62 protein-coding genes and 2 tRNA genes (2 of these 64 only partly in view) are annotated in these 54,946 nt (G+C 63.8%); 36 read left to right on the top strand and 28 right to left on the bottom strand.

Going from position 1 to position 54,946, the window contains the following annotated elements; translation table 11 throughout:
* From DCY11_RS09855 to DCY11_RS09840, 4 genes are all read left to right on the top strand, one after another.
* A protein-coding gene (locus DCY11_RS09855; RefSeq protein WP_108682744.1) for a helicase-related protein crosses the window boundary here: on the top strand, positions 1-2,300 show its 3' portion. Its footprint begins 916 nt before the window's first position; only the last 2,300 of its 3,216 coding nucleotides appear in the window; its start codon lies beyond the left edge, outside the window; its stop codon occupies positions 2,298-2,300.
* Between the two features lie 11 nt (positions 2,301-2,311).
* The gene (locus DCY11_RS09850; protein ID WP_245409332.1) at positions 2,312-2,677 is read left to right on the top strand and encodes an RNA-binding S4 domain-containing protein; all 366 of its coding nucleotides are present in this window, start codon (positions 2,312-2,314) and stop codon (positions 2,675-2,677) included.
* Positions 2,678-2,901: 224 nt separating this feature from the next.
* Positions 2,902-3,240 (top strand): ferredoxin FdxA, encoded by a 339-nt coding sequence (gene fdxA, locus DCY11_RS09845; protein ID WP_108682742.1) that lies wholly within the window; start codon positions 2,902-2,904, stop codon positions 3,238-3,240.
* 263 nt (positions 3,241-3,503) lie between these two features.
* Positions 3,504-4,199 (top strand): CarD family transcriptional regulator, encoded by a 696-nt coding sequence (locus DCY11_RS09840; RefSeq protein WP_371515046.1) that lies wholly within the window; start codon positions 3,504-3,506, stop codon positions 4,197-4,199.
* Positions 4,200-4,292: 93 nt separating this feature from the next.
* Here DCY11_RS09840 and DCY11_RS09835 read toward each other — a convergent pair whose 3' ends face one another.
* Positions 4,293-5,126, bottom strand: coding sequence for a thermonuclease family protein (locus DCY11_RS09835; RefSeq protein WP_108682741.1), 834 nt, complete (start codon positions 5,124-5,126; stop codon positions 4,293-4,295).
* Between the two features lie 201 nt (positions 5,127-5,327).
* Here DCY11_RS09835 and ppk2 point away from each other — a divergent pair, with 201 nt between their 5' ends.
* Positions 5,328-6,257 carry a polyphosphate kinase 2 gene (gene ppk2, locus DCY11_RS09830; protein WP_208430440.1) on the top strand — a complete coding sequence of 310 codons (930 nt, stop codon included), beginning with the start codon at positions 5,328-5,330 and terminating at the stop codon, positions 6,255-6,257.
* A 35-nt stretch (positions 6,258-6,292) separates the two neighbouring features.
* Here the strand turns inward: ppk2 and DCY11_RS09825 are convergent, their stop codons facing one another.
* On the bottom strand, positions 6,293-7,702 hold the full coding sequence (locus DCY11_RS09825; RefSeq protein WP_208430439.1) for a multicopper oxidase family protein: 1,410 nt from the start codon (positions 7,700-7,702) through the stop codon (positions 6,293-6,295).
* Between the two features lie 173 nt (positions 7,703-7,875).
* Here DCY11_RS09825 and DCY11_RS09820 point away from each other — a divergent pair.
* Positions 7,876-7,952, top strand: a tRNA-Arg gene (locus tag DCY11_RS09820).
* Positions 7,953-8,029: 77 nt separating this feature from the next.
* Here DCY11_RS09820 and DCY11_RS09815 read toward each other — a convergent pair.
* From DCY11_RS09815 to DCY11_RS09805, 3 genes are all read right to left on the bottom strand, one after another.
* Entirely contained in the window at positions 8,030-9,721 is a 1,692-nt protein-coding gene (locus tag DCY11_RS09815; protein ID WP_159079931.1) for a mechanosensitive ion channel family protein, read from the bottom strand.
* A 300-nt stretch (positions 9,722-10,021) separates the two neighbouring features.
* Complete coding sequence (locus DCY11_RS09810; RefSeq protein WP_108682739.1) at positions 10,022-10,810, bottom strand: ABC transporter substrate-binding protein; 789 nt, start codon at positions 10,808-10,810, stop codon at positions 10,022-10,024.
* A gap of 9 nt (positions 10,811-10,819) precedes the next feature.
* Positions 10,820-11,116 (bottom strand): hypothetical protein, encoded by a 297-nt coding sequence (locus DCY11_RS09805; protein WP_108682738.1) that lies wholly within the window; start codon positions 11,114-11,116, stop codon positions 10,820-10,822.
* 441 nt (positions 11,117-11,557) lie between these two features.
* Here DCY11_RS09805 and DCY11_RS09800 point away from each other — a divergent pair, with 441 nt between their 5' ends.
* Both DCY11_RS09800 and DCY11_RS09795 read left to right on the top strand, forming a co-directional pair.
* Entirely contained in the window at positions 11,558-11,911 is a 354-nt protein-coding gene (locus tag DCY11_RS09800) for a winged helix-turn-helix domain-containing protein (RefSeq protein WP_108683776.1), read from the top strand.
* Positions 11,912-11,981: 70 nt separating this feature from the next.
* On the top strand, positions 11,982-13,382 hold the full coding sequence (locus DCY11_RS09795; RefSeq protein ID WP_108682737.1) for an OprO/OprP family phosphate-selective porin: 1,401 nt from the start codon (positions 11,982-11,984) through the stop codon (positions 13,380-13,382).
* Positions 13,383-13,573: 191 nt separating this feature from the next.
* On the opposite strand, the gene DCY11_RS09790 is transcribed toward DCY11_RS09795, so the two are convergent.
* Entirely contained in the window at positions 13,574-13,858 is a 285-nt protein-coding gene (locus tag DCY11_RS09790) for a PepSY domain-containing protein (protein WP_108682736.1), read from the bottom strand.
* Between the two features lie 183 nt (positions 13,859-14,041).
* Here DCY11_RS09790 and DCY11_RS09785 point away from each other — a divergent pair, with 183 nt between their 5' ends.
* Genes DCY11_RS09785 through DCY11_RS09775 form a run of 3 tightly spaced genes read left to right on the top strand, consistent with a single transcriptional unit; the run spans position 14,042 to position 16,367 of the window.
* Positions 14,042-14,314 (top strand): PepSY domain-containing protein, encoded by a 273-nt coding sequence (locus tag DCY11_RS09785; protein ID WP_208430438.1) that lies wholly within the window; start codon positions 14,042-14,044, stop codon positions 14,312-14,314.
* Entirely contained in the window at positions 14,314-14,982 is a 669-nt protein-coding gene (locus DCY11_RS09780) for a response regulator transcription factor (protein WP_108682734.1), read from the top strand. Before DCY11_RS09785 ends, DCY11_RS09780 begins: the two co-directional genes overlap by 1 nt.
* The gene (locus DCY11_RS09775; protein WP_108682733.1) at positions 14,979-16,367 is read left to right on the top strand and encodes a HAMP domain-containing sensor histidine kinase; all 1,389 of its coding nucleotides are present in this window, start codon (positions 14,979-14,981) and stop codon (positions 16,365-16,367) included. Before DCY11_RS09780 ends, DCY11_RS09775 begins: the two co-directional genes overlap by 4 nt.
* Position 16,368: 1 nt before the next feature.
* Here DCY11_RS09775 and DCY11_RS09770 read toward each other — a convergent pair whose 3' ends face one another.
* Complete coding sequence (locus DCY11_RS09770) at positions 16,369-16,773, bottom strand: Ivy family c-type lysozyme inhibitor (protein ID WP_159079929.1); 405 nt, start codon at positions 16,771-16,773, stop codon at positions 16,369-16,371.
* Between the two features lie 167 nt (positions 16,774-16,940).
* Between DCY11_RS09770 and DCY11_RS09765 the strand changes: the two genes are divergently transcribed.
* The 10 genes from DCY11_RS09765 (at position 16,941) to DCY11_RS15550 (ending at position 27,471) form a co-directional block, all read left to right on the top strand.
* On the top strand, positions 16,941-18,650 hold the full coding sequence (locus tag DCY11_RS09765) for an ABC transporter ATP-binding protein/permease (RefSeq protein ID WP_108682731.1): 1,710 nt from the start codon (positions 16,941-16,943) through the stop codon (positions 18,648-18,650).
* Positions 18,647-20,311 (top strand): amino acid ABC transporter ATP-binding/permease protein, encoded by a 1,665-nt coding sequence (locus tag DCY11_RS09760; RefSeq protein WP_108682730.1) that lies wholly within the window; start codon positions 18,647-18,649, stop codon positions 20,309-20,311. The genes DCY11_RS09765 and DCY11_RS09760 overlap by 4 nt, the downstream gene beginning before the upstream one ends.
* Positions 20,312-20,419: 108 nt before the next feature.
* Entirely contained in the window at positions 20,420-22,081 is a 1,662-nt protein-coding gene (locus DCY11_RS09755) for a cytochrome ubiquinol oxidase subunit I (protein WP_108682729.1), read from the top strand.
* A 5-nt stretch (positions 22,082-22,086) separates the two neighbouring features.
* A complete protein-coding gene (gene cydB, locus DCY11_RS09750) occupies positions 22,087-23,253 on the top strand; it encodes a cytochrome d ubiquinol oxidase subunit II (RefSeq protein ID WP_108682728.1) in 1,167 nt (388 codons plus the stop codon).
* Between the two features lie 17 nt (positions 23,254-23,270).
* On the top strand, positions 23,271-23,405 hold the full coding sequence (cydX, locus tag DCY11_RS09745; protein ID WP_108682727.1) for a cytochrome bd-I oxidase subunit CydX: 135 nt from the start codon (positions 23,271-23,273) through the stop codon (positions 23,403-23,405).
* 146 nt (positions 23,406-23,551) lie between these two features.
* On the top strand, positions 23,552-24,376 hold the full coding sequence (locus DCY11_RS09740) for a 3-hydroxybutyrate dehydrogenase (RefSeq protein WP_108682726.1): 825 nt from the start codon (positions 23,552-23,554) through the stop codon (positions 24,374-24,376).
* Positions 24,377-24,482: 106 nt separating this feature from the next.
* Positions 24,483-25,316, top strand: coding sequence for an LssY C-terminal domain-containing protein (locus DCY11_RS09735; RefSeq protein WP_108683775.1), 834 nt, complete (start codon positions 24,483-24,485; stop codon positions 25,314-25,316).
* Positions 25,317-25,534: 218 nt separating this feature from the next.
* Complete coding sequence (locus DCY11_RS09730; protein ID WP_159079928.1) at positions 25,535-25,813, top strand: hypothetical protein; 279 nt, start codon at positions 25,535-25,537, stop codon at positions 25,811-25,813.
* Positions 25,814-26,009: 196 nt separating this feature from the next.
* Entirely contained in the window at positions 26,010-26,888 is an 879-nt protein-coding gene (locus DCY11_RS09725; protein ID WP_108682724.1) for an ion transporter, read from the top strand.
* Positions 26,889-26,991: 103 nt separating this feature from the next.
* Positions 26,992-27,471: a hypothetical protein gene (locus DCY11_RS15550; protein WP_159079927.1), complete on the top strand. Its 480-nt coding sequence runs from the start codon at positions 26,992-26,994 to the stop codon at positions 27,469-27,471.
* A gap of 3 nt (positions 27,472-27,474) precedes the next feature.
* On the opposite strand, the gene DCY11_RS09720 is transcribed toward DCY11_RS15550, so the two are convergent.
* The 11 genes from DCY11_RS09720 to ccrA form a co-directional block, all read right to left on the bottom strand.
* Positions 27,475-28,098, bottom strand: coding sequence for a hypothetical protein (locus tag DCY11_RS09720; protein ID WP_108682723.1), 624 nt, complete (start codon positions 28,096-28,098; stop codon positions 27,475-27,477).
* A 69-nt stretch (positions 28,099-28,167) separates the two neighbouring features.
* Positions 28,168-29,091 (bottom strand): 3-hydroxybutyryl-CoA dehydrogenase, encoded by a 924-nt coding sequence (locus DCY11_RS09715; RefSeq protein WP_108682722.1) that lies wholly within the window; start codon positions 29,089-29,091, stop codon positions 28,168-28,170.
* A gap of 41 nt (positions 29,092-29,132) precedes the next feature.
* On the bottom strand, positions 29,133-30,083 hold the full coding sequence (locus tag DCY11_RS09710; protein ID WP_108682721.1) for an electron transfer flavoprotein subunit alpha/FixB family protein: 951 nt from the start codon (positions 30,081-30,083) through the stop codon (positions 29,133-29,135).
* The gene (locus tag DCY11_RS09705; RefSeq protein WP_108682720.1) at positions 30,084-30,833 is read right to left on the bottom strand and encodes an electron transfer flavoprotein subunit beta/FixA family protein; all 750 of its coding nucleotides are present in this window, start codon (positions 30,831-30,833) and stop codon (positions 30,084-30,086) included.
* Positions 30,834-30,971: 138 nt separating this feature from the next.
* Positions 30,972-31,685 carry a rhomboid family intramembrane serine protease gene (locus tag DCY11_RS09700; RefSeq protein ID WP_108683774.1) on the bottom strand — a complete coding sequence of 238 codons (714 nt, stop codon included), beginning with the start codon at positions 31,683-31,685 and terminating at the stop codon, positions 30,972-30,974.
* A gap of 17 nt (positions 31,686-31,702) precedes the next feature.
* Positions 31,703-32,281 (bottom strand): cob(I)yrinic acid a,c-diamide adenosyltransferase, encoded by a 579-nt coding sequence (locus DCY11_RS09695; protein ID WP_108682719.1) that lies wholly within the window; start codon positions 32,279-32,281, stop codon positions 31,703-31,705.
* Between the two features lie 129 nt (positions 32,282-32,410).
* Positions 32,411-32,611 carry a twin transmembrane helix small protein gene (locus tag DCY11_RS09690; protein ID WP_069443624.1) on the bottom strand — a complete coding sequence of 67 codons (201 nt, stop codon included), beginning with the start codon at positions 32,609-32,611 and terminating at the stop codon, positions 32,411-32,413.
* 79 nt (positions 32,612-32,690) lie between these two features.
* Positions 32,691-33,518 (bottom strand): SDR family oxidoreductase, encoded by an 828-nt coding sequence (locus DCY11_RS09685; RefSeq protein WP_108682718.1) that lies wholly within the window; start codon positions 33,516-33,518, stop codon positions 32,691-32,693.
* A 10-nt stretch (positions 33,519-33,528) separates the two neighbouring features.
* The gene (locus DCY11_RS09680; RefSeq protein WP_108682717.1) at positions 33,529-34,038 is read right to left on the bottom strand and encodes a TspO/MBR family protein; all 510 of its coding nucleotides are present in this window, start codon (positions 34,036-34,038) and stop codon (positions 33,529-33,531) included.
* Positions 34,039-34,047: 9 nt separating this feature from the next.
* Positions 34,048-35,697 (bottom strand): acyl-CoA dehydrogenase family protein, encoded by a 1,650-nt coding sequence (locus tag DCY11_RS09675; protein ID WP_108683773.1) that lies wholly within the window; start codon positions 35,695-35,697, stop codon positions 34,048-34,050.
* Between the two features lie 192 nt (positions 35,698-35,889).
* Positions 35,890-37,197 (bottom strand): crotonyl-CoA carboxylase/reductase, encoded by a 1,308-nt coding sequence (ccrA, locus tag DCY11_RS09670; protein ID WP_371515001.1) that lies wholly within the window; start codon positions 37,195-37,197, stop codon positions 35,890-35,892.
* A gap of 394 nt (positions 37,198-37,591) precedes the next feature.
* Between ccrA and DCY11_RS09665 the strand changes: the two genes are divergently transcribed.
* Positions 37,592-39,592, top strand: a complete 2,001-nt coding sequence (locus tag DCY11_RS09665) for a protein meaA (RefSeq protein WP_108682715.1) — start codon at positions 37,592-37,594, stop codon at positions 39,590-39,592.
* A gap of 21 nt (positions 39,593-39,613) precedes the next feature.
* On the opposite strand, the gene DCY11_RS09660 is transcribed toward DCY11_RS09665, so the two are convergent.
* The gene (locus DCY11_RS09660) at positions 39,614-41,092 is read right to left on the bottom strand and encodes a response regulator (protein WP_108682714.1); all 1,479 of its coding nucleotides are present in this window, start codon (positions 41,090-41,092) and stop codon (positions 39,614-39,616) included.
* A gap of 244 nt (positions 41,093-41,336) precedes the next feature.
* On the opposite strand from DCY11_RS09660, the gene DCY11_RS09655 reads away from it, so the two are divergent.
* The 5 genes from DCY11_RS09655 to DCY11_RS09640 all read left to right on the top strand — a co-directional run bounded on the left by DCY11_RS09655 (position 41,337) and on the right by DCY11_RS09640 (position 43,529).
* Positions 41,337-41,588, top strand: coding sequence for a bacterioferritin-associated ferredoxin (locus tag DCY11_RS09655; protein WP_108682713.1), 252 nt, complete (start codon positions 41,337-41,339; stop codon positions 41,586-41,588).
* 58 nt (positions 41,589-41,646) lie between these two features.
* Positions 41,647-42,144 carry a bacterioferritin gene (gene bfr / locus DCY11_RS09650; protein WP_069443617.1) on the top strand — a complete coding sequence of 166 codons (498 nt, stop codon included), beginning with the start codon at positions 41,647-41,649 and terminating at the stop codon, positions 42,142-42,144.
* A 29-nt stretch (positions 42,145-42,173) separates the two neighbouring features.
* Positions 42,174-42,677 carry an alpha/beta hydrolase gene (locus DCY11_RS09645; protein ID WP_371515000.1) on the top strand — a complete coding sequence of 168 codons (504 nt, stop codon included), beginning with the start codon at positions 42,174-42,176 and terminating at the stop codon, positions 42,675-42,677.
* A complete protein-coding gene (locus DCY11_RS16165; RefSeq protein WP_371514999.1) occupies positions 42,665-42,844 on the top strand; it encodes a hypothetical protein in 180 nt (59 codons plus the stop codon). Before DCY11_RS09645 ends, DCY11_RS16165 begins: the two co-directional genes overlap by 13 nt.
* A gap of 118 nt (positions 42,845-42,962) precedes the next feature.
* Positions 42,963-43,529, top strand: a complete 567-nt coding sequence (locus tag DCY11_RS09640; RefSeq protein ID WP_069443615.1) for an HNH endonuclease — start codon at positions 42,963-42,965, stop codon at positions 43,527-43,529.
* 26 nt (positions 43,530-43,555) lie between these two features.
* Here DCY11_RS09640 and DCY11_RS09635 read toward each other — a convergent pair whose 3' ends face one another.
* The 4 genes from DCY11_RS09635 to DCY11_RS09620 form a co-directional block, all read right to left on the bottom strand.
* Complete coding sequence (locus DCY11_RS09635; protein ID WP_108682712.1) at positions 43,556-44,275, bottom strand: cytochrome c biogenesis CcdA family protein; 720 nt, start codon at positions 44,273-44,275, stop codon at positions 43,556-43,558.
* A 21-nt stretch (positions 44,276-44,296) separates the two neighbouring features.
* Positions 44,297-44,689 (bottom strand): thioredoxin family protein, encoded by a 393-nt coding sequence (locus DCY11_RS09630; RefSeq protein WP_108682711.1) that lies wholly within the window; start codon positions 44,687-44,689, stop codon positions 44,297-44,299.
* Positions 44,690-44,796: 107 nt separating this feature from the next.
* Positions 44,797-45,294 carry a disulfide bond formation protein B gene (locus DCY11_RS09625; protein ID WP_108682710.1) on the bottom strand — a complete coding sequence of 166 codons (498 nt, stop codon included), beginning with the start codon at positions 45,292-45,294 and terminating at the stop codon, positions 44,797-44,799.
* 2 nt (positions 45,295-45,296) lie between these two features.
* Positions 45,297-45,878 (bottom strand): YqaA family protein, encoded by a 582-nt coding sequence (locus DCY11_RS09620; RefSeq protein WP_069443612.1) that lies wholly within the window; start codon positions 45,876-45,878, stop codon positions 45,297-45,299.
* A gap of 124 nt (positions 45,879-46,002) precedes the next feature.
* Between DCY11_RS09620 and DCY11_RS09615 the strand changes: the two genes are divergently transcribed.
* The 7 genes from DCY11_RS09615 (at position 46,003) to DCY11_RS09585 (ending at position 51,298) form a co-directional block, all read left to right on the top strand.
* Positions 46,003-46,917 carry an aldo/keto reductase gene (locus DCY11_RS09615; protein WP_108682709.1) on the top strand — a complete coding sequence of 305 codons (915 nt, stop codon included), beginning with the start codon at positions 46,003-46,005 and terminating at the stop codon, positions 46,915-46,917.
* A complete protein-coding gene (locus tag DCY11_RS09610) occupies positions 46,917-47,606 on the top strand; it encodes a DUF6064 family protein (RefSeq protein WP_108682708.1) in 690 nt (229 codons plus the stop codon). Before DCY11_RS09615 ends, DCY11_RS09610 begins: the two co-directional genes overlap by 1 nt.
* 85 nt (positions 47,607-47,691) lie before the next feature.
* Positions 47,692-47,777 (top strand) — tRNA-Leu (locus DCY11_RS09605).
* A gap of 155 nt (positions 47,778-47,932) precedes the next feature.
* Entirely contained in the window at positions 47,933-48,478 is a 546-nt protein-coding gene (locus DCY11_RS09600) for an SH3 domain-containing protein (protein WP_108682707.1), read from the top strand.
* Between the two features lie 300 nt (positions 48,479-48,778).
* A complete protein-coding gene (locus DCY11_RS09595) occupies positions 48,779-49,723 on the top strand; it encodes an alpha/beta hydrolase (protein ID WP_108682706.1) in 945 nt (314 codons plus the stop codon).
* Positions 49,724-49,745: 22 nt separating this feature from the next.
* Positions 49,746-50,825 (top strand): hypothetical protein, encoded by a 1,080-nt coding sequence (locus DCY11_RS09590; RefSeq protein WP_159079926.1) that lies wholly within the window; start codon positions 49,746-49,748, stop codon positions 50,823-50,825.
* A gap of 149 nt (positions 50,826-50,974) precedes the next feature.
* Positions 50,975-51,298 carry a hypothetical protein gene (locus tag DCY11_RS09585; protein WP_159079925.1) on the top strand — a complete coding sequence of 108 codons (324 nt, stop codon included), beginning with the start codon at positions 50,975-50,977 and terminating at the stop codon, positions 51,296-51,298.
* 3 nt (positions 51,299-51,301) lie between these two features.
* Here the strand turns inward: DCY11_RS09585 and DCY11_RS09580 are convergent, their stop codons facing one another.
* Complete coding sequence (locus DCY11_RS09580) at positions 51,302-52,573, bottom strand: cytochrome P450 (RefSeq protein ID WP_159079924.1); 1,272 nt, start codon at positions 52,571-52,573, stop codon at positions 51,302-51,304.
* A 60-nt stretch (positions 52,574-52,633) separates the two neighbouring features.
* Here DCY11_RS09580 and DCY11_RS09575 point away from each other — a divergent pair, with 60 nt between their 5' ends.
* The gene (locus DCY11_RS09575; protein ID WP_108682702.1) at positions 52,634-53,104 is read left to right on the top strand and encodes a DUF6790 family protein; all 471 of its coding nucleotides are present in this window, start codon (positions 52,634-52,636) and stop codon (positions 53,102-53,104) included.
* 13 nt (positions 53,105-53,117) lie between these two features.
* Here DCY11_RS09575 and DCY11_RS09570 read toward each other — a convergent pair whose 3' ends face one another.
* Genes DCY11_RS09570 through DCY11_RS09560 form a run of 3 tightly spaced genes read right to left on the bottom strand, consistent with a single transcriptional unit; the run spans position 53,118 to position 54,197 of the window.
* On the bottom strand, positions 53,118-53,381 hold the full coding sequence (locus tag DCY11_RS09570) for a DUF6582 domain-containing protein (protein ID WP_108682701.1): 264 nt from the start codon (positions 53,379-53,381) through the stop codon (positions 53,118-53,120).
* A 5-nt stretch (positions 53,382-53,386) separates the two neighbouring features.
* Positions 53,387-53,767 (bottom strand): cupin domain-containing protein, encoded by a 381-nt coding sequence (locus DCY11_RS09565; protein WP_245409331.1) that lies wholly within the window; start codon positions 53,765-53,767, stop codon positions 53,387-53,389.
* Positions 53,757-54,197: an SgcJ/EcaC family oxidoreductase gene (locus DCY11_RS09560; RefSeq protein ID WP_108682700.1), complete on the bottom strand. Its 441-nt coding sequence runs from the start codon at positions 54,195-54,197 to the stop codon at positions 53,757-53,759. Before DCY11_RS09560 ends, DCY11_RS09565 begins: the two co-directional genes overlap by 11 nt.
* Before the next feature lie 84 nt (positions 54,198-54,281).
* Here DCY11_RS09560 and DCY11_RS09555 point away from each other — a divergent pair, with 84 nt between their 5' ends.
* Positions 54,282-54,902: a cysteine hydrolase family protein gene (locus DCY11_RS09555; protein WP_108682699.1), complete on the top strand. Its 621-nt coding sequence runs from the start codon at positions 54,282-54,284 to the stop codon at positions 54,900-54,902.
* 3 nt (positions 54,903-54,905) lie between these two features.
* Here the strand turns inward: DCY11_RS09555 and DCY11_RS09550 are convergent, their stop codons facing one another.
* Positions 54,906-54,946: the final stretch of a hypothetical protein gene (locus tag DCY11_RS09550; RefSeq protein ID WP_208430437.1), read on the bottom strand. The gene runs 514 nt beyond the window's last position; the window shows 41 of its 555 coding nt (coding positions 515-555); the start codon falls outside the window, past its right edge — the gene reads right to left on this strand; its stop codon occupies positions 54,906-54,908.

Genomic DNA, 54,946 nt, shown 5'->3' with positions numbered 1-54,946 from the left:
ACGCCGAATTGATCGAGCGCCTGGAAACCCACAGCTTCGACCAGGTGGGCGTCCTGCAATGGCGCAGCCGCACGCTGGACATGGCCTCCATCGAGGCCCTGAAAGAGAGCCTGCGGGAAACGCCCATTCACCCGCGCCTCACCCGGTCCCGGATGGTGGACGACGTGATTGCGCTCGAGAATGTCACGCGCGACGAGGCCGTGTGCGACATGGCCAAGTCGCCGGCGGCGGTCGGCCTGCTCTGGGACATGTGCCAGATTCCGGACTATCAGCGCGTCTCACCGGCGGACCATGCGGACCTGGTCGGGGCGCTGTTCGGCTTCGTCATGAGCGACGAAGGCAAAATCCCCGAGGACTGGTTCGCCCGCCAGGTGGCGCAGGCGGACCGGACGGAAGGCGACATAGACACACTTTCCAATCGCCTTGCGCAAATTCGCACCTGGACATTTGTGTCCCACCGCGCTCAATGGCTGCACGATCCGGAGCACTGGCAAGAGCGCACCCGATCGATTGAGGACAAATTGTCCGACGCGCTTCATGAACGCCTGACACAACGTTTCGTCGACCGGCGAACCAGCGTGCTCATGCGGCGGCTGCGCGACAAGGAGGAGATGATGGCCGAGATCGGCGACGACGGACAGATCCTGGTCGAGAACCATTTCGTGGGCCGGCTCGACGGCTTCCGCTTCACCCCTGATGCGGCGGGCGAGGGTATTCACGGCAAGGCCGCGCGCAACGCCGCCACGCAGATCCTGGCGAGCGAGCTTGCGCAGCGCGCCGATGCACTTGGCTCGGCGGCCGACGAGGCGATCACCCTGTCGGGCAATGGCCGCATCCTGTGGCAGGGCTGCGAGATCGGCCGTCTGGTGGCGGGCGATACGGCCCTGAAGCCGCGCATCGAAGTGTTCGCCGACGAGAATTTGAGCGCGCCGGACCGGGAACGGGTCGCCGCGCGTCTGGATGCCTGGCTCACGGCGCATCTCGACGCAAAGCTCAAGCCGCTGATGGATCTCAACCGCGCAGAGGATCTCACGGGTCTCGCACGCGGCCTCGCGTTCCGTCTCACGGAGAATCTCGGCGTGCTCCGCCGCGAAGGGGCAGCCGACGACATCAAGGCGCTGGACCAGTCCGATCGCGGACAGTTGCGCAAATACGGCGTCCGGTTCGGAGCCTTCAATCTGTATTTCCCCGCGCTTCTGAAGCCGGCGGCGGCGGAGCTGCTGTTGCAGCTCTGGGCGCTCCACGGCGGCGCCGAGTACGGCATCGATATCGACGCCATGCCGGAGCGGCCCCAGCAGGGCCTCACCTCCGTGCCGGCGAACGGCGCCTTGCCCGAGCCCTATTGGCGCGCGGCCGGTTTTCACGTGGCCGGCAGCCGTGCGGTTCGGATCGACATGCTCGAGCGGCTGTCGGACCTGATCCGCGCCCGCGTCACCTGGCGGCCCGCGCCGAAGACCGAGACGCCCGAGCCGGCGGCGGCAACCGCAGCAGAACCTACGGCAGAGACCTCGGAGACCGGGGCGGCACCAACGGAGGTGTCGGCTACCGAAACGGAGAGCGTGCCCGCCGAGGCCGCCCCAACGCCGCAAGCCGCACCGGCAGCAAAGGCCGCCGCGACACCCACGCCGCCGTCCGGCGCGACCGGCGACGGCGGTTTCCGGGTCGTGCCGGAACTCATGTCCATGGTCGGTTGCTCCGGCGAGGAATTCGCCTCGATCCTGCGCGGTCTTGGCTTCCGTCTCGAACGGCGGAAGATCGACGTCCCTGCCGAGCCGCAACTACAAGCAGCGCCGTCCGAGGACGCGCCGGCCGCTTCCGAACCGGATGCCGCTACCGGCGAAGTCGCGGTTCAAGAGCCTCCCGCCCAAGATGCCCCGGCCCAAGACGCTCCGGCCCAAGACGAGAATGCCGGTGCAGCCGCTGCCCCAGCGGAGCCCGAGCCCGTCTTCGACGAGATCTGGCGCCCGGCGAAACGCCGGCATCAGCAAGGCCAGCACCAGCGCGGCAAGGGCCGCCACGGGGGCCGTGCCGACGGCAAGCAGGCCAGCGACGGCGCGGAGCGTCCGCACCGTCAGCGTGGCCAACAGGGCGACCACCAGGGCAAGCCCAATAAGAAGAACCGCCAACACGGAAAACCGCCCCGCAAAGGCGGCAAGGGCGATCGCTTCGGTGGCCAAGGCAAAAGCAAGGAATGGAGCGCCTCGCCCAAACGGGAGCAGGCAGCGGAGAACTCGCCGTTCGCGGCCCTCAAGGATCTGCGCGACAGCCTGGCGGCACGCGGCCGCTCGGGCCGGAGCTAGGACGCGGCCGCGTGACGGGCCAGCGCCTCGACAAATGGCTCTGGTGCGCGCGGGCCGTGAAGACCCGCTCGGCAGCGACCCGTCTCATCGCGGACGGCAAGGTCCGGATCAACGGCGAGCGGGTGCGGAAGCCCAGCCGGATCGTGCAACTCGGCGATGTCATCACGGCAACACCGCCCGGGCGGCTCGTGGTTTGGCGCATCCTCGATGCCGCCGACCGGCGCGGCCCGGCGCCCCTGGCCCGGACCCTCTACGAGGACCTGACCCCGCCGGCCGACGAGACCGAAGGCGGGCCTGCCGGCGAGGCCCGCGTAGGCGCGCGGCCCACCAAGAAGGACCGCCGGCGCATCGACACGTTCCGGTCGTTTTGGAGCTGAAAACGGTTCCCGCGTGCGCGCGGGCGCGGGCGGCAGAAATTCCGCCTCAACGAGCGGCAGAAAGCCGCAAATCCATCCTAAAAATTGGGGTTTCCCGGCAGGCTCCACGCCTTGTGCTGCCGACACTATTGCTATAGGCAGGGCTCCTTCTCCCCGGGCTTTGCTGAGAGCCCGTACTGGGCTTAAGCAACCGGGCTGGGACAGCCCCATGGCATGTGGAATCGATGACATACGTCGTCACGGATTTATGCATTGTATGCAAGTACACCGACTGCGTTGAGGTGTGCCCCGTGGACTGCTTCTACGAGGGCGAAAACATGCTCGTCATTCATCCGGACGAGTGCATCGACTGCGGCGTTTGCGAGCCGGAATGCCCCGCGGACGCCATCAAGCCGGACACCGAACCCGATCTCGAGAAGTGGCTCGACGTGAACCGCGAGTACGCCGAGATCTGGCCGAACCTGACGACGAAGAAGCCGGCCATGGAAGGCGCGGACGACAAGGTGTCCGAGCAGGGCAAATTCGAGAAGTACTTCTCCGCGGAGCCCGGCGAGGGCGATTAGGGCCCGAACGCCTGCCTGAACGCGGCCCCAAAATGCGGTCTCGCGTTAACCTTTCGGTCAAAATGCCACAGTCACTGCCTTGAAATTGGCCATGCCGCCGGAGCGGGCGACTTCCGATTTGGCGTTTTTTGTGATATGGTGTGTTCGAAATGGCGCAAACTGTCGGCGCGTGAGGCACCAAGAGAGGCGAGCCGGTTGGGCGCGCTTTTTTTCTGAGCTTCCAAGGAGTTGAGCGATCAGGGCCCCTGATCGAACGCTTCCTTATTGTCAGCGAGACCGCCCCCACCGGGCGACGCCAGCGACCCCGTCGCTGGCCGAAATCGACGCAGACAAGCTCAAGCGCCTTGGTTCCGACGCGCCCCACGACTTTCAAACAGCGAGGCGAGCATATGGCGGAAAAGAAGAGACCCCAGCAGCGGAACGGTTTTCGGACGAACGAATACATCGTGTACCCGGCCCATGGCGTGGGCCGCATCACGTCCATCGAAGAGCAGGAGATCGCCGGCGCGAAGCTCGAGCTGTTCGTGATCAGCTTCGACAAGGACAAGATGACCCTTCGGGTGCCGACCACGAAGCTCGAGAGCGTCGGCATGCGCAAGCTTTCCGAAGACAAGATCGTCAAGAAGGCCCTGACCACGCTGAAGGGCAAGGCCCGCGTGAAGCGCACCATGTGGTCGCGCCGCGCCCAGGAGTACGAAGCCAAGATCAACTCCGGCGATCTGATTTCCATCGCCGAGGTGGTCCGCGACCTGTACCGGTCCGAGGCTCAGCCGGAGCAGTCCTACTCGGAGCGTCAGCTCTATGAAGCTGCGCTCGACCGTATGGCGCGCGAACTGGCCGCCGTCGAGAAGCTGGACGAGGAAAGCGCCGTCGCCAAGATCGACGACATCCTCGCGAAGTCGGCGCGCACGATCAAGGCCGCCGCCGAGGCCGCCGAGGCCGGGAAAGCCGCCGCCTAAGGTAAGCTTCCTATTGCCACGATGAGACAAGGCCGGGCCTCGCGCCCGGCCTTTTCATTTTCGGGAGACTCGTGCCTGACGCTGACGCGGGCCTCACCCCGCGCCGGACGAAGTCTCCAGGATCTCGATTTCTTCCGGGTGTGAGATCTCGATCATCGGGCCGTTCCACCATTCCACCCAGCCCCGCACGCGCACGCGCCGACCCGGCAAGCTCATCAGGTCGAGGCCCGCGGCCTCCAGAACCGGGAGCCGCTTGCGCTTGATGACCACGGTGAAATCCTCGCGCCAGTCTTCTGCGAAATTGACGTAGACGCGTGTCTTTCCCTCGCCGATGCCATGCACCTTGCCCTCGACGAGCTGGTAGGTGTGACGCCGGTAGCCGAGCGACTTGGGATCGTGCGCATCGCGGACCTGATAGGTCAGAGAACGCCAGACCCCGCGCCTTCCTTCCCGCGCCTCAGCCTCCGCGGCGAGGAGCGGATCGAGGCAGGCGCTCATGTCGGGCTGCGCCGCCACGCGGGCGAGACCTTTCGCGACCAGCGCCTCTTGAACCCAAACCGGCTCGGCGTCGCGGGTAAGGAAGACCTGCGCCAGCAGACGCCCGTACCGGTCCTCCTGCCGCGCATCGAAATGCAGGCTGACCGAAGCGCCTTGCACCAACTCGGCGAGCGCCTCCTGCGCCTGCGCCGCGAAAGGCCACGGCTCGACCCCGTCCCAATCCGCCGGCGGTGACGGCGCCAGCACCCCCAGCAGCCGCACCGCGCGGCCATCATCGAGTTCCAGCGTCTCTCCGTCGATAACAGAGGATACCGCTACCGTTTCGCCCGCCGGCAGGTCGCACGCGCCGGCCAACGCCTCGGACGCGAGCGCGCCGAGAGCAACGACAGGAGCAAGTCCGACACTGATCAGGAGAGCCCGGATGCGCATTCATGCATTCTACGGAGGCCGCAAGCACTCGAACAGGGCACGCAAGCACCCTCAAGTTCCCCCAATGTCATCGCGCGGTTGACTTTGTCGGGTTCCTGTTCGGAGAAGTGTTGCCGCTGACACAAAAGTTTTAATCTCGCTGGCGAGAGTTACAGCTGAGCCGACGACCTCACATAGACGACGAACAACGAGAGATCTCCGATGACCGACGATCCGAATGAGACGGGCCGAAAGAACATGAAGGACTGGGTTGAGTCAGAACTCGAAGAGACTCTCGACGAGACCCTTGAAGCCGAACTCTCCGAGCCGATGCTGAGTGAGGAGCTGCGGGAGATCTACAAAGAGGCCCACCCCGACGCTCTCGACCGGCGCATCTATCTCAGGAATCTCCTCCGTCTCCAGGCAGAGCTCATCAAGATGCAAAGCTGGGTCGAGGCGACCGGTTCCAAGGTTCTGATCATTTTCGAGGGTCGTGACTCCGCCGGCAAAGGCGGCGTCATCAAACGCATCACGCAGCGGCTCAATCCCCGCACCGCCAGAGTGGTCGCTTTGCAGAAACCGTCCGAGCGCGAACAGACGCAGTGGTACTTCCAGCGCTATGTCCCGCACCTTCCATCGGGCGGCGAGATCGTTCTGTTCGACCGCTCCTGGTACAACCGGTCCGGCGTCGAACGCGTCATGGGGTTCGCGAGCGAGAACCAGGTCGAACGGTTCTTTCAGGACGTCCCGGAATTCGAACGCATGCTCGTGCGTAACGGCATCATCGTGTTGAAGTACTGGCTCTCGATCACCGACGAGGAACAGCAGCTGCGGTTCATGATCCGCATCCACGATCCCATGAAGCAATGGAAGCTGTCGCCGATGGACCTGCAGTCGCGCGTCCGCTGGGAGCAGTACACCAAGGCCAAGGAAGAGATGTTCGCGCGCACGAGCATCCCCGAAGCGCCTTGGTACATCGTGGAAGGCAACGACAAGAAGCGCGAACGGCTCAATTGCATCGAGCACCTTCTGTCCAAGATCCCCTATGAGGACGTGCCCTACGACAAGATCGAGCTGCCGGACCGTGTCTTCAGCCCCGACTATGACCGCAAGACACTGTCGCCCGAACTCTACGTGCCAAAGATCTATTAAGTGAGCCTACGAAGAAGCGGACGCCGCGCGCCGCCTCAGCTCACGCGGATGAAACCCGCGAGGCCGGATTTCTGGTGCTCGATCACGTGGCAGTGGAAGGCCCAATCGCCCGGGTTGTCGGCCACGAAGCCGATGTCGATGGTCTCTTCCTTGTCCAGGACGACCGTGTCGGTCCAGTTGGACGGCAGCACGCGCTTGTTCGAACGCAAGGGGCGAAACACCTGACCGTGGAGATGGATCGGGTGCCGGTTCGGGCTCGAATTGCGTAAGCGCAGGACATAGGCCTTGCCGAGCTTCAGCTCCGCGACCGGCGCGATCCCCTTGGCCGCGTCACCGGGCCAAGGCTTGCGGTCGATGGACCAGAACGTATAGCCGAACGAACCGCAAAAGCCGTTGTTCGGCTTCAATCCGTCTGGCGACCAGCCGAAAACCATCTCCACCACTTCCAGCCCCCTCGGATCGAAGTCGGGGACGTCGTTGGGCGGTAGCGGCGTCAACTCATCGAGCGAGCGGCCGAGGCTTGATCCCGTCGCACGCAGCGTCGCCAGCTTCCGCGTCTTCTGGAGGGACCGGTAGGTCACCACGATCTCCTCGCCTTCGGTGTCCGGCATCCGCAGCGCCACGTCGAGCCGCTGTCCCGGCGCGACCAGGATGGGCGCCTCCCCGGTCGGCCACGGCAACTCCTCGCGCAACGGATGGCCGTCAGCGCCGATAATGCGTCCCTCCCCGCCGTCGAAGGTGAGCGGATAAAAGCGCGTGGTGTCGGTCGCGCCGAGGCGCAGGCGCACCAGCGAACCGGCCGGATGCTCGTAGACCGGGTTCTGTTCCCAGTTCGCCGTCATCACCGTGCCGAACGTGCCGGCGCGCGCGGCCGCCCGCGCCGAATAGAGCTGCATGAACTGATCGTCCTTGCCTATGCGGAAGTCGCGCAGGTTCAGGACCGTCTCCCCGTCGAACCCGGGGTCGTCCCTTTCCGCGACGACGATGATCCCGGTGAGCCCGCGCGCGATCTGCTCCATGGTGCGGCAATGGGGGTGATACCAGTACACCCCGGCATCGTCAGGCGTGTAGCTGTAGCGCCAGGTTTCGTCCTGTTGGATCGGAAACTGGGTGAGATACGGAACGCCATCCATCTTGTTCGGCACGCGCAAGCCATGCCAATGGATCGTCGTGGCCTCCTCCAGCGTGTTCGTCACATCGATCGAGAACGGCACCCCTTGCGTCATACGCAAGACCGGCGGCGGCGCGTCGGGAAACACGCTGACCAGATTCTCGGTCACCGCGTCGCGCAGACGGTAGCGCGCGGTCTGGATCCGAAATGTCGATGGCGTCGCCTCGGCGGACTTGGCAAGCGCCGAGACGCCAACCGGGAGCCAAAGGCCAGCCGCGCCTGCCCCGGCCAGCGCCAGGAACGACCGGCGATCCATCTCCGGACTCTTTTTCATTAGAATATTTCCAATGTTTTCAACGATCTATGCGAGACCCTACCCGCTCAAACCGCATGATTCCAGAGGGAGAGCGGACCCGAGACCCGCGTCACGTTGTCGGGTGCGGGAGCCAGGATCGCGGCATACGGGGTGGCGAAAACCGAGACCCCGGTGTAGCTACTAAAGGCAATGGCCCCGTAGCTCAGCAGGATAGAGCATCAGATTCCTAATCTGAGGGTCACAGGTTCGAATCCTGTCGGGGTCACCAAACAAGACAGCCGCTGACGTCTCGTCAGCAATGCCGGGACCTTATCCCAGCACGACCCGGATTATTGGATTCGCCTTCTACGCCCGTGGACTCGACGAGTCCTCGCCGGCCGTCTCTGTGACGACGTAGTTGGTCTGCGACGGGAAGGCGAAGGTAGTGCCGGTCTCACCAATGATCTCGGCGATCGCCAAGAGCAGTTCCTCCTGTGTTGCAAGGAACTTGCCCGGCGCCACATCGAGATAGGCCTGGACTTCGACCTGAATTGACCACTCGCCGAAGCAGACCACATGCGCCCGCGGCGGCGCGAGGCTCTGACTCACATTCGGATGTGACGACAAAAGCTCGCGGATGCTGTTGCACACCGTGCGCAGCTGTTCGGTGGTCGTCTCGTACCGCAAGTCCAGCACGTGCCGGAACAGCAAGTGATCGCGCAGCGCATAGTTCGTCACCTGCGTCTTGGCGAGCATCGAGTTGGGGACCGACGTTACGGTGCGGTCGGCTCCCCGTATCCGCGTCGACCGGAGCCCGATGTACTCGACCGTCCCCTTGATGCCGGCATAGTCGCAAAAGTCACCGACGCGTATGGGGCGATCCGCGTAGAGATTGAGCCCGCCGATCAGATTCTCCAGGCTGTTCTGAGCGGCCAGCGCCACGGCAAGACCACCGACACCAAGGCCGGCCAAAACACCCAGGACCGGCAGACCCAACTGTTGCGCGCCATAAGCCGCGATGCTTGCCACCGCCAAAATCCCAAGGACACGGCCGAGCAGCCGGAGGAGATTGGCATCCAAGCTCTTTTCCGGAATCTGGGGCGACGTGATCACCCATTCCACGAGGATCGAGATGAAGAGCCACGCGACCCACGCGGCCGCTACGTAGAACGCGATCTCGACAAAGAGATCGACCATGTCGGCGAAGGTGCCGAGGACCATGACTTGTTCGGTGATCAGCACCTCGGCGCCGAAGATCCCGATCAACATGGCAACGGGCAGCAAGAGGCGGCGCAGATAGCGCCCAAGCGCACGTGCCTTCGGCTTTGGCTTCGTGACCTGTCTGAGCAGCAGCAAGGCAACCGCCAAAACAGCGAAGATGCCGATCGCGGCAATGATCTTCCATATAGGCGTGTCGAGAACGGGCTGTTTCAACGTGCGCGGCAAGGAGCGCGTCAGATCCGGCGGAATCATCCAGCCGTGGAACTGAAGTTGCGCCTCGCGCCAGTTCGGCACCTGAGAGGGCATCTTCAATGGAAGCTGCTTCGTTAGGTCGTAGAACTCACCGGCCCTGGTGACTGTGTCAGGACTGAAGAGGAATTGCCCTTTCGACGGCCCCTCCATCACCCGGCTGATGGTGATCTCGGTGCCGGGGATGGTCCAGCTGGCAGGTGTGTCACCATCCGGAAAATCGGCGGCATCGGGGATCGAGTCCAAAGGAGGAAGGTCGATGCGGCGCAAGATATCGACGAGGAAGACGACCGCGTCGCCGCCTATTTCGCGCCGTGCACTAGGCCGCACTTGGCTTAGATCGAGCGTTCTGAGCGCCTTGCGCATCAAAGATTCCGCTTCGGCCTGGGCCGCAGGACCGGGTTCGGAACGCAGTTTGATCGCGGCGGACTCGAGGGCCTGGGTGACGTCGAGGAACGTTTGCATCGTCGCCCGCGGGCTCGACGTGTCGATCGCAAGAAGAGGCTTGGCCGTATCGGCCCAAGCCCCGCTTGCGAGAAGAAACAACGTGCTGAAGAGAGCGGCCCGATGCCAGAATCTTCTAATCAACGTCGGCGTCCTTCCGTTCTCGACGGCCTATAGGTGTTCAGGCCCTGATCAGAGTATTCTGATCCAACGAGTGTGTTGTCGTTGATCGGAAGAAATGACGCAGCGGCGCACTCCAAAGTGTTGGAGCGAAGCGAGATGCCCGCGTGGTCTATCGCTGGGCACCATCGTTGTCCTGGCGCGCTTGCGCCCGCTCCGGGTCAAAGAGCGGGCGCCGCGCCAAAGTCAGACAGACGTCTCGGGCTGCGACCCGATCGTGAGCACAGGCAAGGCGTCGCTTTCAAGCTCACCTTGCCTTGCGGCCTAGTTCTTCGTCTGCGCCTTGTCCCAGGTGGACGTGGCGTCCTTGATCATCCCGTCGAAACTGCCGTCCGTGGTCAGGGTCGTGATGCCCTCGCCGAAGCCTGAGGCCAAAGACCGGCACGGCGACTTCTTGGAGAAGGCAACGAACATCTCGGCGGTCAGCAATGCCTGGTCGAGCGGGACGACTTTGTCCTTCAACCCGTCCTTTGCCGCCTCGGCGGTGCCGGGATAGTAGCCCGCGATCAGATAGTCGGCCTTCCCCGACGTAAGCGCTTCGAACGCTTCACCGATGCCGTTCGTGCGCGTGACATCGAGCTTGTCCTTCATGAAGGCATCGAACTCGTTGCCGTAGCTCTCGCCCTTGTTCGTCACGCCCTTCTTGCCGACCAGATCGTTCTTGTCCTTGAAAGGGAACTCCTTGCCCTTGAGCACAAAGACCGCCACGTCGTCGTACATGAACGCGGGTTGGACGTAGTCGAGATAACCGGCACGCTCATCGTTGTAGTAGATGCCGAAGATGAGATCGGCCTTGCCGTCGCGCGTTGCAGCTTGCGCTTCTTCCCAGGTGCCCATGTCTTTCGACTCGAGCGGCACCTTGAGGGTCTTGGCGATCGCCGCGACGAGCTCGGGCGCTGCGCCGGCGATGTTGTCGCCGTCCTTGAACGCGATGACAGGATAGGCCGGATGGCCCGTGGCCGTAATCTTGGTGCAGCTCTCATCCGCAAAGGCATTGCTGCAGGCAAGTCCAAGGGCGGCGGTAATAGCGAAACAAGCAAATTTGTTCATCATTGAAACCCTCTAACGACCCATCTGTGCCTTGATGCGATCCACCTCGGCTTGCGAAATCTTTCCAGCCCGGACCAGTGCTTTGACGCACGCCGGCGACAGGCTCGGACCAGCCTTCCTCATGCAAAGATTGAGTGCCGAGGTTTGCAGCCCGTAATCGCCGCAGAATTTCTTGTAGTCGTTGACGCAATACGTCTCCATATCCTTGGAGATATTGCCGGCTTGTGCCCATGCCACCGATGGGCTCGCACCCGCAAAACACGCGAGCACGGAAAACACGATCGCCGATCTCGAACCTTTGAACGTCATCCAGCGCCTCCTCTTGGTTTGTCCGTACGGTATGCAGTGCGAACTTGGGCCGTTTGTGGGCGATAGGCCCGTCCATCCGAAGAGCTTGGTAAAAATCGTTCCCGTCTTATGGCAGGCATCGTGACGAAACTTGCCGACCTCCTGCCGGTCTTCGGCACGAAGCAGTCACCGCGAGACACACCTTCCACAGCTACATACCTCGAAGTATGTGCAGCCACGCCGTCCTGCGCGCATTTGCACAAGCGACGAGCGCGCGAGCCGCACGCAATCTGCGGGTTCCCCGTCAAGTCTCCAAACACAGCACTGGACTCCGCTATATCTGATCAGATATAGCGGATGCAGCAGTTCTCATGAGTGTCGAGCAAGGCGACCGCGATGAATCCGAGGCCGGTGACGAAGAAGGATGAGGCAACTGGTGCGCGGGCGTCGTCCGTCCAGGACATGGCTCAGCCGCGTCCTTTTCCCCGGCTCCGCATCATGGTGCGGCCGGGCCTCGTGCTGGGGCCCGGAAAAGTGGATCTGCTCGAAACAATCGAGCGCGTGGGCTCCATCTCTGCCGCAGGGCGCGAACTCGGCATGTCCTACCGGCGTGCATGGCTTCTCGTCAGCGCACTCAACGAGATGTTCGGCAAGATGCTCGTAAGCACGTCGCCCGGCGGCTCAGGCGGAGGCGGCGCGCAAGTCACCGACTTCGGCCGAGCGGTCATCGACGCGTATCGGCGCGCGGACGCGCGATCCAATCAAGCCATGCAAGAAGAGTTCGCCCGCATCGGGCACGACATGAGGGACGACTAGGAACACACGGAAGTCTTGGCACGCCGAAAACCGAACGTCGGCGTCTAGCAAAGAAGCGGGGGCTTTTTCAATGAATCGGAAACTGCACAAGGGCGGACTGTGTCTGCTCGCAAGCATCGCTGTGCTTGCTGTCTCAATCGCGAACGCACCGGTGGCCAAGGCTGCCAATGTCGACGAGCTCGAAGCGCAGATGCGGGCCATGGAGGCCCAGATGCAAGAACTGAAACGCCAAGTCGACGAGGCCAAGGCCCAAGCCGCAGCAGCGCGTTCGTCGAACCGCACCCCGGCCGCCGAGCCTCTCGACTTGAAGGTCAAATGGAAAGGCGCGCCGGAGCTTTCCAACAACGACGGAAAGTTCAAGTTCAAAGTACGTGGACGGATCAATGTCGACTACAACGGCATCAATCAGGACACGGCGATCACCGGCGACCCAGACGTCAGCGCGGTCGAGCTACGCCGCGCGCGGCTCGGCGTCGAGGGCGTCCTGTTCTACGACTGGACCTACAAGTTCGAGCTCGATTTCGCCGGCGACAATACGGCCATCAAGGATGCCTACATCGAATACACCGGACTGCCCGTCAATCTGAGAGCAGGTCATTTCAAGACGTACAACTCGCTCGAAGCTCTCATGAGCGCCAACTACATCACGTTCATGGAGAAGGCGTCGTTCATCGATGCCTTCAGCATCGAACGGCTGATCGGCGGCGGCGTGTCCTACTACGAGAACAAGCACTGGACGGCTGAAGCCGGCATTTTCGGCACGGCGGCGGAAGCGAACCAGACGGCGTATTTCGATGACGGCACGACCTTCTCGGCACGGATCACCGCGGCGCCCATCAACCGGGACCGCCAAGTCGTCCATCTGGGCGGCAGCGTCCGCCACCGCGACGCCTCGGGCGAGTCGCGCGACGGCAGCGACGATCCCTTGTTCCGCTATCGCGCCCGGGGAGCGGACCTGCATCTCGCCGATCGCTTTGTATACACGCCGCAATTCGGCGACTCCGATACGCTATGGGCCTTGGAAGGCGCGGTCGTGCTCGGACCGTTCTCCGTTCAGGGCGAATACGCGCAAGACACGGTCGAGGCCCCGACGGCGCTTGGGAGTGCCGACCCGACCTATAACGGCTGGTATGTCGATGCGAGCTGGTTCCTCACGGGCGAATCGAGGCCCTATTCCAAAGGCCAATTCGTACGCGTGAAGGTGCAGAACCCCGTCTATGACGGAAGCGGCGGCTGGGGCGCGTGGCAGATCGCCGGGCGCTACGACGTGATCGATCTTTCCGACCAGTCGGCGCTCATCCCGGGTTGTACCGGCTGCGGCGAGCAGGAGACCTGGCTGATCGGTCTCAATTGGTATCTCAACGACTACGCGCGGCTGATGCTGAACGTGAACCAGTCGGAGATCTCAGGTGGGGTCAACGACGGCGCCGAGATCACCGGTGTCGGCATGCGCGCCCAGCTCGATTGGTAGCGTCTCGCAAGGAAAAACAGAACGCGGACTCTTGCGAAGGCTCTCGCCCGCGTCCGCGTCCGACCAGTGAGGCAAATAAAAGCCCGCCCCGAGCTCTCTAAGGGCTCGGAGCGGGGCGGCCATGAAAATCACGGCCAGCACTTGGGATACCGAGACATCGGCCGATTTCGCCGCGCGATATCCCTACGCTACTAGTCGCGGTCGTAGCCCACGAGGATCTCGCCGGTGGCCGGATGCACATGGACCTCCATGCGCGTGCCGTTCTTGACGACGTCGGCCTCGTAGGCACCGTCGTCCGCCTCGATCTCGGTGACCTTGTAGCCCTTCGAAGAGAGACGATCGGCAATCTCCGACGGGGCCAGCCACTGATCCCGGGGCACATTCAAGCGATTGGCGTCCCGATCGGCCAAGGCCAGGGTGGGAACGGCGATCAGCATCGAGAGACCGAGCACGGCGTTGGTGGCATACTTCTTCATGGTTTTGCTCCTCAGTTTTTTCGGTGTTCTGTTGCCTGCGCCGAACCTGCCAGAACCTCTCTGACGGCGCCCTGACCCGCCATGTCAGTGAAATGTCAGCCATTCCCACCCACATTCACTTTTATGTCCGGACCTATTTTCGAACACCGCGCCTGGCTTGCCGCAATGGCGCTGGTTTTTGCTGTGGCGATAGCCACCGGAGCCGCCTATGGCGGTGACGATATCGGCCACCAGGAGGCACGGCGCCTCGTGAAGGAAGGTCGTGTCCTGCCGCTTGCCGAAATCCTCGAGCGCGCAGGCGACAAGGCGTCCGGCGACCTGCTCGAAGTCGAGCTCGAACTCGACGACGGCGCCTATGTCTACGAGCTCAAGATCCTGGGGCCGGACGGCAAGGTGAGGGAAATCGAGGTCGATGCGCCGACCGGAAAGATCCTCGATATCGAGGACGACGACTGATGCGAATACTGATCGTGGAGGACGACGCGCGCATCCGCTCGGAGATCGAGCGGACCCTTTCGGCCGCCGGCTATGGCTGCGACCTGGCCACCGACGGCGAGGACGCCTGGTTCCGGGGCGAAACCGAGGCATACGATCTCATCATCCTCGATCTGGGCTTGCCGAAGATGGACGGGCTGGTCGTGCTGAAGCGCTGGCGCGCCGCAGGGCGCCAAGTGCCCGTTCTCGTGCTGACCGCCCGCGGCGCATGGCCCGAACGCGTCGAGGGTATTGACGCCGGCGCCGACGACTACCTCGCCAAACCCTTCCGCATGGAGGAACTCGTGGCGCGCGTGCGCGCGTTGATCCGGCGCGCTGCCGGCCACGGAACACCTATACTGGAAGCCGGGAACATGCGGCTCGACACCAAGCAGATGCACCTCGCCGTGGACGGCGTCCAGGTTCAGGTGTCCCCGCTCGAATACCGCTTGATGGCGTATCTGATGCACCACAAGGGCCGCGTCGTTCCGGCGGGCGAACTCCTGGAGCATCTCTACGGCGACGACGATTCGCGCGACGCCAACGCCTTGGAGGCCGTCATCACCCGTCTGCGCAAGAAGCTCGGCGCGGGCGCCATCGAGACCCGGCGCGGGTTCGGCTATTCCATCGCCAACGGAGAGAGCGCATGAGCTTCTCGTCCTTGCGGTTTCGGCTGCTCCTCGGTGCCGTTGGCTTTGTCCTCGCAGCCCTGGCGCTCGCGGCCGGCGGCCTGACATTTCTCTTCAGGGATCACGTCGAGCGCTGGGTGGATGGCGAACTCGACGGCTATCTCGACCAGGTGATCGCCGGTATCGACAAAGATGCCGACGGCACATTCACCGTGACCGCGCCCCCTGCGGATCCGCGCTTCGAACAGCCCTTGTCGGGCCGGTACTGGCAGATCGTGGTCGTGCCGGACGGACCTGTCCTGCGTTCGCGGTCGCTCTGGGACTTCGAGATCGATCTGCCGTCCGACGGGGACGTCGACGACGCGGCCCATCACTCCCGTGTGGCAGGACCGGACGGCAGCCAACTCTATCTGCTGCAGCGCCGCGTTGCGCTCTCCGACCGTCTCGGCGGGGCCACGGCGCAGGCCGCCGTCGCCGTCGATGCGGCCGAGGTCTCCGCGGCCGTATACCGCTTCGCCTCGGTGCTCGCGCCGTTTCTTCTTTTTATCGGCGTCCTGTTGGTTCTCGCGTCCTGGTTCCAGGTTCGCGTCGGCTTGAGGCCCCTCGCCGCCATGCAGCAGAAACTCGGCGCCATTCGAACCGGCAAGCGCGGGCGCCTGGGCGGCGGCTTTCCGGACGAAGTCCAGCCGCTTGCGTCGGAAGTCGACGCGCTGCTCGATGCCCGCGACCAGCAGGTCGAGCGGGCGCGACTTCGCGCCGCCGATCTCGCGCACGGTCTCAAGACGCCGCTACAGGTGCTTCTGAGCGACGCGGATCAGTTGAAGCGCAAGGGCGAGTTCGAGGTCGCCGCGGAGATCGAGGAGATCGTCCAGGCGCTGCAGCGCCACGCGGACCATCAGCTCTCGCGGGCGCGCATCGCATCGCCCAATCCGAACGTCGCCGCGGATGTCGGCGAGGTCGCCGCGCGCGTGGCGCGCGTTATGCAGCGGACCCCGGAAGGGCGACGGCTCAAATGGAAGCTCGATCTTCCGTCCGAGATCGTCGCGCGTATCGACCCCGACGATCTGTCCGAAGCCATCGGAAACCTGACCGAGAACGCCGTGCGCCATGCCAAATCCACGGTCGCGATTGCCGCGCGGCGCGACGCGGACACGACCAGCATCGTCGTGAGCGACGACGGGCCCGGAATCCCTGCCGAGCAGTGGGACAGGATGCTGACGCGGGGCGCACGCCTCGATACATCCGTGCCCGGCACGGGGCTTGGCCTCGCCATCGTCAAGGACATCGTCGACGTTTGGTCGGCCGACCTGTCCTTCAAGACGGCGGAACGGCAATTTTGTGTGACGATGTCGATCCCGGCAAAAGAAGCCGCCGTGATCCGGCTCAATCCGGCGCGCGAAGCCTAAACTACTGGACGCCGCTCTCGATCGCGGCTTGAACGGCCGCGTCCGGATTGCCGAGCCAGCTGCGCTTGTCGTCGCTGATCAGAAGGCCCCACGCCTGCCGCGCTTCGGGCGCGAACAGCACATAGACTTCGTTGCCGCCGCAATCGTGCGGTTTGCAAATCCAGCCAAGGGTATAGGACTGCCCCGCCACCGGAACCGTCGTCACCGGCGTGGAGACTGCGCCTTGAGTTTTGGTGAAGGTGTCGACCCATGCCGGCAGCTTTTCGCTCGCGACCATCTCTTTCCAGGCCGTGAGGTAGGCTGGCTGCTCATTCATCAGATCGGGGAGATACGGGCCCTCGGGGGCCTGCGCCATGGCCGGAGCGGCCCCAAACAGAAGAAGAGTGAGCAGGAATCTGGCAAGCATTGGTCGCTCCATGACGAAAAAGGGAGGCCGACCTTAGCATGCGAACAGGAGCCGGAAAGCAGTTCAGATCCCCCTAGATCAATCTGCTATGTCAAAACTTCTCCCGCGATCGGTCTCCCTGCCGGACGCACGGCGGGCGGTCCGTTGAGTGGCATAATAAAGGCGTGATGGAAGACAGCACGGAGCACGACGACAGCCGGCAGCGCGCACAAGCCCGGATCATTGCGCCCGTTCGCGATACGTTGCGTCGTGCCGCCTTGCTCGCCGTGGCCGCGGGGCTCATCTGGCCGCTTCAAGCCGCACTGATCGCCTGGATCATCTCGGTCGGGGTCGCGGGCTCGGGCTCGGACGCGAGTATGGCGGACAACACACTGCTCGCGATCGCGGGCTTTGTTGTGTTGGGCGTCATCCGGGCCGGTCTCGACCGGCTTTCGGGCCGTCTTCTTTTCGACGCCGCCGACCGCACCATCGCCCGTGAGCGCGAGATCCTGATCCGGCGCGAGGCGCGCAACCCGTCCGAGGCGGGCTCGGCCGAGATCGCAGCCCTCGCCGTGCAGAAACTGCCGCTGCTTCAGGCATGGGTGACGCGCTACCACGTCGCCATGATGCGCACGGCGATCCTGCCGCTGGCGCTGGCAGCGCTCGTCATCACGGTGTCCTGGGCTGCGGGCCTGCTCCTTCTGATTTCCGGCCCGCTGATCCCGATCTTCATGGCGCTGGTCGGCATGGCGGCGGAAGACGCCTCGCGCCAGCAGATGCGCGAGATCGGCACCATGAACGACATGCTGATGGAGCGGCTCTCTGCCATGCTCGACATCCGCCTGCTCGGAGCCACACAACGGGCCGCCCGCGATTTCGAGGCGCGTGCCGAAAGCCTGCGCGAGAAGAGCATGGCGGTGCTGCGCATCGCCTTCCTGTCCTCGACGGTGCTCGAACTGTTCGCGGCCATCGGCGTCGCGATGATGGCCGTGTTCGTCGGCTTCTCCCTCCTCGGCGAACTCAATTTCGGCACTTGGGGCACGCCGCTTACGCTGCGGGAAGGCATATTCCTGCTCTTGATCGCGCCGGAATTCTTCCAGCCCATGCGCGACCTTGCCGCCGCCTGGCATGACCGAGCGGCAGGCTTCGCGGTCGTCGCCGACCTCGACGCGCTCGATGAAGCGGAACGCGTGGCTTTGGTGGGTACGGGCATGCGCGCCGCGCCGCTCGACGGACCGGCGTCCGTCGCGCTGTCGAAAGCAGTAGCCGCCCTGCCCGGCCGCGCGCTCCCCCTCCCCGACCTCGCGCTGAAAGCCGGAGAGTCCGTCGCGCTGACCGGTCCCAGCGGGTCCGGCAAGACGACGGCGCTCGCAAGCATCGCCGGGCTCGTGCCGCTGGATGCGGGCGCCATCACGGTCTGCGGGCGGGCGCTTGGGGCCGAGACGGCGGACGCCTGGCGCGCACGCTTGTCGCTGATCCCTCAGCGGCCGCATTTTCCCGACGAGACGCTTGCCGCCTGGCTCGACCCGGACGATACGGGACGCGACCCTGCCCCCGCGCTCGACATCGCCGGCGCGCGCGACGTCGTCGAGCGATTGCCCCACGGCCTTGCGACGACGCTTGGCGAGACCGGCGGCGGCGTATCGGGTGGCGAGGCGCGCCGCCTGATGATCGCACGCGCGGCTCTCGACGATAGCGACGTGATTCTTGCCGACGAACCGACGGCGGACCTCGACGCGGATACCGCGAAACGCGTGATCGAGGCGCTCGTCCGGCTGAAAGAGCAAGGACGTACACTTATCGTGGCGACCCACGACCCGGCGCTGGCTTCCGCCATGGACCGCCAAGTGCATTTGCCGCTCGTGCACGCACTTCACGCCTCCGAGGGGGGCCGATGAAGGCGCTCGTCCATGTCCTGCGCTTCCTGCTGAGCGCCGCGCCCTGGGCCATGGCCCGCGGCGCCCTGCTTTCGATCACGGTGCTGCTCATGGGCGCGGCCCTGCTTGGCCTGTCGGGCTGGTTCATCACGGCCTCGGGCCTTGCCGGGATCGCCGGCATCGGCATCGCCTTCGATTTCTTTCGTCCCTCGGCGGGCGTCCGTTTCCTGGCGCTCGGCCGCGCCGCGGCCCGCTATGGAGAAAGACTCCTCACCCACGACGCGACCTTACGCGCGCTGGCGAAGCTGCGCGTCAGGCTCCTGGAACAGGAGGCGACGCGGGACGCGCGCGGCCTCATGCAACTGCGCAGCGAAGGCGTTCTGACGCGCATCGTCGCCGACGTGGACGCGCTGGACGGGCTTGCCTTGCGCCTGCTGCTCCCGGTCATGGCGGCACTGTTGGCTCATCTCGCTGTGTTCTGGGTACTGGGATGGCTCGTTGGATGGCCCATGGCCTGGGCCATCCTCATCGGCTACGTGCCGTTCGCGGCGCTGATCCTGTGGCGCCTCGGTCGCGAAGGTCTACACCCATCGCACACCGCGGAGATCGAGGCGCAAGACCTGCGGCGTGGGCTGATCGACACGATCCGGGACCGCGAAGCCCTGATCCTGCGCGGCCGCATTGGCGCACGGGAAGACGTGCTGTTGAAGACCGACGGAAGACTGAGGCAGGCGGCCCGGCAACTCGATGAGGCGGAGCGCGCGGCCGCGTTCCGCTTGAGCGTTCTCGTCACCCTCGTCGCCGGGGCGGCGCTCGCGATCGGCGTCTGGCTGGTAACGGACAACGGGACCGGCCCGGCCGTCGCCGCCATCGGCGTGTTCGTGGCCCTAGCCCTCGCGGAGACAGTCCTGCCGTTGCGGCGCGGCTTCGCCGAACTCGGCCGCATGGCGGGCGCCGCGCAGCGTATCGGCGGCTTCGATGCGGCCCAGCCTTTACGCACCGCGATTCCCACAAGCAGCGCCAGCCAGCCAGCGCCGGCTCCCACGCGTGGAGATGAGCCGGCCGTGCTCACCATTTGGCGCCCCGATTTCAGCCTCGACCTGCGCGCGGGCGACACCGCCGCTCTCACGGGCGCAAGCGGCATCGGTAAGACGACGCTCCTGCTGCAGATCGCCGGGCTCCTGGCGGCGGGCCCGCAGGACGGCGGCCAGGAAATCGCCGTTCTGGGAAAACCCCCATGCGACTGGGAAGATTCGGCGTTCCGGGAAGTCGTCACCATGGTGCCCCAGCGCAGCGCGCTTCTGCGCGGCACGGTGCGTGAGAATTTGGCCCTGGCCGCCGACGCGACCGACGACGAGATGTGGGCGGCCTTGGCGGCAGCGGATCTCCAACACACGTTCGACGCGCGCGGTGGGCTGGATACACAACTCGGCGAGGGCGGCGCCGGTCTCTCCGGCGGGCAAGCCAGGAGACTATGTCTCGCGCGCGCCTTGCTGAAACGCCCCCGCCTGCTGCTGCTCGACGAGCCCACCGAAGGGCTCGACGATGAAAGTTCACACCTCGTACTTATTGGCATTCGCCGGGCGCTGCCGGATGCTGCTATTGTAGCGGCGCTTCATCGGGGGGCTGGGCACCCCGTCTTCGGGCACCGGTGTGCCCTGACGGTTTCTCCCCGCATTTGAGGTATGTCACAGTGTCTCTGTGACAGGGTGTTAGGAGCGTCCCGCGCGCCGTGGCTGTAAGGTCCCGGAGCTGAGAAGTGCGCACCAAAGGCTGGGAGACCGTTTGTCATGGAACTCGGTGTCGTCGAACTATCGCGACTGCAATTCGCGATGACCGCGATGTATCACTTTCTCTTCGTCCCACTGACGTTGGGTCTGTCGATCATCATCGCGATCATGGAGACGGTCTATGTGATGACCGGCCGGCCAATCTGGCGGCAGATGACCAAGTTCTGGGGCACCCTGTTCGGCATCAACTTCGTTTTGGGCGTCGCGACGGGCATCACCATGGAATTCCAGTTCGGCATGAACTGGAGCTACTACAGCCACTATGTCGGCGACATTTTCGGGGCGCCGCTCGCCGTCGAGGGCCTGATGGCCTTCTTCCTCGAAGCGACGTTCGTGGGCCTTTTCTTCTTCGGCTGGGACAAGCTTTCGAAAGTCGGCCACCTCACGGTGACCTGGCTCGTGGCGCTCGGCTCGAACCTGTCCGCGCTGTGGATCCTGATCGCCAACGGCTGGATGCAGAACCCCGTCGGCTCCGTCTTCAATCCGGACACGATGCGGATGGAAATGACGTCGTTCTACGACGTCCTGTTCAACCCCGTCGCACAGGCCAAGTTCGTACACACCGTTTCGGCCGGCTATGTCACCGCTTCGGTCTTCGTCCTTGGCGTCTCGGCCTGGTACCTGCTCAAGGACCGGCATGTGGAGCTGTCGCGCCGGTCCATTTCGGTCGCAGCCGCCTTTGGCTTGGCTTCGGCGCTGTCGGTCGTGGTGCTTGGCGATGAATCGGGCTACACGGCCAGCCACACCCAGAAGATGAAACTCGCCGCGATCGAGGCCATGTGGAAGACGGAGAAGCCGCCGGCCTCCTTCACGCTGATCGGCTTCCCGGATCAGGAAGCCCGCGAGACGCACTACGCCGTCCACATTCCGTGGGTCATGGGCATTATCGGCACGCGCTCCCTGACCGACCCCATCCCCGGCATCGAGGAACTCGTCGCCGAAGCGCAAAAGCGCATCGAAAGCGGCGTCGTGGCCTACGACGCGCTGATGCAAATCCGCGCCGAGCGGGAGGCGGCCCGGGCAAGCGGTATTCGACCGGATAGAGACCCCTCCGCCGTGACGATCTCGCCGGAGCTTCGCAAGGCGTTCGAGGACAATTCCGACAATCTCGGTTTCGCGCTCCTGCTGAAACGCTACGTGGACGATCCGGCCAAAGCCACGCCGGAGCAGATCGAAAAAGCCGCCAACGACACGATCCCCGGGGTCGCGCCGCTGTTCTGGGCGTTCCGCATCATGGTCGGCCTCGGCTTCCTGTTCATCGCCTTCATGGCCTACTTCTTCTGGAAGTCGAGCTTCGGCGGCGAGCGCTATCCGCGCTGGGCCTTGATCTTCGCGGTGTTCCTCATCCCCGCGCCTTGGATCGCAGCCGAGATGGGCTGGTTCGTCGCAGAGTTCGGCCGCCAGCCTTGGACTGTCGACGGGGTCCTTCCCACCGCGCTGTCCGCAAGCCAGCTCTCGGTGCAGGATCTCCTCATCACCTTGGCCGGATTCGTCACCTTCTACTCGATCCTCTTCATCATCGAGATGGCCCTGATGATCAAATACATCCGGAAAGGGCCGTTCCAGGACGTAGAGGAAACCGAAGCCTGGCAGGCGCAGCATGAGCGCCGGCTGGGTGCAATGGATGAGGGCGCTCTCGCCGCCCCGGCCCCCGCGGAGTAAATGTCATGATCCTTGCCGACTTGATCACATACGACGTTCTTCGCGTCATTTGGTGGGTGCTTCTGGGCGTTCTCCTCATTGGGTTCGCGATGACGGACGGCTTCGACATGGGCGTCGGCGCGCTCCTGCCTTTCGTGGCGAAGACCGACGTCGAGCGCCGCATCGCTATCAACACCGTGGGCCCTGTCTGGGAAGGCAACCAAGTCTGGTTCATTCTTGGCGGCGGCGCGATCTTCGCGGCGTGGCCGCTCGTCTACGCGGTCAGCTTCTCCGGTTTTTATCTCGCGATGTTCGCCGTGCTCGCGGCACTCATCTTGAGGCCCGTCGCGTTCAAATATCGCTCCAAGCGCGACGGACAGGCCTGGCGCAGCACCTGGGACTGGGCCCTGTTCGTCGGCGGCGCGGTCCCTGCCCTCATCTTCGGCGTCGCGGTCGGAAACGTCCTCGAAGGCGTGCCCTTCAGGCTGTCGCCGGAACTGGTCTCCTATTACGAGGGCAGCTCCTACCTTTGGAAATTCCTCGACCTGTTGAACCCCTTCGCGCTTCTGACGGGCATTGTATCCGTGGCCATGCTGCTGACCCATGGCGCGGCCTGGCTCGCCCTGAAGGCCGAGGATCCCGTGGCCGCACGGGCGCGGTCCATCGGATCGGTGGCGGGCATGGTGACCATCGCCGGCTATGCCTTGGCCGGGCTGTGGCTCGCCTTCGGCTTCCAGGGCTACGCCATCGTGGGCGAGGTCGTGACCGACGGACCGTCCAACCCGCTCTTTTCCGAGGTGACGCGCTCCAGCACATGGCTGACGGCCTATGCCGACCGGCCGTGGATCGTGATCGCGCCGATCCTGGGCTTCGCCGGCATGATCATGGCCGTGCGGGACCTGCGCTCGGACCGCGAAGTTTCCACGCTGCTGTGGTCGCAGCTCGGCATCTTCGGCGCCATCTCGTCCGTCGGACTGACGATGTTCCCCTTCATCCTGCCGTCGTCGTTCGATCCGAATTCCTCGCTGACCGTCTGGGACGCCTCGTCGTCCCACAACACGCTGTTCATCATGCTGATCGCGACGGTCATCTTCATGCCGATCGTCCTCGCCTACACGGCCTGGGTCTACAAGGTCCTGTGGGGCAAGGTGACCGAGGCGGAGGTGACCGGTTCCTCCGACTCCGTCTACTAAGAAAGGAGCCCGACACAATGTGGTATTTTGCTTGGCTTCTCGGGCTGCCCTTGGCCGCGATGTTCGCGGTCGTGAACGCCATGTGGCTGGAGATGCAGCGCGACCGCATGCTGATCGAGCAGCAGGGCGGCGGCGAACCCACGGACAGCTGATCCGGCAGCCCTTCAGGCGCCGCAAACGGGCCATCCACGTGTGACGGCTTGCGTCATAGTTCCACTAGCCTGCGCACGCTAACCTGTGCCCCGCATCGGCCCGACCCGGCCGTGACCGGTACTGGACAGCGAAGGACGCAAGGACGATGGACCTCATGACCCCCGAGCAAGGCACGGCCACACCCCAAAGCCTGAAAGACAAAGTCTCCCTCGTCACCGGCTCGACCAGCGGCATCGGTCTTGGCATCGCCCGCGCCCTCGCGTCCGCCGGTTCCGCCGTGGTCCTCAACGGGTTTGGCGATCCCGACGCAATCGACGCGGAGCAGAACGCGATCGCCGAGGAATTCGGGGTGCCCGTGACCTATTCCGGCGCGGACATGTCCAAGCCCGAGGACATCGAAGAGATGTTCACGTACATCCTCGGCGAATTCGGCGCGGTGGATGTCCTGGTCAACAATGCGGGCATCCAGCATGTCGAGCCGCTCGAGACCTTCCCTGTCGCCAAATGGGACGCGATCCTCGCGATCAACCTGAGCTCGGCCTTCCACACGACCCGGCTCGCGCTGCCCGGCATGGTGGAGAAGGGTTGGGGGCGGATCATCAATGTCGCCTCGGCTCATGGCCTGATCGCGTCGCCGTTCAAATCCGCCTATGTGGCGGCCAAGCACGGCATGGTCGGCTTGACCAAGGTCACGGCCCTGGAAGCCGCCGAAAAGGGCATCACCTGCAACGCCATCTGCCCGGGCTATGTCTATACGCCCCTCGTGGAGAAGCAGATCGGCGAGCAGGCTGCCGCCCACGGCATCCCCCGCGAAGACGTCATCCGCAACGTCCTCCTGGCCGGCCAGCCCAACAAGCGCTTCGCGACCGTGGAAGAGCTGGGCGGCATCGCGCTCTTCCTCACCTCCGACGCCGCCACCTCGATCACCGGCACCACGATCTCGGCCGACGGCGGCTGGACAGCGCACTAGCTCTTAGGATCCCGACAGTTCCGGCTACGGACCAGCCCGTTAACCGCCCCAGGGGAGCATTTTCTCAGCGGCGCGCCGGGCGCGAATCTGTGCTCTATTGGGCGCCGTGAGACTCGTGATTCTGATCCTGCAGCGTCTGGCGGTCCTCGCCCTGGGCGCCGTTGGTATCTGGCTGATCGTCAACGTATTCCAGTGGGTCGACGGGGAACTGCCGTCGGTCCTCGCGCTCGTGGCTACCTATGCGCTCGGGGCCTACGTCATCCTTCCCTATACCGTGCGGATGGGCCTCATGGTCCTCCGGCACAAGCACGTGCCGAGTTTCACCATTACCGGCGACGGCCTGCCGGGCGATCCCGTCAACCTGGCTTTGGAGGGGACCTTCGATGAACTGCGCGCCGCCTTTGCCAAGGCGGGGTGGCACGAAGCCGACCCGCTCACGCTGTCGAGCTCCTGGGGGATGGTCCGGGCGTTCGTCCTTAACACGTCCTATCCCAAGGCGCCGTTCTCGACGCTCTACCTGTTCGGGCGCGGCCAGGACATCGGCTTCCAGAAGCCCATCGGCAACAGCCCGCGCAAACGCCACCATGTCCGGTTCTGGGCGAAGTGCCTGACCGAGGCGCAGACCGTGGACGATGTTTTTTGGCATGGCACCAACCGGCCCGACACCCGCGAGCGCGTCCTATGGGTCGGCGCCGGCACCAAGGATACGGGCTTCTCCCTGACGCGCCTCACCTTCCAGATCACCCATGCGACCGACTCGGACACCAACGCCGAACGGGACTTCATCATGGCCGAGCTTTCCCGCCACGGCACGATCGGTGTCGTCGACCTGTACGAGGCGGGCGAGGAACTGGCGGCCGGAAAGGTCAACCATTACGTGACCGACGGGATCATCGCCGTCGCGCCGCTCACGGCGGAGGCGGCCCCGCCAGTGGCCTGAGCGCCGCAACAAACGGGCAAAGAAGAGAGAAAACCCCGGCCGCACGAGGCGCCCGGGGCTTTCTGAGGACTAGATAATAGTCAGGGAAGTTCCGACTGTAGCGCTCTCTCATGACAGATTTACAACAAGACGAGCCACAGAAATTACTACCTAAGTCATTCTTCTGCATATCGGATTGGCTATGGTGACCCGACACCAAGGAGACGCCTGCAATGCGAATGATGATGCGATTCTCAATTCCCGTGGAGCGTGGAAACGAAGCCTTCGAGGACGGCTCTTTGGGGCAGGTCATCCAGGCCGTGATCACCGAAACTCAGGCCGAGGCCGCCTACTTCATGGTCGAGGGCGGCGAGCGCACAGGCTACATCTTCTTCGACCTGGAGGACGTGGCTCTCCTGCCGAAATTGAACGAGATGATGTTCGCCGCGCTGGATGCCGCCATCGACATCGTTCCGGCCCTGACCTTCGACGATCTCAAGCGCGGCCTCTCCTCCTAGCCGATCGCGTCGACACGACGACCGTAGGCGACGGCTGGACGGCCGCCCCGGAGCCAATTGCGCCTGTCCACGCCCGGACCGGCGCGACCCGTATGGCTGGCAAAGAGCGGCGCGGTGTCATACGCCTTTCAACCACAATCCTCGCTAGGATCGCCGATCAACAGAGCGCCACGAAGGACCCGATACCGAGAGACGAATGAACGACAAGACAGTGCTGGACCGGGCCCCCGGTCTGAAAAAGTTCTTCATCGATATCCGCAGCAACAAGATTTTCGAGCTGTTCGTCATCACGGTCATCGTGATTTCGGCACTCAAGGTCGGCATCGGCACCTATCCCCTAGGGCCCAAGCTCACCGCGGGGCTCAAGGCTCTCGACTATGCCGTCACGATCTTCTTCCTGGTCGAGCTGCTCATCCGCATGGCGGCGGAGCACAATCTGAAGCGGTTCTTCTCGAAAGGGTGGAACATCTTCGACTTCGTGATCGTGACCGCGAGCCTCATTCCCATCGACGAGAGCGAGATGGCGCTTCTCGGACGGCTACTGCGCATCTTCAGGGTGCTGCGGCTCGTATCGATGATCCCGGAACTGCAGGTGCTGCTGAATGCGCTGCTCCAGGCGATCCCGCGCATGGGCTACGTGACGCTTCTGATGTTCATCATCTTCTACATCTACGGCGCCGCCGGCAGCATCTTCTTCGCGGAGATCAATCCGACCCTGTGGGGCAACATCTCCATCGCCATGCTGACGCTCTTCCGCGTGGCGACGTTCGAGGATTGGACCGACGTGATGTACGAGACCATGGCGGTCTATCCGCTGAGCTGGCTGTTCTATCTCAGCTTCATCTTCCTGGTGGCCTTCATCTTCCTCAACATGATGATCGGCATCGTCATCCAAACCTTGCAGGCCGAACACGAAAAGCTGGAGGGGAACCCCGACGCACATGCGCCGGAGATGATCGCGAGCGAAAACCCCATCACCGCCCCGTCCATCGATGCGCGGCTTGCGCGGATCGAGGCGCGCCTCGAGACCCTGTCCGGCGCGCTGCTTTCGAACGCCAAGCGGGAGGGGACCTGAGGGACAGGCCGTAGAGCCCTGCCCTCCTCAGCAACCTGGAGGGGGCAAGATGCTTCAAGCGGAACGGCTTGCTGGAACGGGCCGCCGGACGTAAGAAACAGGCATGCTGAAGCTCCTCGCGAGAACGCTCTCCGTTTCGCTGGTCGTATGCGCTGCTGCCGCGCATGCGGAAACCCCGTCCGGAGAAACCACCAGCCGCATGCAGCCCTCTCCTGCTCCCCGGCTCGCCCCGGCGGAACTCAATCAGGTACGGGCCACACGGGCAGAGCGCGAGGCGCGCAGCCGGCGGCACTCTTTGTCCAATATCCGAATGTCGCCCCGTGGCGCGGCGCCAGGACCGAACCCGCGGCTGGCCCATACGGACCTACAGGCCGGTGCGCGATCGACCGTGACCGTCAGTCCGCATGCGACGGACCCCGGGGCGCCACGCCAGGCTATGACACGGTCGGCTGAACGGGACATGCGGGCGCCGTCGTCGCCCTCTCCCGAACGCGGCGATCCGAACCTCGCGCCGCGCATGAGTGCCGCCGAGGATCTTAGAAAGTCGCGCGCGACTTTCGAGGACTGGCTGTTCGGCCGCTAGGGCCTAGCGCGCGTTGACGATGAGATTGTCGAAGCTGAAAGTAGCTGGCGCACCATCCGGCGAGATGCCGTAGAGACCCACCGCACCGCCATCCTTGGGGCCCTTCGCCTTGAAACGGCGGACTTCCGTCCCGTTCACGATCAACGTGGCATCTTTCGGCTGCAGCGCGAGTTCGATGTTGTTGACAGCGCCGGCGCCCGCGTTGACCGCGTCGGCTTCCTGGGTGAACAGGGTCTTCGACTCACCGTCTTCCATGCGGCGGACTTCGACCCAGCCGTCGGCCCACACGAAGACCGCGTAGTAGTTCTGCCAATCTTGCCACCAGAACACGACGCCTGCCGGACTGTCGGAAGCCTTCTCGGCTTCCTCGATCGTCACGTCGACGCAGACGTCGGCGGCCTTCGTCTTCGTCTCGAGATTGACGACCCCTCCCGAGCCTTGGATCTGGAGAGCATCGTCATTGATGAGAATGCTGTCATCCGCACTGCCCCACGAGACATCGAGAAAATCGAATTCGTCTTCGTACAGGGCGGTTTCGGGATCGCAGGCGGCGAACGCACCATGACCCGCAACGAGCACGGTCAGCGCCACCACAAGGCCGGCGAAACGCGAGAATGAAGTGCTCATTGCTTTCCTCCCATCGGAACCGCAGGGCAGGCTCGCGCGCCGGCGCAATGCCAAATGAAGTCTGGCGCCTCAGCGCGTGGGCATCGGCTCGTCGCCGCGGTAGTCGTAGAAACCGCGATTGCTCTTGCGTCCCAGCCACCCGGCTTCAACGTATTTCACGAGAAGCGGGCACGGCCGGTACTTGGAATCCGCAAGCCCCTCATAAAGGACCTGCATGATCGAAAGGCAGGTATCCAGCCCGATGAAATCGGCAAGCTGCAAGGGCCCCATCGGGTGGTTTGCTCCAAGCCGCATGGCCGTATCGATCGCGTCCACGGAGCCCACGCCCTCGTAAAGCGTGTAGACCGCTTCGTTGATCATCGGCAGCAGGATGCGGTTGACCATGAAGGCGGGAAAATCTTCGGACACCGCAATGGTCTTACCCAGCGAGCCCACGAGTTCCTTCGCGCGCACGAAGGTCGCATCGTCGGTTGCGATACCGCGGATCATCTCCACCAGTTCCATGACCGGAACCGGGTTCATGAAATGCATACCGATGAAGCGCTCGGGCCGGTCGGTCGTGGCGGCAAGACGCGTAATGGAAATGGAGGACGTGTTCGTCGCAAGGATCGTATCCGGCTTCAGGAACGGACACACCGCGACGAAAATCTTGCGCTTGACCGTTTCATCCTCGGTCGCCGCCTCGATAACGAGATCGGCGTCCGACAGGCCCTCGTAGTTCTCCGCAAAGGAAATCCGGGCCAGAGCCGTGTTCATTTCGTCCTCGGAGATCTTCCCCTTGGACGCTTGGCGCGTGAGGTTCTTGGTGATCGACCCGACGGCCGAGTCATAGGCTTCCTTGGAAAGATCGTTGATGGCCACATCGTAGCCGCTGAGCGCGACCACATGCGCGATACCGCGTCCCATCTGGCCCGCGCCAACGACGCCCACTTTACGAATAGGCTCCACTCTACGCTCCTGCTCCGAAACCGGGCCGTCGCCCGGCCCGTCCATCGTGACTTACCCAGCCAGTCCCGCGCGTTGTCCGCACGTGACTAGTCTCCGTAGCCTGCCTTCTTCAGCTCGTCATTGAGCTCAGGCAGGACCTCGAACAGATCGCCAACGAGACCGTAGTCCGCAACCTGGAAGATCGGGGCTTCCGCATCCTTGTTGATCGCGACGATCACCTTGGAATCCTTCATGCCCGCGAGATGCTGAATGGCGCCTGAAATACCGACGGCGACATAAAGCTCCGGCGCAACCACCTTGCCGGTCTGGCCGACCTGATAATCGTTCGGCATGAAACCGGAGTCTACGGCTGCTCTCGACGCACCGATAGCCGCCCCGAGGCGGTCGGCGACAGGCGCGATGAGCTTCTCGAAATTCTCGCCGGACTCCATGCCGCGGCCGCCGGAAATCACCACGCGGGCCGCCGTCAACTCGGGCCGCTCGCTCTCGGTGATTTCGGCACCGACAAAACTGGAGGACGGCACCTCGTCACCGGCGCCAACCGTCTCGACGCTCGCCGAACCGCCCTCGCCCGTCGCCGCGAAAGCCGTCGTGCGCACGGTGGCGACAATGGTCTTGTCGGACGTCTGCACGGTCTCCAGCGCGTTGCCGGCATAGATCGGCCGCACGAACGTGTCGGGCGACTTCACTTCGATGATGTCGGAGATCTGTCCCACGTCGAGCAGCGCGGCCACGCGCGGCAGGACGTTCTTGCCCATGGTCGTCGCAGGCGCCAGCAGCACCGAGTAATCCGACATGAGCGGCAGGATCGTCGCCGTCGTATCTTCGGCCAGACGGTGCGCCAGCTGCGGCGCGTCGGCCAGCAGGACCTTGCGGACACCGTCGAGCTTGGCGGCCTCGTCGGCCACGGCCTGACAGCCTTCGCCGGAGACCAGAATATCCACGTCGCTTCCAAATGCCTTCGCGGCGGTCAGCGCCTTGGCGGTCGCCGGTGCGAGCGTCTTGTTATCGTGCTCTGCGAGCAGCAGGACGGCCATCTACAGAACCCCCGCTTCATTCTTGAGTTTGTCGACAAGGGTCGCGACGTCGTCGACCTTGATACCGGCCTCGCGCGCCTTGGGCTCATTGACCGCCACCACTTTCAGGCGCGGCGCGATATCGACACCGAGGTCCGCAGGGGTGGTCTCGTCGATGGGCTTCTTCTTCGCCTTCATGATGTTCGGCAGCGACGCGTAGCGCGGCTCGTTCAGGCGTAGGTCCGTGGTGATCACGGCCGGCTTGGTGAGCGACACGGTCTCAAGACCGCCATCGACCTCGCGGGTCACTTTCACCTTGTCGCCGTCGAGCTCGACCTTCGAGGCGAACGTGCCTTGCGGCACATCCAGAAGGCCGGCCAGCATCTGCCCTGTCTGATTGCAATCGTCGTCGATCGCCTGCTTGCCGAGAATAATGAGATCGGGCGTCTCGTTCTTGACCACGGCCTGCAGCACCTTGGCCACGGCCAGCGGCTCCACGGTCTCGTCGGTCTTCACCAGAATGGCGCGATCCGCGCCCATGGCGAGCGCCGTCCGCAGCGTATCCTGGGCCTTTGCGGTACCGATCGAGACGGCCACGACTTCGGTCGCCTCGCCGCGCTCTTTCATGCGGACGGCTTCCTCGACGGCGATCTCGCAAAACGGATTCATCGACATTTTCACGTTGGCCAGGTCGACGCCCGTTCCGTCGGACTTCACCCGGACTTTCACGTTGGAATCGATGACACGTTTGATGGGTACTAAGATTTTCATATGGTCTTTTTGGTCCCCAAGAGCGTTTGACTTGCCCCAAAACCAATATCTCGCACGTGCGAAATGGCGGCGACCGTAAAGCCCGAAATGTCTCAAGTCAATGGTGGCACGGGGTCCCGAATTGCAGCGCGTGAAGCCTTAGGCACCACCGCGCGTACGGTCGAAAAGTACCACTCCCCGCCGCCGCATGAAGAGGATCAAAAGGGCCCCGGAAAGGAGCCCGCCGAGATGCGCCCACCACGCGACGGCTTCCTCGCTCGCAAAGAATAGATTGGCGAATTGGGCGAGGATCCAGATGCCCAGCGCCCAGGCGGCGGTGATGCGGATCGGGATACGCCAGAGCGCCAGCACCCAGACCTTCACCTTCGGATGCAGGATCAAATAGGCCGCGATGACCCCGGCCACCGCGCCGGATGCGCCGATCAGCGGCAGGTCCGAATGCGGCAGCATGTAGGTGTGGGAGAGCGCGGCGAAGATTCCGCACATCACATAGAACATGATGAAGCGCATATGCCCCATCGCGTCCTCGATATTGTCACCGAACACCCACAGGAACAGCATGTTTCCGATCAAGTGAACCCAGCCGCCATGCAGAAACATGTAAGTGACGAGGGTGAGACGTTCGGGGACCAGAACGCCGCCCGACGCAAGAAATGGCGTGTCGCCCGCGGTGTTCGCAAGAAACTGAGCCGGGACGACCGCGAACGCGGACAGGTCTTCGTCCTCCAGCGGCACCACCCAGCCCGTTTGCAGGACTACATAGACCGCGACATTGAGGGCGATGAGCCCCACCGTCACATAGGGAAAGCTGATCTTCTTGAGCGGGTTGGTGTCATGGAGGGGGACGAACACGGGCGCATCACCCCGCTTCAGCGGTTCTGGCCGGGGACCCACAACACGTCGGACGCACCCTTGTCGTTTGCGTAGCGACCCGCAACGAACAGGAAATCCGAGAGCCGGTTTATGTAACCGACCGCTTGCGTGCTGACGGGCTCGTCGGGGCGCGCCGCAAGCGCAACGACCAAGCGCTCGGCCCGGCGGCAAACCGTGCGGGCCAGATGCAGATAGGCCGCAGCGGGAGAACCGCCCGGCAGAACAAACGAGCGGAGCGGATCGAGCACGCCGTTCATCTCGTCGATCTCCGCTTCGAGGCGCGCGATCTGGGCATCGCTGACGCGGAGTGCCGCCTCGCCCTTCTTCATTTCCTCCGGGAAACAGAGGTCGGCGCCGAGGTCGAAGAGGTCGTTCTGGATGCGCATGAGCATCGCGTCGAGTTTGGGGTCCGACGTGCCGGTGTGGACCCGCGCGAGCCCGATCGTTGCATTGGTCTCATCGACCGTGCCGTAGGCCTCCACGCGCAAATCGTACTTGGCGACGCGGTCGCCCGTGCCGAGCGCCGTCGTCCCGTCGTCGCCGGTTCGCGTGTAGATCTTGTTCAGCTTGACCATAGTGCCCCAAACGATCGCCCGGAGAGGGCATCGCTCCCGTGGAACGATGACCCGAAGGGCCGGGCGCGCCGACCGCTACCCTACTATTCCGAAACAGCGTAGCCCTGCCCTGGGAGGGGTCAACCCTGCCTAGTGGGGACGCGTCCCCGCAAGATAGGCAATTGCCATCGCCACGATAAGGGCCGCGAGCTGCAAAAGGACGCGCGCGCGCATCAATTTCTGGCTGAGATTCGGATTGTTGCCCCGGAGCATGTTGAACAGGCCGAAGACCAGGACGATCACGACCAGCAATACCGCGAACGGCAGAATCCAGCGAAGTACGTATTCCAAAGTGGCCTCCAGGTGGCCCGTGCGAGTGCCCCCGTTTGACGGGCTGTGTTTGGGCGCGATCCGCGCCAAGCAAATGAGTCTAGTTCTTCGCGGCCACAAAATCGAGCGCGCGCGCCGGCAGAATCCGGCGCAGGTAAGCGCCCACGAAGGTCGGAACCGTCACGTAATAGCGCGTCTTGGGACGCTTCGCCTCGAGCGCATGAACAAGCCGCCGGCAAACGGCCTCCGGCTCGAGCTTGAACGCCATCTGGCCGCCGTCTTCCATCTTCGCAAGCCGTTCGCGGTAGATCTCGGCATGGGCCGAGTTCTCCATGTCGATATTCTTCTTGTAGTGCTTGATCGCCGTTTCGACGAAGCGCGTAGCGATAGGCCCCGGCTCGATCAAACTCACGTGGATGGCCGTGTCCTTCAACTCGATGCGGAGCGTATCCGTCAGCGCCTCGATGGCGAATTTCGAGGCGCAATAAGCGCCCCTGTAGGGTGCGGCAAGCAGGCCGAGAACGGAGGAGCACTGAACGATGCGTCCCTCATTGCGGGCCCGCATCGGCGCGATCACCCGGCGTGTCAAATCGTGCCAGCCGAACACGTTGGTTTCGAATTGCGCGCGCAGCGCCTCGGTCGGGAGATCCTCGATGGCGCCGGGCTGCCCGTAGGCGCCGTTGTTGAAGAGCGCGGTCAGCGTACCGTCCGTTGCCGTCAGAACGTGATCGGCGGCCGCCGCGATCGAATCGGGCTCGGTGTAGTCGAGATAGACGCTCTCGACGCCTACCTCGTCTGTGAGGCGCGCTAGGTCTTCCGGCTTGCGGGCCGTGGCGAACACGCGCCAGCCGCGGTCTTTCATCGTCGCGGCCGCCGCGAGCCCGATGCCGGAAGAGCAGCCTGTGATGAGAACGGAGCGCTGCGCCATGCCGCCTCCTTTAAGCCGCGCCGGCGTTCAGCGCCCAGATCGCGAAGTTCAGGCCGGCGGCGAAACCCACCCAGAGCAGATAGGGGATGAGAAGGAGCGCGGCGACCCGGCTGACCCGGTCGAAAAACACCATGGTCAGCACGATCGCGACCAGCAGCCACAAGATCACCGCAAGACCGGCGATGGGGCTGTGCATCTGGAAGAAGGCGAAAGACCAGAGCACGTTCAGCGCGAGCTGGATGCCGAACCAGGTCAGGGCCGTCTTCTTCTCGCCCTCGTCCGCAGGCTGCCGCCAGACGAGCCACGCCGACACCGCCATCATGGCGAACAGGATCGTCCACACGATCGGGAAGACACTGTTCGGCGGGGTGAAGCCCGGCTTCTCCAGCGTGGCGTACCAGCCGAGATTGGGCGTGGTGAACGCGCTGCCGACGAGCGATGCGGCAAAACAGATCAGCAGTGCAACGCCGAGCCCTACAAGCGACCGTTTGGAGGTGATGGGCTCGGCCACACTACTCATGGCTCGCACTCACTGCTCGAGCAGACGCCGCGCGATCACATGAGCCTGGATCTCGGCCGCGCCTTCGAAGATCGACAGGATGCGCGCATCGCACAGCACCCGGCTGATCGTGTATTCGAGGGCGAAACCGTTGCCGCCATGGATCTGCAGCGCATTGTCGGCGGCGGCCCAGGCCACACGCGCAGCAAGGAGCTTGGCCATGCCCGCTTCCAGGTCACAGCGCTCGCCATGGTCCTTCTTGCGCGCCGAAAAATAGGTGAGCTGACGGGCGAACAGGATTTCCGCCGCCATCATGGCCAGCTTGTCCGACACGCGCGGGAAATTGATAATCGGCTTGCCGAACTGGACACGCTCCATGCCGTAGCGGAGGCCAATGTCGAGCGCGGACTGCGCCACGCCGATGGCGCGAGCAGCCGTCTGGATACGCGCGGCCTCGAAGGTCTGCATCAGCTGCTTGAAGCCTTGGCCCTCGACACCGCCGAGGAGATTCGCCGCAGGCACTTCGAAATTGTCGAAGGAGATGTCGAACTCCTTCATGCCGCGATAGCCAAGCACCTCGATCTCGCCGCCGGACATACCGGCCGCCGGGAACGGCTTGTCGTCCGTGCCGCGCGGCTTCGGCGCCAGGAACATCGACAGGCCGCGATAGCCCTTCTCATTGGGATCGGTCCGCGCCAGCACGGTCATGAGATCGGCGCGCGCGGCATGGGTAATCCAGGTCTTCTGGCCGGTGATCTTGTAGACGTCCCCGTCCTTCACGGCGCGCGTCGAGAGCGAAGCGAGGTCGGAGCCGGTGTTCGGCTCGGTGAAGACGGCCGTGGGCAGGATTTCGCCGCTGGCGATCTTCGGCAGCCACTCTTCCTTCTGGGCGTCTGTGCCGCCGTTGTGGATCAGCTCCTCGGCGATCTCCGAGCGCGTGCCGAGCGAGCCCACGCCGATATAGCCGCGGGACAGTTCCTCGGAGACGACGCACATGGCTTCCTTGCCGAGACCCAAGCCGCCGAGCTCTTCCGGCAGCGTCAGCGAGAACACGCCGAGTTCGGCCATCTGATTGACCAGCTCGAGCGGGATATACTCGTCCTTGAGGTGCCACTCCTGCGCATGTGGCACCACTTCGGCTTGGGAGAAACGCCTCATCTCGTTGCGGATCTCCTCATAGGTCTCGTCCAGACCCGGATCACCGAAATTGGCCGCCGCGGCACCCTCGGCATCCTGGATCAACGTGGAAACGCGCGCGCGCATCTCCGGCGTCACGCCCTGGATCAGGGCCACGACATTGTCGGACAGAAACGCCTCTTTCGCGGAGTCCGGCACGCCGAGCTCATGCAGGCGGACGATCTCGCCTTGGCTCATGACGACGCCGCCCGCGAGTTGGGCCAGATACTCGCCAACCACGATCTGGGTGAGCAGACCCTCGAACTCACCGAAGCGTCCCTCTTCCGTGGTCCGCTTGGCATAGTCAGCCATCTGCCGGATGCCCTCGACATAGGTGGCGATCCAGGCCAGGCCATGGGCGATATGCTCTTCGCGCTCCAGCGCGGCATTGTCGACTTTGCCGTCAGGGGCGAGCTTGGCTTTCACGGCCTCGGTGGCCACGGCGCCCAAGGTTCCGGCCGCATCGGCGGCGGCATCGAGGAGCGGGATCAAACGGTCGGTCATGGATTCGGTGGCGGTCAACGTCGGGTTCCTCCGGTCGTGCGATCGGGGTTTGTTCCACACCGAACCGCGCGCGGCAGTGTGAGTCAAACCCCAATCGGCTTGGGGGACATGAAAGTACAACGCGCCCCGGACTTCATGCCCGAGGCGCGCCTGCGGCTGCCGAAGCAGCCGAATTCTAGAACCGGCCGGGCTTTACGCCTTGCCGTGTGTCTCTTCGCTCGCCTCGATCACGTCTTCGAATGTCCGAAGACCCGTGACGGGCGCGCTCACCAGCACGGCCATGTTGCCGGGACGGTGCTCGTTGTTCCACATGCGCATATGGGCCTTGGGGATCTGCTCCCAAGGAAAGACTTCGGACATGCACGGATCGATGTGACGTTCGATCACGAGCTTGTTCGCCATGCTCGCCTGCTGCAGATGCGCGAAGTGCGAACCCTGAACGCGCTTCTGATGCATCCAGACATAGCGCGCATCCATGGTCAGGTTAAAACCGGTGGTGCCGGCGCAGAAGACGACCATGCCGCCGCGCTTGACGACAAAGGTCGAGACCGGGAACGTCGCCTCGCCCGGGTGTTCGAACACGCAGTCCACGTTCACGCCCTTGCCGGTGATCTCCCAGATGGCCTTGCCGAACTGGCGGCACTCCTTGGCCCAAGCGTTGTATTCCGGCGTATTTACTTTGGGCAGCTGCCCCCAGCAATTGAAGTCCTTGCGGTTGATGACGCCCTTGGCGCCGAGCGACATCACGAAGTCGCGCTTGTCGTCCTCGGAGACAACGCCGATGGCGTTGGCGCCGGCCGTCGCGCAGAGCTGGATGGCCATGGAGCCGAGGCCGCCCGAGGCGCCCCAGACCAGGACGTTGTGTCCCGGCTTCAGCGTGTGCGGACGATGGCCGAACAGCATGCGGTAAGAGGTCGCGAGGGTCAGCGTGTAACAAGCCGCTTCTTCCCAGGTGAGGTGCTGCGGCCGCGGCAGAAGCTGACGATCCTGCACGCGCGCGAACTGCGCAAACGAACCGTCCGGCGTCTCGTAGCCCCAGATGCGCTGCGAGGTGGAGAACATCGGATCGCCGCCGTTGCACTCTTCGTCGTCGCCATCGTCCTGGTTGCAGTGGATGACGACTTCGTCGCCGACCTTCCAGCGCTTCACCTTGGAGCCGACGGCCCAAACAATGCCGGAGGCGTCCGAACCGGCGATGTGGTAGGGCTGCTTATGCACATCGAACACGGACATGGGCTCACCGAGAGAGGCCCAAACGCCGTTGTAGTTGACACCCGCAGCCATCACGAGGACGAGCACGTCATGGGAGTCCAGCTCCCAGGTCGGAACGACTTCCACCTGCATGGCCGTGTCCGGTGCACCGTGGCGGTCCTGGCGGATAGCCCAGGCATACATGTTCTTCGGCACGTGGCCCAGCGGCGGAATTTCGCCGACCTCGTAAAGATCTTTGATTTCGCCGCGTGGGGCGGCCGCATCCGCTGAAACTTCACCTATCGACATCTCATTCATCCGGTTGTCCCCCCAGTCCTCTATTTGTCGGGGCGCTTTTTTGCATTTGCGAGAATTGTCTTCGATCCATCTCGCGACTGCAACATCTTTGCGGGCCGCAGACTGTGTCGGCCTGCCCGCACCGAAAGCGCCGGGGCTCACATGGAAATGCCCAAATTTTGGCAGGGCTGCCTTAATCGGTCAGGAGGGTTAGCAAAAAGAATCGCCTCTTGCCAGAGGAAGAATCGCACGGAGGGGCATCCGCCTGCGGCAGTCGGCCCCTGCTTTTGGGACTTTCAAAGGGCCGACAGGGCGATTTACAACGCTTCTAACGGCATATTGCCCGCACGCCCCGGGCATGCTTCGATGCACCGCACACGAACAGGGGACGATTTCAGCAAGAGCTATGAGCGGCAACACAGACAGCGACAAGCCGGTGCGCGATAAACCGTGGATGTTCCGCACATATGCGGGCCATTCGACGGCTAAAGCGTCGAACGAACTCTATCGAAAGAACCTGGCCAAGGGGCAAACCGGCCTTTCCATCGCGTTCGATCTACCGACCCAGACCGGCTACGACTCCGATTCTCCGCTGGCGCGCGGCGAAGTGGGCAAGGTCGGCGTGCCGGTCTCCCATCTCGGCGATATGCGCACGCTGCTCGACGGAATTCCGCTCGGCGAGATGAACACCTCGATGACGATCAACGCGCCGGCGGCATGGCTGCTGTCGCTCTATGTCTCGCTTGCGGACGAACAAGGCACGGACCGGACCAAGCTCACCGGCACCACGCAGAACGACATCATCAAGGAATATCTCTCGCGCGGCACCTACGTGTTCCCGCCGGATCCTTCGTTGCGGCTCATCAAGGACGTGATCGTTTTCACGAACCAGGACGTCCCGAAGTGGAATCCGACCAATGTCTGCTCCTATCACTTGCAGGAGGCCGGCGCGACGCCGGCCCAGGAGCTCGCCTTCGCGCTCGCCACGGCACAAGCCGTGCTCGACCGCGTCAAGGAGTCGGGCGAGGTTCCCGACGAGCGATTCCCCAAGGTCGTCGCGGCCATCAGTTTCTTCGTGAATGCGGGCGTCCGCTTCATCACCGAGATCTCGAAGATGCGGGCCTTCGTGGACCTGTGGGACGAAATTGCGCTCAATCGCTATGGCGTCGAAGAACCCAAGCTGCGCCGCTTCCGCTACGGCGTGCAGGTCAACTCGCTTGGCCTGACCGAGCCGCAGCCCGAAAACAACGTGTACCGCATTTTGCTTTCGATGCTGGCGGTGACGCTGTCGAAGAAGGCCCGGGCCCGCGCCGTGCAGCTTCCGGCCTGGAACGAAGCGCTCGGCCTGCCGCGCCCATGGGATCAGCAATGGTCGCTGCGGTTGCAGCAGATCGTCGCCTACGAGACCGACCTTCTGGAGTATCAGGATATCTTCGACGGCTCCGAGGTAATCGACCGCAAGGTCGAGGAGTTGAAGGAACAGGCCCGCGCTGAGCTCGCCAAGCTCGACTCCATGGGCGGCGCCGTGGCCTGCATCGATTATATGAAGGAAGCGCTGATTGCCTCGAACGCCGCGCGAATGGCCGACATCGAGCGGGGCGATCAGGTTCTGGTAGGCGTCAATCGCTACACCGAGACAGAGCCTTCGCCGCTCGATTCCGGTATGGAAGGTATTCTCACGGTGCCGGACTCGGTCGAGATCGAGCAGGTCGCCGCGCTCCAGGCATGGCGCCAGAACCGCGACAACGCCGCGGTCAATCAGGCCCTGACGGAATTGAAGTCCGCTGCCAGCGAAGGCCGCAACATCATGCCGCCGTCGATCGAAGCGGCCAAGGCCGGCGTCACCACCGGCGAGTGGGGCGCGGTCTTGCGCGAAGTCTTCGGCGAGTACAGGGCGCCGACCGGGATTGGCGCGGCACATGCGGTCGACGAAATGCGTATGGCGGAGATTCGCGAACTCGTGAGCGAAGTTTCCGGCAAGCTAGGCCGTACACTGACCTTCGTTGTCGGCAAGCCCGGCCTCGATGGCCATTCGAACGGCGCGGAGCAGATTGCCGTACGCGCCGACGACGTGGGCATGAAGGTCGTCTATGACGGCATTCGCCTGACGCCCGCGGAGATCGTCGCGCAAGCGAAGGAGTCCAAGGCGCATGTCGTCGGGCTGTCGATCCTGTCGGGATCACATGTTTCGCTCGTGCGCGATGTCGTGCAGAAGCTCCGCGAGGCAGGCATGAACGATGTCCCCGTCGTGGTGGGTGGCATCATTCCGCAGGAAGACGTCAACATCCTGAAGCAGTGCGGCGCTTCGGCCGTCTACACGCCCAAGGACTTCCAGCTCAACGAGATCATGACGGGAATTGTCAATCTCGTGGATCAGAACGTCGACGCTTTGGCCAAAGCCGGCTAGCGACTTGGCTGCCAACCAAGCCTAGTAGACCGGGGTCCAATCCTCTTCCTCGGCGTCTTCCTTTTGCGCCGGCACCAGCGGCACGAGCGCCGCATAGAGTTCGAGACCCTGAATGGGCTTGTCCACCGAGGCGTTCACGCCAGCCTCGACATAGGTCTTCTCGTCTTCGGTATCCGATAGCGTCGCGAGCGCGACGATCGGCACATGCGCCGAGACCGATTCCTGCGACCGGATGCGCTGCGCCAGCTGAAGCCCACGATAGTCGGGAAGGACCGTGTCCATGAGCACGACGTCGTAGGGACGCTGGGCCAGGCACATCAACGCGGCTGCGCCTGTCTCGGCGACATCGAACGTCAACCCGAACTCGTCGAGATAGGCGCCGATCAGGAGCCGGTTGACCGTATTGTCTTCGATCATCAGCACATGACCCGCCAGCGATCCGGCATGGTCTCGCTTCTCCACCGTCTCCGGTTTTTGCCGCGCCGCGCGCGCGGGCGCCGCATCAGGCTCGGGTTCCGGCATCGGATCCGGCTCGGGCTCCGGGGCCGGTGTCTCGAGCATCTCCGCCATGGCCCGTTGAGCCTCGAGGCTGCCGGTCATCGGCTCGTCGAGCGCGACGACCTCCGCCTCAACGACGCCCATCTCGACAACGTCCACCTCGTCGAGTTCGAGCATCTCGACCGGAGCGAACTCCGCCGGACGGTTCTCGGTCTGCTGCTCGGCGACCAGCGCCTTGAACGTGAACCAATACAGCGCGCCCTGCCCCATGGCGCTATCGCACGAAACCTCGCCGCCCATTGCGTCGGCCAGCCGCTGCGCGATCGGCAGGCCGAGACCGCCGTCGGACCGCGACGTATCGGTGGAAGGCTGGAACAGCGCTGCCTGTTGCTCCGGGGTCATGCCGGGGCTGGTGTCGGTGATGTCGAAGCGAACGGTCACCGGGGACGCCGCGTCGTTGACGCTGACGTAAAGACGGATCGACCCTTCGGTCGTGGCCTTGATGGATGTTTCCATCAACGCCATGAGCACCTGGCGGACGCGCATGGCATCGCCGACGATATAGCGGGGGCAGTTCGACGCCATGTCGACGCTGCTGGTCAGCCCCTTGGCCGCGGCGCAAGCCTGCAGGGCGGAGGCTGTTTCCCGGACGAGAGCGTGAAAGTCGAACGGCTCCACCGAAAAGTCGGCTTCGCCGGACTGGAGCGTGCTGAAGTCCAGCACTTCGGTCAGCGCGCTCAAGATGCGGTGCATCGAATGGGCCAGGGTTTCGGCATCGCGCCGCTGCGCAAGGTTGAGCGGTCCGTCCAGGATCCGGTCAGTCAGCGCCGTGACGGATTCCATCGGCGGGCGCAACTTCTTGCTGACCACGTCGAGAAGCCCCAGTGTCCCGGCGTTCGCCGCCTCCGCGGCCGCGCGCGCCTGCCGTTCCGACTCGAGTTGTGCGACCAGGCCTTCGATCTGTCCGTACAGATCGTCGGCGCGAATTTCATTAGCCTGCATTTTTGCCCCACCAGATAGTCAGCTTGCATGTTCGTAAGCCCGAGCATCGGGGAGATGATTTAAAAGGCCGCTAAGTGTCTTGGTTGACGATTCCCTAAGCCCCCGCTTTAAAGACCCGAAACTCCGCAGTTTCCTTGCGCGAAAGTGGCCGTAGCGAAGCCTGACGTGCTCATGGCGACCGGCTGGCCGCCGTACTTCTCGCGGGACCGGAAACAAAGGCACGCGCTGCACCTAGAAACACACGATGATTATCTGCTCTTGCACCGTCCTCACCTCGGAGGAGATTCACGAAGCCGTCTCGGCATTGCGGACGAAGGACCCGTTCGTCGTGTTGACGCCCGGGCTCATCTACCGGACGCTCGGCAAACGGCCGAAATGCGGGGATTGCATGCCCTTGGTGGTGAAACTCATCGTCGGCTACGATGAGGAAGGACCCGTCTCCGCGGCCTCGTTTCCGCATCGATCTCCTTTCGACGACACCCCACCTGCAGACTAGCCACGCTCCGGAAATTACCTTATAACCATTCTAAACTGATAATGGAGATGAGGTTCCGATGAAGGGCAATCCACGGGTAATCGACTATTTGAACAAGTCGTTGACGCATGAGCTGACAGCGGTGAACCAGTATTGGCTTCACTACCGCCTGCTCGACGACTGGGGCTATCAGAAGCTCGCCGCGAAGGAGCGCGAAGAGTCGATCGAGGAGATGCAGCACGCGGACAAGCTCGTAACGCGCATCATCTTCCTCGAGGGTTTCCCGAACATGCAGAAGCTCGATCCGCTGATGATCGGGCAGAACGTCAAAGAGATCCTGGAGTGCGACCTCAAGGCCGAGTACAGCGCCCGCGCCCTCTACATGGAAGCCCGCGCCGCCTGCCGCGACGAAGAAGACTATGTCAGCATGTTGCTTTTCGAGGACCTTCTGAAGGACGAAGAAGGCCATATCGATTATATTGAGACCCAGCTCGGCCTCCTGAGCGACATCGGCGCTCAGAACTACGGCCAGCTCAATGCCAAGTCCGCCGACGACGTGGACGGCGGCGACGACTAGGTCTCAATAAAGCAGGTTCCGGCAGTTCTATGACCACTTCCGAGCTTGACGGTCCCCGCCTGGCGCCAGCCGCCGGCGGGGCACCCAAGCAGCTTGTCGTCTTCCTCCATGGCTATGGCGCGGACGGAAACGACCTGATCGCCCTCGGACGTGAATGGGCGCCGCTCCTGCCGCACGCGGCCTTCGTGTCGCCTCATGCGCCCGAGCCCTGCGGCATGGCCCCGATGGGGCGCCAATGGTTCGATCTGTCCCTTGGCGACATGTCGATCATCGCGGCCGGCGTCAAACGCGCGGCGCCCGCCCTCGATTCGTTTCTGGATGCCGAACTCGAACGTCAGGGGCTGACTGCCGAATCGCTCGCCCTGGTGGGCTTTAGCCAAGGCACGATGATGGCGCTGTCCGTGGGATTGACGCGGCAAGCGAGACCCGCGGCGATTGTCGGCTATTCCGGCGCGCTGGCGACCATGGAGGGTTTGCCGCCCCCGGACAGGGACCTGCGATCCTCCTCGTACACGGCGACATGGACGAAGTGATCCCCGTCGAGGCAATGACCATGGCCCGCGAAGCCTTGGGTCAGGCGGGTTTGAACGTGCAGTGGCATGTAAGCCGCGGCATCGGCCACGGGATCGACGGCGATGGCTTGCGCCTCGGCGGCGAATTCCTCAAGCAGGCGTTTGCGGGGACCCTGGTAGCGGATTGAGGGTGTCACAATCACATCATCTAGGGTCCTTCACATTCGTGACACGTGCTTATAGTATCTCCCGCGACAACTGAGGTTGAGCCCGAGTGCGACGGGCAACGAAGAGGACTTGAGGGCCTTGAACGTCGCAACAGCATCGGCCGCACCGGGGACTTACCCCGCTCTTGTGCTGAATGCTGACTACCGGCCCCTCTCCTACTACCCGCTCTCTCTTTGGAATTGGCAGGACACGGTGAAGGCCGTGTTTCTGGACCGTGTGAACATCGTCTCCGAATACGATCACGCGGTGCACTCGCCCTCGTTCGAGATGAAGCTGCCGAGCGTCGTCTCGCTCAAAAGCTATGTGCGCCCGGCGCTCTATCCGGCATTCACCCGATTCAACGTGTTCCTGCGCGACCGCTTCACCTGCCAATATTGCGGGACCGGTCAGGATCTCACCTTCGACCATCTCATTCCGCGGAACAGAGGCGGCCTGACGCGGTGGGACAACGTGGTCACGGCATGTGCGCCGTGCAATCTGGCCAAAGGCGGCGACATGCCGAGCCGGGGCAAGATGTGGCCGGCGCAAACGCCCTATCGGCCGACCGTGTTCGAGCTGCACCGCAACGGGCGGCTATTTCCGCCGAACTATCTCCACGAAAGCTGGCTCGACTATCTGTACTGGGATACGGAACTGGAGCCGTAAGGCCTGCCGCCGGTCCCGGACCGCCGCTAGTAGCGCGTGGTCAGGCTGGTGAGCCAGTCCGGGGATGCGTTGACGAGCCAGGCCTCGAGCGCCTTGTCCCCACCGGTCGCCACCAGAAGCCCGACAGCAACGAGCACGATCCCCAGCAGCATCTTGCCGCCTCTGCCGGCCTCGGCCAGCTTGCCGCGCCAGCGCAGCATGGCCTCGCGTGAGGCGAAGCCCAACGCCATCAGCGGCAGCGCCGCGCCGACCCCGAAGGCAAGCATGGTCAGCGCGACTTGCCCCAGGTTTTCACCCTTGGCGGCGAGCACGGACGCCGCGCCCAAGGTCGGGCCGACGCAAGGAGCCCAGACCGCGCCGAGAAGAACGCCGACGCCGAATTGGCCCCATAAACTTGTACCGGAGAACCCGCCGAAGCGATCCTCGACCCAGTTCCCGACCGGGCCGGCCGCGACGGCCACTTGGGCTTGCAGGCGCGGCACGAGCAGCACGACGCCCACGGCAATGAGAAGCACCGCTGCCACGAGCCGGAACACATCCGTATCCAAGCCGATCGCGAAGCCGATCGTCGCCACGAATAGGCCGATAAGGGTGAAGGAAATCGCCACGCCCAGAGCAAGGGCGGCCGGCCCCATCCTGTGCTCGCTCTGCGCCGTGCCGAACACGATGGGGAGGAGCGGCAGGACGCACGGCGACAGCACAGACAGGATGCCGGCCAAAAGCGCGAGCCCGAGTGTTGCGACCATGGTGCGGCTCCCGCGGAACGCTTACAGCGTCAGGTCCAGCATGCCCTCGATGGCCACCGGGCTCGTCGACCCGACCGACCGGACCAGCTCGTCCTTGCCTTTGAACACGATCAGCGTGCTCTGGGAGCGCACGTTCAGCTCCTTGAGGACGTCCTTGTCCTTGTCGAAGTCGGCCCTCAGGATCAGCAGGTTCTTGTATTTCGACTGCTGCGTCAGATCCTCGATGATCGGCTTCTGCGCCCGGCAGGTGGGGCACCAGGCAGCGTAGACATCCACCAAGATCGGCTTGCCGGCACTTTGAGCCTCGGCCAGCGCCTCGGGGCTGTAGGGCTGAACGTCGGCGGCCGATGCAGGAACCGCCGCCACGAGAAACACGGCCACAAGGCCGGCAAACAGAGCGCGAATCTGGGTCATTTCAACCTCCAAGAAGGGATAAATTCCCCATCTTGGTACCAGCCGGCCCGGCCCGGCCGCCAATCAAGGTGTTTGAAATTGTCGTGAGCAGGGCCTGAAAAGGCCGGTCAACGGCGCCGCGTCGCGCCCCACAGGGCAATCCCGGCGAGTCCCAGCGAAACCACCGCATTCCAGCCGGCGAAGGACAGGCCGAGGAACCGCCAGGACGCCTCGTCGCAGCGGATCACCGGCGTATCGACAATGCCCTCCTGGCTCCATTGCAGATCGAATCCGCCGGCGCAGGTCTCAGGCCCCGGCCAGAACTTCCACTCGGCCCCCGCGTGGTAGACGCCAAGCCCCATGTTGAGGAGAAAGCCGATCGCGATAAGCACAAGCACCAGGCGCGCGAAGCCGAAGGTTTCGCTGCGGGCGGCGAGAAACGCGACCACGGCGGCCGGCACCCCGAAGTAATAGGCGTAGCGCTCCTGGAGGCAGAGCGGGCACGGGGGATAGCCGCCGATGTGCTCGAAGGCGTGCGCCGTGAGAATGATCAGCAGCGCGCCGCCGAACACAACGGCGCTCGCCGCCATCATCCGCCCCGCCAGCGTGTCGCGCGTATCGTCCATGGTCACATCACGTATTTGATGAGCACGAAGCCGCCGATCAACAGCACCACGAACACGACCGACAGGATGCCGAAATACTTGTCGATGAAGTTCTTGATCGGCGGGCCGAACCAATAGAGCAGACCTGCGAGCGCGAAGAAGCGAATGCCGCGCGCGGCGACACTGGCGACCATGAACACGAAGAAGTTCAACTGCGTCACGCCGCTGGCGATCGTGATGACCTTGTATGGAAAGGGCGTCACGCCGGCGATGAACACGATCCAGGCGCCATAATCGTTGTAGCGGGCGGCGAAGTCTTCGAACTTCTCCCCGTAGCCGTAGAAGTTCAGGATCGGCTGGCCGATCGTATCGAACAGGAAATAGCCGATGATGTAGCCGAAGATGCCCCCGAGGACGGAGGCGATGGTGGCGATGGTGGCGAAGAGCCAGGCCTTGCGCCGCTCCGCCAGCACCATCGGAATTAGCATGATGTCCGGGGGGAGCGGGAAAACGGAGCTCTCGATAAAGGACACCCCCGCAAGCGCCCACGGCGCGTTGCGGTGCGCCGCGAGATCCATCATCTTGTCGTAAGCGCGCTTCAGCATGGCGCTTCCTTTAGCGGGGCGCGCATCGCCTGTCTATTCTAACCGCGCGGCGGTTCCGGGCCCTTGGAGGCTCGGCAGACCCGCGAGCGGCAGACGCGGACAACCCCTAGCGTGAGGATCGATCATGGTTTTGACTCGGCGCGAGATGTTGGGAACGATGGCCGCAGCATGCACCGCCGCGCTGATGCCGGGGCTGGGACGGGCGCAGACGGCGCCGCTCACGAAGCCCATTCCCTCCTCCGGCGAGGACATCCCCATCGTCGGGCTCGGAAGCTGGATCACCTTCAACGTCGGAGACGATGACGTAGCCCGCGACGCGCGCACCGAGATCATGCGCGCGTTCTTCGAAGACGGCGGGCGCATGATCGACTCCTCACCCATGTATGGCTCGGCGCAGCCGGTCATCGGCCATGCGCTCGAAAAGCTCGGCTACCCGAACCAGCTTTTCTCCGCCGACAAGGTGTGGACGAGCGAGCCCGGAGACGGACCGGCGCAGATCGAAGAATCGCGTGCGCACTGGGGTGTCGACAATTTCGACCTCTTGCAGGTTCATAACCTGCTCGCCTGGCAGGAGCATCTCGACATGCTGTTCGCGATGAAGGATGCGGGAAAACTCCGCTATGTCGGCATCACCACATCCCATGGCCGCCGGCACCCCGAGTTCGAACAGATCATGCAGAAGCACGATCTCGACTTCGTGCAAGCCACCTACAACATGGCCGACCGCGACGTTGAGGAACGCATTCTCCCGCTCGCGAAGGAGAAGGGTATCGCGGTAATCGCCAACCGGCCGTTCCGCCGCAAGGAACTGATCTACCGGTTCGAGGGAAAGGACCTGCCGGCCTGGGCCAGCGAAATTGACGCCGACAGCTGGGCGCAGTTCCTGCTCAAATTCGTCATCTCCCACCCGGCCATCACCTGCGCCATACCCGCCACGACACGGGTGGACCACGTCCGTGAGAACCTCGCCTCGGCCAGCGGGCCGCTTCCGGATGCGAGGCTACGAAAGCGCATGGCCGACTACATCGAAACCGTCTGATGTCGGAGTGGTGGACCTACGAGCCCCGCGATCTCTTGATGTTCTCGCCGGACGTCTATTACCGCCTGTTCGAACTCCAAAATACGGACCTCTGGCCAGCCCAGATCCTGGCCGTTGGGGCATTTCTTGCGGGTCTCGTACTGATCGCCCGCCGCGCACCCTCGGCCGGGCGGATCGTCGCGGCGCTGCTGGCCGTGGCGTGGGCGGCCGTCGCCTTCGGGTATTTCCACACCCGCTACGCCTCCATCAATCTTGCCGCGCCGTATTACTGTTGGGCCTTCGCGACCCAAGCTGTGCTGCTCCTCCTCAGCGGTGTGGGGTTTGGCCGGCTCGGCTACACGGAGCGCCGGACAGGGCTGCAACACTTTGGTGTGGCGCTGCTGGTTTTCGCGCTGTTTCTCCAGCCTCTGATCGGCCCGGCGTTGGGGCACCCCTGGACCGGGGCGGAGATCGCCGGCATCGCGCCCGATCCAACGGTTCTGGCCACGCTCGGCGCGCTCCTAGCCGCCGACCGCATACGCTGGGAGCTCCTGCCGATACCGCTGTTATGGTGCGCGGTCACCAGCGCCACCCTCATCACCATGGGGTCGCCGGAAGCCTTGCTGATGCCCGTGGCCGGTGCCGCGAGCCTTGTCGTCGCGGTCTGTCGGGGCCTGCAAAGCCGGTGGGACGACCGGGCCACCATGTAGCACCGCGAAGATATTGACCCGACGCAGGCCTTGGCCCATGTTCCGCCCCCTTGGTCTCGATGGCCTTTTGGTCTGAAGGACTTTGGCCCCAGTGGCGGAATGGTAGACGCGACAGACTCAAAATCTGTTGTCCGCAAGGGCGTGCTGGTTCGAGTCCGGCCTGGGGCACCACCACCATCCATCCCTCTCCATCACTGATCATCGAATAGGGGATCCACCCTATCGAGCCTGCCGCAGCGCCGGATTAGCTTCTACTCATCGGCCAGTACTTGGTCGTCCAAGGTTCTTCCGTAGCGACGGAAGCCAAATCGAGAGAGGCAACGACCATGAAAACCCTGTTCGAAAATTCCGGCCGTCTGCTGGCCGCACTCACCCTCGGCGCGGCGTTCTTTGCCGTCTCGGCTCCCGCTGCCGTCACGCCCGCCCACGCCGCCTGCGTCTCGGGCGTGGCCAGCAACGACGTGCTCAACATCCGCACCGGCCCCGCCTCCAGCTACAACATTGTGGGCTTTATCCGGCCCGGCGAATGCGGCGTCGTCACCGGCCGCCGCGAGGGGAACTGGATTTGGGTCGACTATGGCCGGGGCGGCTTCGTCCATTCGGCCTACCTGAGGGCGCAAGACGAAGGCGGCGATGGCAACCATGGTGGAGGCCAGCGCGGAGACGCCGACGACCCGGCTTTCCGCTGCGTCGTGGGCGTCGCCTCGAACGACGTGCTGAATGTTCGCTCGGGCCCCAGCGCAAGCTACGCAATTGTTGGACGGCTGACGAACCACACATGCTTCGTCGAGGTCATCGCCAAGCGCGGACGCTGGTTCAAGATCGCCAAGGACGGCACCGCCGGCTGGGTGAACAGCCGCTATCTCAACTGATCCGTGGTCGGCGCGCCGGAATGCAGCGTGGCCCCCGGCCCAAAGCTGAACAGGACGAGCCGCGAACTATCCGGGACGTTTCGGCGGTCCCTGAGAAGGTGTAGCGAGAAACGCCCCCCAAGCCTCTTCAATCTTCGTCAGAAGGGCTTATGTAGAGACCTGCTTTAGTCGGGGTTGGGCTGGCTTTAGAGCACCGAAAAGCTTTACCCGAGGGGCGCAAGTCCGCTAGGTACGGTGTCGCTTTTCTTCCTTGCTGCGCGCGGCATTCAATATCGTATTGCACCATCAGGACGGGCACCGGTGAAACTAGACCGCGAGACCGAGGCGCTGCTCTTTTGGGTTTCGTCATCCACGACCAAGCCTCTGTGGCAGATGGACCATGAGACCGCTCGGGCGGAATACCGCCGCTCGATCTCCAAGACCGAGGTCGGCCCGATCGAGATCGGGTCCACGCGGGACCTCGAGATCGAGACGCCCGCGGGCGCCATTCCAATCCGTGAGTATATCGCCCCGGTCCCCAGCGGCGCTGGCATCCTGTTCTTCCATGGCGGCGGCGGTGTGCTCGGCGATATCGATACCCATGACACGCTCTGCCGGGCCCTCTGCCTCGATACGGGCGCAACAGTGTTTTCCGTCGACTACCGCCTCGCGCCCGAGCACCCGTTCCCGGCCGCAGTCTACGACGGCGTCGCGGCCCTCAAGTGGCTGACCGCAGCCGCGCCCGAGCTGTCCATCGACCCGGCGCGCATCGCCGTTGCCGGTGACAGTGCGGGCGGGTCGCTGGCCGCCGTCGCGCTGCACGAGACCAAGGGACGGCTCGTGGCGCCCGCGGCGGCCCAACTCCTGATCTACCCGGCCCTGGACCTGCGCGCGAAACAGCCGTCGCGCAAAGACCTCGTCGACCAGTTCCCGATCCCCGAGGACATGCTCTACTGGTTCTTCAACCACTATTTCGGTCTGGCCTGGCCGATTGCGGACCCAAGGGCGATTCCGGCGCTGTACGAGGACGATTCCGGCCTGCCGCCCACGTTGATCATAACCGCCGGCTTCGACCCCTTCCGAGACGAGGGCTTCGAATACGCCCAACGGCTTGCGGCCGCAGGTGTTCCGGTCGAATACGAGTGCTATGAAGGCACGGTGCACGGCTTCATGAACATGGGCCGGATGCTGCGCGTGGCGTACAAGAGCATGCGCCTGCGCATGAGCACCTGGCTGAAGGAGCAACTCGATGGCCCTGGCGCCTAGACGAGCGGAGCAAAGCCACCGCTTGGCTTCCTTGCTTCACGCTTTGGGCCGCGCCGCGCCGCGCGCCGCTGCCGTGATCGCGGCACCCCTCGTCGCCTTCATTTGTGCGGCCGCAGCAACCTTGCCAATGGCGATGGCCCAGACACCGCCGGCCAGCGTCCCGAAACCGGTCCAGCAGGCGATCAAGGGCGCGCCGGCGCCCGGGCCGGAGGAAGTCGTCGTCGGCGCCTATATCAACGACATTCAGCAACTCGACTTCAAGGCGAACAACTACGTCATCGATCTGTATGTCTGGTTCCGTTGGACGTCGCCGGACATCGACCCGTCCAAAAGCATGGAGTTCATGAACCGGTTCGCGTCGGACGATAATCTGCGCGAGGCGCTGACCGAAGAACCCGAACGGATGCCCGACGGCGGGTATTACTCGATCCTGCGCTATCAGGGACTCTTCTCGACGAAGTTTCAGCTCGCGACCTTCCCGTTCGACACCCAGTATCTGACGGTCATCATGGAGGACACGCTCGCAGGGACCGGAGAGCAGGTCTACGTGCCCGACGGCAAGACGCCCGTCATCGTCGACCCTGTGATCACCCTGCCGGGCTTCCACGTGGGGACGCCCACGATGAAGATCACGACCAATACCTATCCGACGAACTTCGGCGATCTGTCCGTGTCCGATGCCGAGCCCTACTCGCGCATCGTCCTCTCAATCCCGGTGACGCGTCCCATGGTCGCCATGTCGATCAAGACCTTCATCCCCATTGCCCTGATCGTGGTCTGCGCCCTGCTCGTCTATTTCGTGCGCCCCGTTTATGTCGAGGGCCGGATCGGTCTTGGCATCACCGCCTTGCTGACCCTGGTGGCGATCCAGCTGACGGCGACATCGTCGCTGCCGGATGTCGACTACCTCATGATGATCGACAAGATCTTCATGCTCGCCTACCTCTTCATCATCGTCGCCTTGGCACGCGTCGTCGCCACATCCTGGCGCGGCGAGGCCAGCGAAGCCGAGACCAAGGCGCAGGACCGCCGCTGGGCGATCTGGGCACTGTCGATCTATCTGATTGCGAGCGCGGTTGTTGTCTGGACCGCGCTTCGATGAGCGTTGACGTCGACGCCGGTTGCAATCCGGCGCGTCCCGGCCCACGCTCGCACATGACGGATAATGCGCTGCCGGCCGGCAGCGATTCGAGTCCACCTAACGATCGGAAGGACATGCCAATGCCGATGAGGGCCCTACGCCTCGTTATAATGACGCTTGCACTGTTGATTGCAGCGTCGGCCGCCCGCGCCTTCCCCGCCGGCGACGTGGGCGCGGGACTGCCCCAGTCGTTGGAAGCCATGCGCTCCGGCCCGCCGCTGGTGCTCATCAAGAAGAGATGCGGCCCGCGTTCCATCCTGCTCGAAGGACGGTGCATCAAAAAGAGTGAGGCCGCTGGCTACTGCGGTCCGGGTTATCGCGTCGAAGGCGACAAGTGCGTCCAAGGCGCCTACCAGGGTTCCTCCAAAGGCTCGCGCGGGTGTCCGGCCGGACAAGTGTGGAACGCTCAGGAAGGCTGCCACTACGACGACTAGCAGCTACGCCGCCTTCCGGCGGCTACTGGCATTCAACCGCACCGGCAGCGCGAACACGCCGCGCAGTCCGAAGCGTTCGATCCAGGGAAGATCGTCCGGCGCCGCGAGCTCCAGGTCGGGATAGCGGCCATAGAGCCGGGCCAGCGCCGACTGTGCCTCGACGCGCGCAAGCTGCATGCCGAGGCAAAAGTGGATGCCCGTCCCGAACACGAGATGCGGATTGGGCAGGCGGTCGAGCTTGAGCGTGTCCGGCCCGTCGAAGGCAGCCGGGTCTGAATTCGCGGCCGCCAGGAGCCCGACAATGTTCTCGCCGCGCTGAAGTTTCTGGCCGAAGAACTCGCAGTCCCGTGCCACGTAACGCGGCTTGGTGCTCTGCACCGGCGTCATGTAGCGGCCGAGCTCCTCCACCGCACGCTCCATCCGCGTTGCCGGGTCGGCGAACAGGAACGCCTTCTGCGCCGGGTTCTGCTCCAGCGCGATCACGCTGTCGGCGATGAGATGCGTCGTCGTCTCGAAGCCTGCGAACAGCAGCAGGAAGACCATGGACAGCAGCTCGTCCTCGCTGAGCTTGTCGCCGTCCTGCTCCGCCCGAACCAATTCGCTGATGAGCCCTTCGCGCGGGTTTCGGCGGCACTCTTCGATCTGTTCACGGACGTAATTCACGACGCCGGGCATGGTGAACACGACCCGTATCGCGGCGAACCCACGCAAGGCGGACGTCATGTGTCCCGCCCATTCCTCGAACTTGCCGCGGTTCTCCTCCGGCAGGCCCAGAAGCCAGCAGATGACTTCCAACGGAAACCTGCGCGCGTAGGAACCCACAAGGTCGATTTCATCACGCCCGTCGATGTCGTCGAGAATCCGGTCGGCCAGCCCCTCGATCTCGGCGCGCATGTCCCGGACGAGCCGCCGCTGAAAGGCCTGGTCCACCAGCTTGCGCAAGCGCCGATGATCCGGCTCGTCCTTGAGCAGCATGTTGTTACTGAGAACCTTGATGGCGTGTGGCATCCACCAGGACAGGCCCGCAACACCGGACTTCCCCGCATGGCGGCCCTCCTGCACGAACAGGGCATTGTCCTTCAGCATGGCGGCCGTGGCCTCGTAGGTCGTGGTCGCCCAGACCTTTCCGACGAAAGGCAGCTTCAACGGGACGACCGGGCCTTTCTCGCGAAGCCCCGCAAAGAACGAATAAGGATCCTGCTTGCTCGCCCGGCTTTGCAGGTCGACCCGCAACGGCGCGCGCAACGAATAGGATTTCTGATAGCCTGCAGCCATCGAAGGGACCTCCGAATCAGTCGTTCGTTTCATCATCAAACCTCTTGGAGCGTCGGACCCATGAAGCAACTGATCGCCGCGCTTCCCGCTCTCTGCTATGCGGCCGCCCTCACGCTGGGCTTTCTCGATGTCCCTCAGCCGTTTGGAGCCGAGAGCCTCGGGCCGACCTTGCAATGGATGCTGTCCCTCGGGCTTGGCGTGCCCAGTCTATGGGCCGCGTTCTCCCATGCCGTGTTCTCCGATCACGTCGCCCAGTCCATCGGCTGGGCCCCGAGCCCCTTTCAGAAGGAAATTGCCGGCGCAAATCTCGGCATCGGCCTCGGGGCTATCGCGGCATCCATCCTGGGCCCGGAAGCGGCGTGGGCGATGACGTTCATGGCGGCAGGCTTCCTGTGGAGCGCGGCATCGGTCCACATCGCCGACATGATCCGGCGCAAGAACTTCGCCATCAACAATGCCGGGCCGATCTTCTGGTGGGACATCCTGACCCCACTCACGCTCCTGATAGGGCTCCTGATTCTTCACCGATAAACGGGGGCCGCGCCTAGCCGCCGAGCTCCCGCCAATTGGTCTCGTGCAGGTCGACACCGTAATGCGCCGCGGCCTTCTTGATATTGGCGAAGGCAAGATCCCGGTCGGCGTCAGAGACACCCTCGACTTGATCGAAACGGGCCAGCGCATTCTTTACATGCGTCGCGTCCGTCAGCGGCTCTTTGCGCTGGCGGGGAAAGGCGTAAACGCTTTCGGGAAGTTCGGCACGGTCGTGAATCTCGCCGTGCTCGGTATGGGGCATCCACGTCGCTTCCATAGGAGTTACTCCTTATCGCCGGCGCCTGCCGGCGCCGCATCAAAGTGGACTGCCAACCATATGGTGGGCGGTTCGGCCTGTGTCCAGGTCACACGATGGCGGCAATGGGCGGGCAGCAGCAGCCAGTCTCCGGGGGCGAGTTCGCGGTCGCGACTTTCGCCGTCGATGCGCAGGCGCGCGGCGCCCGAGACGAGCAGCACGAACTCATCGCGGCTCTGATCGTACCACTCGCCGTCGGGTGTCGTCTGACCCGTCGAGACGATCCGCTCGATGCGAATGCCAGGCCCCTCGAAGAGCCCGTCGAAGAGTTCTTCGGTTTGCGGACGGGTCGGGAGCCCGGCGTTCAGCGCCCCCGACAGCACCCGGCCGTCGCGCTCAAGGGGCAATCGTCGTCACCTGGTAGAAGCTCTCCAGCCATTTGCCGTCTTTCTTCGTCATGATCGACGTGATGAAGACCGTGCTGTCGACAGGCTTGTCCTCATAGGTCCCTTCGAATTTTGCGGTCAGCGTGCGCATGGCGCTATCGGGCCCCAGGAAGACGACGGTGGGCTCGCTGAGGTCGGTCTGCTTGATATCGGTCTTCGGCAATCCGGCAATCATCTGCTCGACCGTCTCCGGCCCCTTGTGAAAAGGCAAAACGGCGATGTGATCCTCGGTCATGAGCGCCTTGAGCGCGTCCGGATCGTTCGTTGCGAAAGCCTCATCCAGCTGGCCCACGGCATTGTCGATCGCCTCGACATCGGCGAGACGGTCGTCCGCGAACGCCGGCACTATGAGAAAGACACACGTAAAAAGTGCGGCGAGTGATTTGATCATGCTAGGCTCCTGTCCAGATCGGTACCGAGTGACACTTGCTATTTCATCCCGACCTACGGACTAGCACAACAGACCCTCCACGCCATGACATCTTCAGACTTCCTGAGCCGCGGCCGGCCGATCGTTAGGGGCAAGGCCGCCCTGCTCATCATCGACGTGCAGAACGGCACCTGCGGGCCCGAGGAGGCCGACGACCGTCCCGAGTTTCGCGCGGCGCTAACGGACCGCGTCGTGCCCCATATCGAGAGCCTGCTCCATGCCTTCCGGCGCGCCCGTATGGAGGTGATCTTCACGGTCATCGAGAACCTGACGTTTAACGGCCGTGACAGAAGCCTCGACTACAAGCTCTCCGGCATGGGATTCCAAAAAGGCTCGCACGAAGCGCAAGTGATCCCGCAACTCGCCCCCAAGGAGGACGAGCTTGTCCTCCCCAAATCGTCGTCGTCCGTCTTCAACTCGACGATGCTCGACTATGTGTTGCGGAATATCGGCATCGAGGACGTCTTCGTCGTCGGCTGTCTCACGGATCAATGCATCGACCATGCGGTGAAGGACGGCGCGGATCGCGGCTACTACATGACATGCATCCACGATGCCTGCGTTGCAGAGACGGAGGCGCGCCACGAAGCGGCGCTCTCCTGCTTTCACGGCTATTGCCGGATGCTCAGCACGAAGGATGTGCTGAGCATGCTCTCCGGCGGTTGAGCGCTACTGGCTCGGCGTGTTCAGGACCTTGATGTCGTAGGGCT

Origin of the sequence: Methyloceanibacter sp. wino2, assembly GCF_003071365.1 — a bacterium.
In the GTDB taxonomy this organism is placed as follows: domain Bacteria; phylum Pseudomonadota; class Alphaproteobacteria; order Rhizobiales; family Methyloligellaceae; genus Methyloceanibacter.
The sequence above is the reverse complement of the archived record's forward strand: the minus strand, read 5'-3'. Positions and strand labels throughout refer to the sequence as shown.

Coding starts and splice junctions, on each gene's coding strand:
- fdxA (WP_108682742.1), top strand. CDS start 2,902: ATGACATACGTCGTCACGGATTTATGCATTGTATGCAAGTACACCGAC.
- DCY11_RS09835 (WP_108682741.1), bottom strand. CDS start 5,126: ATGCGCATCCGGGCTCTCCTGATCAGTGTCGGACTTGCTCCTGTCGTT.
- ppk2 (WP_208430440.1), top strand. CDS start 5,328: ATGACCGACGATCCGAATGAGACGGGCCGAAAGAACATGAAGGACTGG.
- DCY11_RS09825 (WP_208430439.1), bottom strand. CDS start 7,702: ATGAAAAAGAGTCCGGAGATGGATCGCCGGTCGTTCCTGGCGCTGGCC.
- DCY11_RS09810 (WP_108682739.1), bottom strand. CDS start 10,810: ATGATGAACAAATTTGCTTGTTTCGCTATTACCGCCGCCCTTGGACTT.
- DCY11_RS09805 (WP_108682738.1), bottom strand. CDS start 11,116: ATGACGTTCAAAGGTTCGAGATCGGCGATCGTGTTTTCCGTGCTCGCG.
- DCY11_RS09800 (WP_108683776.1), top strand. CDS start 11,558: ATGGCTCAGCCGCGTCCTTTTCCCCGGCTCCGCATCATGGTGCGGCCG.
- DCY11_RS09795 (WP_108682737.1), top strand. CDS start 11,982: ATGAATCGGAAACTGCACAAGGGCGGACTGTGTCTGCTCGCAAGCATC.
- DCY11_RS09790 (WP_108682736.1), bottom strand. CDS start 13,858: ATGAAGAAGTATGCCACCAACGCCGTGCTCGGTCTCTCGATGCTGATC.
- DCY11_RS09780 (WP_108682734.1), top strand. CDS start 14,314: ATGCGAATACTGATCGTGGAGGACGACGCGCGCATCCGCTCGGAGATC.
- DCY11_RS09775 (WP_108682733.1), top strand. CDS start 14,979: ATGAGCTTCTCGTCCTTGCGGTTTCGGCTGCTCCTCGGTGCCGTTGGC.
- DCY11_RS09770 (WP_159079929.1), bottom strand. CDS start 16,773: ATGCTTGCCAGATTCCTGCTCACTCTTCTTCTGTTTGGGGCCGCTCCG.
- DCY11_RS09765 (WP_108682731.1), top strand. CDS start 16,941: ATGGAAGACAGCACGGAGCACGACGACAGCCGGCAGCGCGCACAAGCC.
- DCY11_RS09760 (WP_108682730.1), top strand. CDS start 18,647: ATGAAGGCGCTCGTCCATGTCCTGCGCTTCCTGCTGAGCGCCGCGCCC.
- DCY11_RS09755 (WP_108682729.1), top strand. CDS start 20,420: ATGGAACTCGGTGTCGTCGAACTATCGCGACTGCAATTCGCGATGACC.
- cydB (WP_108682728.1), top strand. CDS start 22,087: ATGATCCTTGCCGACTTGATCACATACGACGTTCTTCGCGTCATTTGG.
- cydX (WP_108682727.1), top strand. CDS start 23,271: ATGTGGTATTTTGCTTGGCTTCTCGGGCTGCCCTTGGCCGCGATGTTC.
- DCY11_RS09740 (WP_108682726.1), top strand. CDS start 23,552: ATGGACCTCATGACCCCCGAGCAAGGCACGGCCACACCCCAAAGCCTG.
- DCY11_RS09730 (WP_159079928.1), top strand. CDS start 25,535: ATGATGATGCGATTCTCAATTCCCGTGGAGCGTGGAAACGAAGCCTTC.
- DCY11_RS09725 (WP_108682724.1), top strand. CDS start 26,010: ATGAACGACAAGACAGTGCTGGACCGGGCCCCCGGTCTGAAAAAGTTC.
- DCY11_RS15550 (WP_159079927.1), top strand. CDS start 26,992: ATGCTGAAGCTCCTCGCGAGAACGCTCTCCGTTTCGCTGGTCGTATGC.
- DCY11_RS09720 (WP_108682723.1), bottom strand. CDS start 28,098: ATGAGCACTTCATTCTCGCGTTTCGCCGGCCTTGTGGTGGCGCTGACC.
- DCY11_RS09715 (WP_108682722.1), bottom strand. CDS start 29,091: ATGGACGGGCCGGGCGACGGCCCGGTTTCGGAGCAGGAGCGTAGAGTG.
- DCY11_RS09710 (WP_108682721.1), bottom strand. CDS start 30,083: ATGGCCGTCCTGCTGCTCGCAGAGCACGATAACAAGACGCTCGCACCG.
- DCY11_RS09705 (WP_108682720.1), bottom strand. CDS start 30,833: ATGAAAATCTTAGTACCCATCAAACGTGTCATCGATTCCAACGTGAAA.
- DCY11_RS09695 (WP_108682719.1), bottom strand. CDS start 32,281: ATGGTCAAGCTGAACAAGATCTACACGCGAACCGGCGACGACGGGACG.
- DCY11_RS09685 (WP_108682718.1), bottom strand. CDS start 33,518: ATGGCGCAGCGCTCCGTTCTCATCACAGGCTGCTCTTCCGGCATCGGG.
- DCY11_RS09680 (WP_108682717.1), bottom strand. CDS start 34,038: ATGAGTAGTGTGGCCGAGCCCATCACCTCCAAACGGTCGCTTGTAGGG.
- DCY11_RS09675 (WP_108683773.1), bottom strand. CDS start 35,697: ATGACCGACCGTTTGATCCCGCTCCTCGATGCCGCCGCCGATGCGGCC.
- ccrA (WP_371515001.1), bottom strand. CDS start 37,197: ATGTCGATAGGTGAAGTTTCAGCGGATGCGGCCGCCCCACGCGGCGAA.
- DCY11_RS09665 (WP_108682715.1), top strand. CDS start 37,592: ATGAGCGGCAACACAGACAGCGACAAGCCGGTGCGCGATAAACCGTGG.
- DCY11_RS09660 (WP_108682714.1), bottom strand. CDS start 41,092: ATGCAGGCTAATGAAATTCGCGCCGACGATCTGTACGGACAGATCGAA.
- DCY11_RS09655 (WP_108682713.1), top strand. CDS start 41,337: ATGATTATCTGCTCTTGCACCGTCCTCACCTCGGAGGAGATTCACGAA.
- bfr (WP_069443617.1), top strand. CDS start 41,647: ATGAAGGGCAATCCACGGGTAATCGACTATTTGAACAAGTCGTTGACG.
- DCY11_RS09645 (WP_371515000.1), top strand. CDS start 42,174: ATGACCACTTCCGAGCTTGACGGTCCCCGCCTGGCGCCAGCCGCCGGC.
- DCY11_RS16165 (WP_371514999.1), top strand. CDS start 42,665: ATGGACGAAGTGATCCCCGTCGAGGCAATGACCATGGCCCGCGAAGCC.
- DCY11_RS09635 (WP_108682712.1), bottom strand. CDS start 44,275: ATGGTCGCAACACTCGGGCTCGCGCTTTTGGCCGGCATCCTGTCTGTG.
- DCY11_RS09630 (WP_108682711.1), bottom strand. CDS start 44,689: ATGACCCAGATTCGCGCTCTGTTTGCCGGCCTTGTGGCCGTGTTTCTC.
- DCY11_RS09625 (WP_108682710.1), bottom strand. CDS start 45,294: ATGGACGATACGCGCGACACGCTGGCGGGGCGGATGATGGCGGCGAGC.
- DCY11_RS09620 (WP_069443612.1), bottom strand. CDS start 45,878: ATGCTGAAGCGCGCTTACGACAAGATGATGGATCTCGCGGCGCACCGC.
- DCY11_RS09615 (WP_108682709.1), top strand. CDS start 46,003: ATGGTTTTGACTCGGCGCGAGATGTTGGGAACGATGGCCGCAGCATGC.
- DCY11_RS09610 (WP_108682708.1), top strand. CDS start 46,917: ATGTCGGAGTGGTGGACCTACGAGCCCCGCGATCTCTTGATGTTCTCG.
- DCY11_RS09600 (WP_108682707.1), top strand. CDS start 47,933: ATGAAAACCCTGTTCGAAAATTCCGGCCGTCTGCTGGCCGCACTCACC.
- DCY11_RS09585 (WP_159079925.1), top strand. CDS start 50,975: ATGACGCTTGCACTGTTGATTGCAGCGTCGGCCGCCCGCGCCTTCCCC.
- DCY11_RS09580 (WP_159079924.1), bottom strand. CDS start 52,573: ATGGCTGCAGGCTATCAGAAATCCTATTCGTTGCGCGCGCCGTTGCGG.
- DCY11_RS09575 (WP_108682702.1), top strand. CDS start 52,634: ATGAAGCAACTGATCGCCGCGCTTCCCGCTCTCTGCTATGCGGCCGCC.
- DCY11_RS09570 (WP_108682701.1), bottom strand. CDS start 53,381: ATGGAAGCGACGTGGATGCCCCATACCGAGCACGGCGAGATTCACGAC.
- DCY11_RS09560 (WP_108682700.1), bottom strand. CDS start 54,197: ATGATCAAATCACTCGCCGCACTTTTTACGTGTGTCTTTCTCATAGTG.
- DCY11_RS09555 (WP_108682699.1), top strand. CDS start 54,282: ATGACATCTTCAGACTTCCTGAGCCGCGGCCGGCCGATCGTTAGGGGC.